This window comes from Bacillus cereus group sp. MYBK222-1 (assembly GCF_051916425.1).
GTDB lineage: Bacteria > Bacillota > Bacilli > Bacillales > Bacillaceae_G > Bacillus_A > Bacillus_A paranthracis.
The window spans coordinates 57,441-112,301 of record NZ_JBQAGP010000007.1 but is presented as its reverse complement, the minus strand read 5'-3'; the positions used below and the strand labels follow the sequence as shown (position 1 = coordinate 112,301).

Sequence of the window (54,861 nt, the reverse complement as noted above, 5' to 3'; positions counted from 1 at the left end):
TATTAGTATTCGTTCCACAAATCTTTGCACTATTCTTTTTCATTTCATTATTAGAAGACTCAGGATATATGGCGCGAATTGCAGTTGTTATGGATAGAATTATGGAGTTCTTCGGTTTAAACGGAAAAGCGTTTATTCCGATGATTATCGGTTTTGGATGTAATGTTCCAGGTATTATGGCAGCGAGAACGATTGAACAAGAAAAAGAACGTTTACTTACAGTTCTTGTAACACCATTTATGTCTTGTTCGGCACGTTTACCTGTATATGCGTTATTTGCGGGAGTATTCTTCCCTCATAGTCAGGCAACTGTTGTGTTCTCCCTATATGTTGCAGGGATTGTCCTTGCGTTATTAGTTACAAAAATTATGTCTCTTACCATTTTAAAAGCGGAAAAATCTATTTTCGTTATTGAACTACCGCCTTACCGCGTGCCGCAAGCGAAAACGTTATGGCTAAGTACGTGGGAGAAAGGGAAAGGATTTGTTCGTAAAGCAGGTACATTTATCTTTGGTGGTTCTGTTGTCATTTGGCTATTAAATTATGCAGGGCCATCAGGATTTGGTGTTGATATGGGAGACAGTTTCTTAGCAATGATTGGTGGATTTATCGCACCACTATTTGCACCACTTGGCTTTGGAACGTGGCAAGCTGCAGCTTCCCTTTTAACAGGATTTTTAGCGAAGGAAGTGGTCGTTTCTACAATGGCCATTATTTATGCGGTGAAAGAAGACGTGCTTGGAAATGTAATGGGAGCACATTATACAGCATTATCAGCTTATGCATTTATGTTCTTTATTTTATTATATGTTCCGTGTTTAGCGACGGTAGCTGTTATTAAACGTGAAACAGGATCAGCGAAATGGACGATTTTCTCAGTCGTGTATCCACTCGTAGTTGCTTATGTATTAACGCTCATTATATACCAAGTTGGATCCCTACTCGGATTCTAGAAGGAGATGTATTGTGATGATGGTCAATATTATAATTGGAGCTATCATTTTTGGTTATGCAGCATACACGTTAGTTAATTTTGTAAAGAGAAGTAAAAAAGGAAAATGCGCGGCATGTTCTTTAAATAAGTCATGTCAGTCGAATACTTGTAGTCCGGATATGGAGCAAATTGCTCATAAATAGAAAAAAGCTTTTCGAATTTGAATTGAACCCAAAAAGTTAGACAAATATATTAAGCAGCTAGCTACTAAGGATTGAACTCTGTATTGCACAGGGGGCAATCCTTTTAGTTTTGCTTTAATTCCTTTGTGATTGTAGTAATAAATATAAGTTTCTAGTTCTTGCTTAAATTGTTCCATTTACTGCTTGTATTTTATCTTTTGAAGAAAATTTAGCCATAAAAAATGCACCTCCAATTGTTAATTATGTGTCTAACAATTGGGGTGCACTTCATTACAGGCAGTCTTTTTAATCTACTTCAATATCTCGGCCTTCTGTCATCACTTTATTTCTCCAAAGCAAAAGTAATCTCCTGAATTCTGAAGTTTCTAATTTACATTGATTATTTGGTGGGCTAATGTAATAATTAATCGCGCTTGTATATTTAGGTTCAATAAATACAGCAGCAGCATTGTATTCTAGTTCATAACTAGGGTACTTTCCTTCTACGACATGGTCTAAAACTTCTATGTATTCATCCGCTTCATCTTCATCTAGATTTTCTATAAAGTCAGATACAATAGCAATTTCTTTTGGTAAACGAATTCTTAGTCCACCAAATGGGTCACGCCAAAATTCATGTGAATAATTCATTAATACAACCTCACTATCTTCTCGTATATTTTGGATAAGCAGTGGTAATTTCTCCATTTTCAATAATCATCTCAACCTTAAATCCAGAAGAAGTTTGCTCTACGTATTTATTTGGAGCGATTTGAACAAGATTGGTATATGCTTCTTTAATAGAATCAACTACCTGGACTCTATTCCAATCCTTAGGGAAAAATGAAGATTTAGCTTTTTTTACAATACCATCAACCTTTAGCTCTGCAACATATAATCCTGCAGGATTTGGTGGCCTAGTAACGCGAATTATCTCTCCCCCATCATATTCTCGTGAATAGTGTCTTTTATTTTATTCACATCTTTATACGCTGCATCGATACCATGTTTAAATTTATCATATAAAGACTCATCGGAATTTTTTACTTTACTAAGATCCTCATAAGTTTCCTTGAGACCATGCCAAACCTTGTCACGTAAAAATCCATCATTTTTCTCACTATTTAACTTACCACACATTGCTCCTTCTTCAAGATTTCCATCATATGAAGCATCTGCGGTACGGAATTTTTTCGGCAATTCTTTTCAAATTCTCTTCCACTTTTATAATCGAATTGATAGATGTAAAAGCTTTTGGTCTTGCATCATTGAACATTTGAATGAACTGTTGGTTAGAGGCACCAATCCATTGAAAACACAAATGATCTATTTCATTACATAAATTATTATGTATAGTTTCTCATGCGATGCTGGTATTATTTGCACAATTAGCAACTTCTTCTAGCATTTCAGTTGTTACTTTGATTTGAACCATTTCTTTCCTCCCTTTCCCCAAATTAAAATTATGAGATAAAAAGAAAAAATGTAAATACGGAAACTTTAGATTAGCATAATAATATTTGTGTTAAATAATGTTAAAAGGTGCACTCATATTTAAGTGCACCTTTTAACATTATGTTTAATCCGCCATATTTAGAGCGTAGTCTACATTTATCTTACCATTACCATATTCAAAAGCATTACCAAGAGAAATAGCCGCTTTATTCATAATCTCTCTAACTTGTTTATTTGATAAATAAGGGTTCTTTTCAAATATTAATGAAGCAACGCCCGCGACGTGGGCTGCTGCCATAGATGTTCCGCTATCTAATCTGTAATTTCCATCTTTCCATGTACTTAAAATATCAACACCAGGTGCCATTAATTCAAGTTCATCACCTTTACTTGAAAGAAAACCGCGTGCATCATTTTTATCTAAAGCTCCGACAGCAACTACTGATTGGAATTTTGCAGGATAAGAAATTGTATTTCCGTCCTTATACCCCTCATTACCAGCTGAGGCAATTAATAAGATACCCTTTTGATAAGCCTTGTCCATAGCTTCTTTAAAAAATGCTGACTCTTTCTTTCCTCCTAAGCTCATTAAAACAATATTTACATTATGTTCAATGGCCCAGTCTATTCCCTTTATAACTGTACTGTATTTTCCATTTGTATATTTATCTAATACTTTTACGGCATATAAATCTACATTAGGTGCTATACCTGTCATTCCTAATTCATTATCTTGTGCTGCGACAATTCCTGCTAAATGTGTCCCGTGACCGTTATCATCATCAAAACTTGGGTGATTCTCTACAAATGAAATACCGTCTTTTATTTTTAAATCTGTATGTTCTGTATCAATTCCCGAATCCAATATAGCAACAGATACCCCTTTTCCAGTGAAAGGAATAGTGTTGATGGATTTTGATTGTGTCATTGAGGGATTAGTTTGAGTATTACTATCCCCAAGGGCTTTAATAGTTTGATCTACTTCCACTTCACTAACATTACTATTATGTTTTAAAACTTTTTCAGGATTATAGGAGAATTCAGCTTTAATAATAGGTAAATTTTCAAAGGTTTCCTTAATAACACCACCATGTTTAATGATAAGTTGTTCGTCAACTGTGTTATTAAACATAATTAAGTAGTCTTTTTTTATATCATGTTCAGCAGCAAATACGTTTTTTTCATTTAATCCACCAATAAAAAAGATTAATAAAGAAAAAATAGTAAAAGCAAATAAAGGTAAATTATGAATAGTTATTTTTTTCATCGAATGTTAGTCCTTTCAAACGTAAAAATAAGGCGCATATTGCGCCTTATTTTTGTGATTCTGAAATTAAATACTCACAAATGTCTGTATGTATACCTTGTCGATTCGTACGCTTTAATAAAATTAAAGGTTTTACATCTTCAGGTAAAAATGGAGTAATAAGAGATGAAAATGCTTCAAAAGTTGGAGCATTTTCTATAGATAGTCCATTAAAACCTGTAGTATCTAAATGAGAGTATTTAGATAACATGGCTTCTTTATGAGATTCAAAATATTTAATTCCATCTTTTTCTAATTGCTTTGATTGACGTCTTAATTGAAGAGAAAAAGCACTTAGAATATCTACAAAAATATTATGTTGTTCTCTAGAAAAATTATAGTCAATCATATAATCATAGAGAGGGTTGTCATCAATATTAACCATTTTTTTCAATAGTTCAATTTGATATTTTAATAATTCGAATTCATTCGTGTTCATGTATATCATCTCCATACTTCTATAAGGTATCAATACTATTATTACACATTATAGAATAACAAATAAAATTCCTTCCGCTACTACATCTGCTGTAGAAGGTGTTATGCCGCAATCATCAATTAAAAAGTTTTTTAATCCTCGTTTAGCTACATTTTCTGTGTACTCTAAATAGTGGGCAATTGATAAACGATTTTCTTTTACAGCGTTCTTATATTTTGCTTTACCTAAGTATCCAAGAAGGCTTTCTAACGCTTCACCGCCCCATTTTAAACCGTAAATTAATCCTTGCTTTTTCCAACCTTGAGCAGATACCTCGCCGTCTTCATCTATATCAATTGTTGGATTTTGATTTAAATCAGTCACATTGTAGTTTGTTTGTGGGAAATTCACAACATTATTTTTCACAGGTGCATCTGTTTCAGCAGCAAAAGAAGAAAGTGGTGCAACTGTTAAAAGTGCAGCGAATGCCATTGAAGCTGGGATGATTTTCTTGAATTTTGATTTTAAGTTTAGGTTTAACATAAGTGTATAATTCCTCCAAAAATGTTTTTTTTAAATAACGATTCCAATTGTTGCATATTTTATTTAGGGCGTCCATGCGATATGCAATATTACATATATTTATAAATATATATATATTATTTATTGGGTAAAATATTATTTTTTATGTCTGTTCTTTATTAGAGGGGATTAAAATAAAAATGGTGTCATTTATTTAAGTGAAGTGAAGTTACATCCAAAAATCATTTTCTTGAACTGTTTTAAACCCTCTTCCGATTTGAAATAGTTATCTTCTTAATTAATTAAATCCGTTGTAACGTTATGACGGACGAAATTGTTTATTCTGCTAGTGAAGTATCCAAACGACTAGGAATAAGTGATAGCACTCTTAGAAAGTACATGGAAGTATTGCAGTGCGAAGTAATAAAGGGATATAAAGATGGTATGTATAACATTAATGGTAATTAGTGGATTTCAGGTGAGTGTGTAAGGTTCGAAAAATAATATTAACGTCATATTATTGTAAAATGCATCCGTACAAATTATAGATTTATTCAGCGGATCAATGTCAACGACAGTCATATAGTTAGTAAGTAAAAAACATCTTCAGTACCTTCTAGATATCGTTTTACTGCTTGTATTTTATCTTTTGAAGAAAATTTAGCCGTAAAAAATGCACCTCCAATTGTTAATTATGTGTCTAACAATTGGGGTGCACTTCAATTTCGCGAAGCTTTTTTGTTTTACTTTTTAATTTTTACAAGTTGTGATGATTCTACACCATTCTTTCCAGGGAATTCTTTACTTGGATCCTTATCAAATTTTAATACACCTACAGATTTTTCTTCGCCTTTTACATTGCTGTAAGTTGCGTCATCAACAATCGCATACATATCTGTATATGCACGGCCACTACCGATAATTGTATTGCCTTCATATTTTAATTTTGCTCCATCAAGTGTAGCATTTTCTACTTTCTCTTTTGCGAATAATATACCTTGTTCTGCTGTTACAGCTGGTAATTTATCAAGTGGTTTCGTATCGTCTTTTTCATCCACTTTGTTAAGCAATTCTTTTTTTACAAGTTCTTCACCAGTTTTCTTATCCATGACAAGAACTTTTTTACCTTCTAATGTTGTCATTTTCATTTTATAGAAGTCTTTTTCTTTCACTTCTTTTTTGTTTTTATCTGCAATTTGTGTTACTTGATCTTCTGTTCCGTACAGTACAAAACCGTTTGCTTTCTCTCCTAATAAAGAACAACCTGATAATGCCCCAAGTGAAATTGCTGCTGCTAACCCGATTCCTACTAATTTTTTCATGATGATTTCTCCTTTTATATGTTTTATAGTAAATACAATTTTTGTATTAGTTTTGAAATGATGAGAAGCTTGTTTGTTGCTTCTGGTATTAGTGTATAAGAAATATTGGAATGCAACTATCGAGTTAGCTTACAGTAACATTACACTTATGTAATTTAGTGAAATCGCACAAAAGTAAGTTAATTTCAAAGAGGGATAATGAGAATATATTAGAAATACAATATTATATATAGAATGTCATATTATAATGGATGTATTTTGGAAATAACATGTAAGGACATATTAGTTTTGTTATAATAAACACATAGGCTGTAAAAATGAATATTCTTTACTGTAAAGGGAGATTTTTCAGTTTTCCAAGTAGTGAATTTGAAATATGAGGTATACCATAGGAGGAATTTAGATGTCTGTATTTAAACGATTAAGAGATTTAACAATGTCGAACGTATATTCATTAATTGAAAAAGCGGAAGATCCAGTTAAGATGACGGATCAATATTTACGCGATATGCAAGCGGATGTACAAGAAGCTGAGAAAAGTGTAGCAGCTCAAATCGCGCTTGAGAAGAAATTCAAAATCTTATTTGAAGAGCAAGAAGCACTTGTGAAAAAACGTGAAGAGCAAGCTCATATGGCTGTTCAAGCTAATAACTTAGATCTTGCGCGCCGTGCTCTTGAAGAAAAACAAAGCGCAGAGCAAAAGATGAATGAATATAAAGCAAGCTATGAGCAAAACAAAGCTGCTGCTGATAATCTTCGCCTGAAGCTAGAAGAAATGCGCAAGCAATTAACTGAGCTGAAAAATAAACGTGAGACACTTGTAGCACGTGTAAATGCGGCGAAAGCACAAAAGAATATTAATCAGGCGATGTCTGGATTTGATTCAAACTCAGCGAAAGCTGGTTTAAGCCGTATGGAAGAGAAAGCTCTTCAATTAGAGGCTGAAGCAGAAGCAAGCGGTGAAGTGTACAAAAAAGAAAAATCATTAGATGATGAATTCGCAAGCTTAAACAAAAACTCTGCTGTTGACGATGAATTAGCTCGTATTATGAAGCAGTATGAGAAATAATATAGAATAGAGACAAATGAACCGACATGTCTAAACAAATTCATGTCGGTTTTCTATTACTTTTTAGAGGAGGTTTTGCAATGACATGGACAAATGTATTAGCCATGCTTGTATGGACTGGAGCGAGTGCAGCACTTTTATTTGCAATTATGTGGGTTGATTCGATTTTTACAAAATACAATGATTTAAAAGAAATAAAAAATGGGAATACAGCTGTAACAACTCGTTTCGTCATGAAATTATTCGCGCAAGGGTACATTTTATCTCAATCGATAACGAAAGCAAATGACTTATGGCAAGCGCTACTTGCATCAGCAGTTTCTTTCGTTATTTTATTAGTGGTAGAAATGTTTATCGAATTTGTGTTAAAGAAAATGGCTGGTTTAGATTTAGAAGAAGGTACGAAAGAAGGCAGTGTTGCGCACGCGATGTTGGCCGGATCATTACATATTGTGGGTGCACTTATTTTAGGTGCTTGTTTATAAAGAGAGAAGGAGGGATAGATCATGAGTTTATTTAAACGAATTAAAAATATAATGAAAAGCCCAGAACCGCCGAAACTAGAGAAAAGTTTGTTAACGTTAGCTCCTGGCGATATGGTTGAAGTTTCATTAGTCATGTACGAATTAACTGGGAAAACGAGTATGCATTCTCGTAAAGAAATTGTTTTAACACTGCAAGACGGAAAAGATATTCGTTATTTAAAAATTGAAGACCGTGAAAATACGTATTACAAATTATATACACCAATTGATGGTCGTTTAGATTCGATTGATGAAATTCCGACGACAATTGAAATGGATGATACAGAGTACCATATGGAAGAGCAATATAACGGACGTGTTGTTGTGATGGGGAAAACACCATTCTCAGCTTCAGAAGAACAGTATGTATGGGAGTTCCAATCGGATAATCGAAAATTATTACGTATTGAATGGCAAAATGGTCGCACAATGATGTATGAGGGAGAAGCAATTATTCCTGCTGATGTACAAATTATAAGAGCAACGTAAGGGGGCGTAATCATGTCAAACCGATTGTTTACCATGATTAAATCGTTCGTGATCCCTATACTTGCTATCGTTACATTACTTGTTGTTGCTGGATATGCCTTATCAGGTTGCCAGGGCGGGCAGACAAAGTCGATTCAAGACCGTTATCCGCTTGAATCTGTCGCAAAAGAAGGTAAACAAGAATCTTACGTGTATAGGGCCGCCAATCGGTCAGTTCCTGAAGTAGCGAAGGAACTCATTAATGAAAGAGAACCGAAGCAAGCATCTAAAGAAGACGAAAATCAAATGTTCCTCGTTTATTCTGATAAGATTTATAATCTGCAAAAGGATAAAGAGAAGCCATCTGATACGTTAATTGAAATAAGTAATAAAGAGTTTGTCCGTCAAAATTACCAACCGTCCTTCCTGCAAGGATATATTATGGGTAGTATATTAAATGATATATTCGGTTCACGAAAATCATCGTACGGTGATTATCGCGGATATAATGACAGACAAAATCATAAACCAGTTATTCCAGAGAGACCGCCTACGAAAGAAGAAAAGAAAACCCCGCCTCCAATTACGAAGGAAGGGAAAGGGTCTATCATTAAGCGTGGCGATAATGTAGATTCGAAATCTTCTGTAGGAGATACAGGAAGTATTACGAAAAAAGGAAGCAGCACGCCTCCGCCTTCTACTGGAAGCAAAGGGAAAATAACGAAAACACCAGGTGGTTCGAGCGGATCAGATGTGAAGCCGAAATCATCTATTAAAACGCCGCCAAGGAATACATCTCCTCCGAAAACGAGGGTCGGTGGTTCAGGAAAGATTACGAAGAGAAGATAGTGTAGAGACCGAAAAGTGGAATTGGCTTTTCGGTCTTTTTATTATGGGAATTAATTCCTTATAGCTGGTACAATTAAGTTATAAGGAGGAGATTATTATGACTATGTATAAAAGATTTAGTGTAATGATGTTCCTCGTATTATTCTTAAGTTTGTTTATTAGCACAACGATGAAATTTCACTTTGTAGTAGGTATTCTATGGATACTATGTACATGTACTCTTTTTCTATATGTTCCGCTTCGTTTTCAACATGAAGTGACGGCTTTTCAAAAGTATGTAGAGTGGATTAAACGAGGGAGCCGGTGGGGTGAGTAAAAATATATCGATCGCAACTCTAAATATATCAACGATTATTGAAATATATCGACTTACCGACAAAAACTGACAACAATAAAAGAAGAGGGTGTGCCAACATATTGGCACACCCTCTTCTTTCATAATGATTAATGAATATCACGTTTCTTAAAGTTACCGCCTTTTACTTCTGCTACGTCATAAACTGTAATAAAGGCGTGTGGATCGATTTCGTTAATAAGTTCTTTCATTTTACTTTCTTCTAAACGGTTAATTACACAAGAAATTTCTTTGAATTTCTCTCTAGAATAACCGCCGTATACTTCGTTATATGTTGCACTTCGGCCTAAACGATCACGAATTGTTTCTACCATCAATTCAGGCTCTTTTGTAATGATTTTAAATGCTTTCGAACCACTTAAACCAACTTCAACGATATGAATCACTTTCGAAGCAATAAAGTAAGCAATTGCCGAAAGGATAGCTCCTTGAAGACCGAATACGGTTGATACGAAAATAAATACGAACATGTTTAAGAATAAAATAAGGTCACTCGTTCCAAATGGTAACTTACGAGAAAGCAATACAGCTAGCATATCGATTCCATCTAATGCCCCACCGTTACGTAATGCTAGTCCCATACCAAAACCGATGATAATACCACCAACAACTGTAACTAATAATGTATCGCCTTCAATAATAGCTGGTATTCCGTGCATGACAACGGTACCTATTGCTAATGAAGCAATCCCGATAATAGAATAAATCGCAAAGCTTTTACCGATTTGCTTATATCCTAACCAAACGAAAGGAATGTTAATAACTGCGATTAGAGCTCCTAATGGTAATCCAAACAATCTTGAACTAACGATACTTAAACCAGTTACACCACCGTCTGATACGTTATTTGGAATTAATACTGCCTCTAATCCGTACGCTGTAATAAATGCCCCAATAATAATCATCAAAGCTTTTGAAGCGATTTTAAGCTTATTGGGCTTGTTTTTGATAATTTTCTCCATATGATTTCCTCGTTTCAAACTAGTTTCTTATTTGTTACGTCATTCACACTTAAATTTTATTTTAACATTTTATTTGAAAAAATTCTCCTTTAATGGATGTATGCAGGGAATATTATGACCATATTATCTTTAAAATATTTTTGAAATGAGTATAAGAAATCCCATCCTTTCAAAGGATGGGATGCTATTAAGAAATGATAAAACTAAGCACGGATAGGAATAAAGCGAAGCCTAAAATAGTTCCACATATTTTCATATGGCGCTTACGTCCCATCACAACGATTGCAACATACTCACGAATCATTGCATTAGGCCAATAATAAAAGGCTGTCTTTGATCCAATTCCTTGGCTATTAAGACCAGCTTGTCTTGCATATATACCAGCGCGGAAAAGGTGGAAATTATTCGTTGTAAAAATACTTTTATACTTACCGTCTGGTTTTAAAGAATCCATAATTTCTTTAGAGAACAACATATTTTGATATGTGTTTACAGAGCGATTTTCTTGCACTGTATGTTCAAGCGGAATTCCTTTTTCAACAGCGTACTTTTGCATCGCTTCTGCTTCAGGAAGGCCTTCATCTGGACCTTGTCCACCAGAGAAAATAATTGTTGGTGGCGTATTCACAGCGGCTTGTTTCCAGTAAAAGTCGATTGCTTTATGAATACGACTTGCAAGTAAAGGTGGTACTTTATCATTAATTAAGCCGCTACCGAGAACGATAATGAAATCTTGATTACGCCTTGGTCTGTTGAATTGATATAAAAAATAAGCGCTTAAGAAGTTAGATAAGTGTATAAAGAAATATACGCTTATAAGAGAAATACTAGCAAAAATAGGCTGGAAATGTGATGAGACCAAACTTGCTGGATTTATGATAGGGAGTAACATACAGAATAACATCCCTAAAGCAGCAATTAAAGTTAAAGAGTTTGTGAAGCGTCTTCCTTCTCGCTTCATTAAAATTCTAGCATTCAGAAATAGTCCAAACATTAAAGCGACAGTACCGAAAGTAAGCATAAAGAGGAGTGCTAAAAAAGGTAAAAATATAATGTAGCGTAGGACAACACTATCTGAGTTCCAAGATACAATCACGCAAAAAATAAGGAAAAAACAGATAAAAGTATTAAATAAAAACCCATTTATTATTTTTCGTGGATCTTTTAAATAGGAGATAAGAAAAATAATAAACAATATAAGAGGAATAATTCCGAAAGACATAAATATAGTACACCTCAACTTGTATAAGAATTTGACATACCTTTTATATTACATGATTTTATAATTGAAAATGAAAAAAAAAGGATTTTGAATTTTCTCAATAAAATATATGGATACATATGTTACAATGTATGTAAAGCGATATATTAAAAGTAAAATGGTTGAAGAGGCACTCTATGGAGTGTCTTTTCTTTTTCATATGTAATTATGCATATTATATTTATTTTCAAGTGAAGAGGATTAAAATATAAGTGGTAGACATACTTTATAAAACAGAATGTAATACAAACATTTCCCTCTACTTTTTGTATCTAACAATCGTATAACAATAAATAATTCTGTTTTATAGTGTCTGTTTATGAAAGGCATCTTCTTTGAAGGCGCCTTTTTTTGTTTCATGTAGATACTTTTCACTGTTGATATAGTGGAAAGTATCTATACTAAACATTAGCAATCTTCCGTATAAATATTATCAATTTACTATATATTCCAGCGGTGTTAACCTACATATGAAAGGCTTTCTTTTTCAAAATATTACCCCTAATAAATTTTTGAAGAAGTCAACTGTCTCCAAAATTGCCATTCATGCTTAGCAAAAAAGAATCCTGCAGGATTCTTTTTTGTGTTCGACAGAATATGACAAAGTACATTTGAATAATTTGTTATATTGTTAAATGGTTATTATGGAAAGAGAAGGAGACTTAAGTATGAGATTTAAAAAATTAATTTTAACAGGTGCACTTGTTGCAACTACAGCATTTACTTCAATTGGAACAGCGGAGGCAAGCGCAGGTTTTAAAGATGTTCCAAACAATCATTGGTCTCATAAAGCAATTATGGATTTAGCAAATAAAAACGTTGTTGCTGGATACGGAAATGGGATTTTTGGATTTGGTGATGATGTAACGCGTGAGCAAGTTGCAGCTCTTATGTTCCGCCATTTAAAACCGACAGTAAAAGAACAGTATAACAATCCATATAAAGATGTTACGGATCGTTCAACTATGTTTAAAAAAGAGATTCTTGCTTTAACAGAGATGGGCGTATTCGTTGGAGATAACACAGGGAAATTCAGACCGAAAGATGCGTTAACTCGTGAAGAAATGGCACAAATTTTGACAAGAGGATTCCAATTGCAAATTAGAGGGGATCATAATTTCCCGGATGTAGATAGAAATGGATGGGCGAATCCTGCGATTACTGCAATTAAATCAAATTATATTACAGCTGGAACTGGTGACGGTACATTCGCACCTAAAATGCATGTAAGTCGTGAGCAATATGTTCAGTTCTTATATAATGCAACGTTACCACTTGAAGAAAGACCAGGAGCAAAACAACCACAGCCGAAACCAGAACCGAAACCAGAAGTAAAGCCAGATCCAAAACGTTTTGCTAATTGCAAAGAAGCAAACGATGCGGGATATTATGACATTACAAGAGATAGTCCATATTACGGTAAGCATTTAGACCGTGATGGCGATGGAATTGCTTGTGAGAAAAAGAAAAAAGGTAAATAAGAAAAAGCACTCAATTTGAGTGCTTTTTCTTATGGAGACATGCTATTTTTTTAGGCACTTTTCATAAAATGAAAGTAAGGAAATGAAAGTAGGTGACAAAATGCCGTCAGTTGTGGAAGGCGTTATTATTGAAAACTGCAATGGAACGATTAATTTAGGAGATAAATATAACGTGCAGCCGATTGAAAAAACGAAAGCTTATAATGGATCGGGATCATCGAATACAGGGATTAAAGTACAAACATTTAGCGGGATTAGTACATCAGATGTAGGGGATAGCGATGTGAATGATCAAGGAATACAGTTTACTTTATAGAGAAATATGTAAAATTGCATAAAATGATGAACTTGTCCTGTGCTACAATCTAGCTGTGAGCTGTTAATGATTCTTCTGTATTATAGTTGTTAGATTAGAAATATAACATCTTATCGAAAATCATACGTATAAAAAAGACACTTCAAACGAAGTGTCTTTTTTCATTTTAGTGATACCCTTTAGCAGAGTCTTTATGAATTTTATTTTTAAAGATACTGTAACTCCAAAGTTGATATCCAATAACAATTGGTACCATAACCATTGCAACGAAGAACATAATTTTTAAGTTTAATTGACTACCAGCTGCGTTGTATAACGTTGTACTATAAGCATCATTAATACGAGATGGTAACATTCTTGGGAACATACCCGCAAAGCCAGTTGTCATAAACATTGCGATTGTTAAGCAAACGAATGTGAATGCAAGACCGATTTTATGTTTGTACACCATAATAAGTGCGAGTACACTCATTAACATTGCAAGTACTGGAAGAATGAATAGTACCGGGTACTCTGTGAAGTTTTGGAATAAATTTGTACGATTTGCAGTTGCTACATAGAAAATAGCTAAAATGATAGCAGCTGCCATTGAAAATGGTCTTGCGATTTTATAAGCACGGTCAGATACTTCACCAGTCGTTTTAATCATAACCCAAAGGGCACCAGATACGACGAATATAGCAGTGAAGAACAGCCCTCCTAAAATACCGTAATGATTTAGTAAGCTAAGTAAATTTCCTTCATAGCCATTTTTTCCAATTTGTAGTCCGTAATAAAGATTAGCAAATGTAACACCGAATAGGAAAGCAATTAAGAAACTACCAATTGCAAATGCCCATTTACAAGTTTTTTGCCAAATTGGTGAATCATCTTTATGCATGAACTCAAGTCCAGCAGCACGAGCAAATAGTGCAAGTAATACTAAGAATAACGGTGTATATAAATAACTAAACATATTTGCATATGTGACTGGGAAGGCAGCAAATGTTGCGCCACCAGCTGTAATTAACCACACTTCATTACCGCCCCAGAACGGGCCAATTGCTTCTTGTAATTGATTTCGTTCTTGTCGGTCTTTCGTAACGAAAGGAAAAATCATTCCGTTACCAAGTGCATATCCATCAAGAATAAAGTAAACTGTCCAAATCACGCCCCATAAACCAAACCAGATAATCGCAAGCATATCATGAGACATGAGCCACGCCTCCCTCAGTAGCAGGTTCTTCTAATGCTGCTGGTCCTTTTTTGGCGAACTTCAGCATTAAGTATACATCTGCGATTAAAAGTAAAGTGTAGAACAAGATTAAACTAATTAATGAGAACCAAATTTGCGGGACAGATATAGGTGATACAGATTCTGCGGTACGCATGAGTTTATAAACTGTCCATGGTTGACGACCTACTTCGGCAACAATCCAACCAGCATTAATTGCGATATATGGTAGTAAAACAGACCATATTGTAATTTTTAAGTAACGTTTTGAGTTTTCCAGTTTTCCTTTTCGGTTTAAGTAGAAACCGTACCAAGTTAATGCCATAAAGAACATACCAAGTGCAACCATTAAGCGGAAGCTATAGTACACAAGGTTAACGTTTGGACGATCTTCTTTCGGAATATCTTTTAAACCAACAATTTCGCCATCAAATGAATTTGTATAGAAGAAGCTTCCTAACTTTGGAATCGTAAGGAATTCAAAGTTCTTTTCATTTTCCACATCAGGAATTTGAACAATCGAGAAGCCTTGTCCTTTCCCAGTTTCCCAAACAGCTTCCATTGCAGCACCTTTAGCAGGTTGATATTTAGCCGCGGATACACCAGATTGATGTCCCATAAACGGTGTAATTGTTGCGGCAAATAAGCCTAACATTAAGCCAAACTTAAATGATTTTTTGAAGAATTCAACTTCATTTTTACGTAATAAGTGATAGGCACTAATTGCCATGACGAAGAAAGCACCAACAATATAACAACCAACTACAGTATGGAAGAACATATTCCAAGCGTATGGATTCGTAACGAGTGCCCAGAAATCATTTAATTCAGCGCGGCCGTTACGTACGACGTAGCCAACTGGGTTTTGCATAAAGCCGTTTGCTGTAATAATCCAAAGGGCGGAAATATTTGTGCCAAGTGCAACCATCCACATACAGAAGGCACGGAACTTTGGTGAAATTTTATCTTTACCGAATAACCATATTCCCATGAAAGTAGATTCTAAGAAGAAGGCAACGAGTGCTTCGATTGCGAGAGGTGATCCGAAAATATCTCCCATATATTTGGAGTACTCAGACCAGTTTGTTCCAAATTGGAATTCCATCGTAATCCCGGTTATAATCCCCATTACGAAGTTAATTGTAAATAATTTACCCCAGAAATTTGCCATTTTGCGGTATGTTGGATTCAATGTGCGGGCGTATTGAGTCTCCATACATGCTACTAAAATGACAAGTCCGATTGTCAAAGGTACAAATAAAAAGTGATAAAAAATAGTAATTGCAAATTGAAAACGACTCAGTAACAGAACGTCGGACATAATAAATATTCACTCCTTTTTTACATTATCTACAATTAGTTTATAGTGAAAATAGGATTATAGTATGTGAGACTTGTTACAAAGCTGTGTGTATATTTTGAAAGAATTATGTCGATTATCTGAAAATATCTTATTTTTACTATAAAGCGATATCCTTTTTGAGTTTTTCATATTTTGGTACACTATTTATGTAGTGTAAACGAGAGAAAAGAGGGCCTTTACTATGAAGTCACTAGAAGAGATTTTGCAATACAATGAGAAATTTGTTGAAGAGAAAAAGTATGAAGAGTTTGTAGCGGGGAAATTTCCAAACAAAAAGATGGTAATTATTTCTTGTATGGATACAAGACTTGTTGAACTATTGCCGAAAGCGATGAATATGCGTAACGGCGATGTGAAAATTATTAAAGTAGCAGGCGCTGTTATTTCACATCCATTTGGAAGTATTATGCGTAGTATTTTAGTCGCTGTATACGAACTTGGCGCTGATGAAGTATGTGTAGTTGGTCACCATGATTGTGGTATGGCAAAAATTCAAGCAAGCAGTACGATTGAGAAAATGAAAGAACGCGGTATAACAGAAGAGAAATTAGATATGCTTCGTTATTCTGGAATCGATTTAGAACAATTCTTGCGCGGTTTCTCTAGTGTAGAAGAAAGTGTAGAACATAGCGTATCAGTACTTCGCAACCACCCATTACTTCCGGAAGAAGTACCTGTTCACGGTCTTGTTATCGATCCTGATACAGGAAAATTAGATTTAGTTGTGAATGGTTACGACAATTAAGAATTTACTTTGTCATCCTTTTTATCTGGGACAGGATCAAATCCTCCCGGGTGGAAAGGGTGACATTTTAATATACGCTTACAAGTAAGCCAAAAGCCTTTGAGGGCACCATGCTTTTGAAACGCCTCTAATCCGTAATGAGAACAAGTTGGATAAAAGCGGCAAGTGGGTGGTGTCATCGGAGAAATGAACTTTTGATAAAAGCGTATAATCCCAATAAAAATCTGTTTCATAACGATCTCCTTTTCAGCATATTCTTAAAGTATTATAGCACGACTGTACATAATACTTTACTAATGTGCATTTCCGTTATATCATATTGGATATAGCGGAATTAAATTAAAAGCGGGAGAGATGTTGTATGCCATCAGTAGAAAGCTTTGAATTAGATCATACGATTGTAAAGGCACCTTATGTAAGACATTGCGGAGTTCACAATGTAGGTAGTGACGGTATTGTAAATAAATTTGATATTCGTTTTTGCCAACCGAATAAACAAGCGATGAAACCAGATGTTATTCATACGTTAGAACATTTATTAGCATTTAATTTACGTAAATATATTGATCGTTATCCGCATTTCGATATTATCGATATTTCACCAATGGGCTGCCAAACAGGATACTACCTTGTAGTAAGCGGAACACCGACAGTTCGAGAAATTATTGATTTATTAGAATTAACATTAAAAGATGCGGTTCAAATTACAGAAATTCCAGCTGCAAATGAAACGCAATGTGGTCAAGCGAAGCTTCACGATTTAGAAGGAGCAAAACGTTTAATGAACTTCTGGTTAAGCCAAGATAAAGATGAACTTGAGAAAGTATTTGGATAGAAAGAAAACTGCCTGTGAAAGGGCAGTTTTTTTGTGTCATGATAATAAATAAAATTATATCAACGATTTTTCGAATATATCGACCGTAACTTGAAATATATCAACGATTTTTTTAATATATCGACGTTTCGACATGGAATATCGACTTACCGACAAAAAATGACAAAAAAATCATCCCTATTTTATTACGTGCTTGTAAATGCGAAATTGCTCAAGATTTCATTCTATACGTAGCGAAGGTAGTTTGATATGAGAACGAAGAGTGTAAGAATAGAAACGAAAAAAAAACGGAATGCTCATTGATTTTCGTCCGGATATAAATTTGTTAATTCCGACAAGAATAAAGAAACAACTGAGAATAAATTGTACGTATGGGAGAAGTGAGAAATGATCGGTAATCTGGATATATGTGCAAAGAAAGAGTATGAGAAGCGTGAAAAGTCCTAAAACAATCCGTAATCCAGTTAGCATGTAAATAGATTATTTATCGGAATAGTTCTGAGAAGCTAAGAAATAAAGCACCAGCTCCAGCTATGAAAGCAAATATACCACTAGATTTTCTGTCTTGTTTTATTTCTCCTAGTCCTATAGTGAAAGCCATTAATCCTAAGAAAATGAACATATAAGGCATTATTTCTCTATTACCAGTAAAATATCCGTAAATTACTATACATAATGCAATGAGTGCAAAAATAATCTGTAATCCCTTTAGCATATATATCCCCCCTGTTATTTTATATAGCTAATGATGAGGAAAATCTAAATAAATCCGGTTCCTGAATCTTTTTTCTTTATTTGTTCAAGGGCAATAAGGAATAGTAAAGCTCCTAATAGAAATTGTGAAAGTGGTAGAAAGTTATGTTGACCTGCTAGTAAACGAATACTGGATATGATGTGGCCTAAAATAAGTAGTAGTATACGAAGCGTATTATGAATTCTTCTTGCTGTTTTTTGTATACGGGTTATCTTCTGGTTTATCGACGGAATGTTTATAAGCGTAGCCTTTATTAATCGTCATGACGGAGAGTACTAATATGACTAGGACGATTATAATACCGATAATTAATATTTTAAACATGGAACCCCTCCTTTTCTTTATTTTACATAATTTTGTAATTGATGAAAACAATAGAAATAAAAAGGATGAAAGAAGGGTGTTACATGGAGCAGAAAAAAACATATTATATATCAATAGCAAACGGTCAAATTTCACAAGTGAAGACAGCGGATACGTATAATTTTGAGATTTCCGCAAATGATGAGGAAATTACGGAGTTAAGAGAGTACTTTGATCAAGCGTATGTAGAGGATTTAGGTTCATTTGTACGCTCCCACGTTCCATTTGTTGAGTATCATCATGATTCAAATAATGACCGATATGATGAACAACTACAAAAAGCATATAAAATGATTTACGATTTAGGAAATCATGAGACGAAAGAATTAGTCGCGCAAATGGGAATAATCAATGGATTATAATTGGATAATATTATGCAGAAAAGCGAGAATATGCTACAATTTGTGGTAGGAAAAACTTGTAACCATCAATAGGGGAGTAATGGCATGTACAAATTTAAAGATTATTACCACAACACTGTACAATTATCGTTTGAACGTTATCCATTTTCTCCTGAGCCAAAGCATGTTTGGGTTGTATGCCGGTACGGGGATCAATGGTTATTAACGCATCATTTACGTCGCGGTCTTGAATTTCCAGGTGGAAAAGTAGAACTAGGGGAAACACCGGAAGAAGCGGCAGTTCGAGAGGTTCATGAAGAAACCGGCGGCATAGTTTCTGATTTAACTTACTTAGGACAATATAAAGTATCTGGAAAAGACAAAATAATCATTAAAAACATTTATTTTGCAACAATTAGTGCGGTAGAACAACATACGCATTACGAAGAAACGAAAGGGTCTGTTTTATTAAAAAACATTCCTGACAACATTAAAACGGATAGAAAATTTAGCTTTATAATGCGCGACGATGTATTGGCGCGTACGATGAAACATATAGAAGAAATCGGCTGTTTTACGAAGTAAAGTGGCCGATTTCTTTTTTTATAAGATCAAATGTAAATATATCTTTACATTTTTTTGGGTATATTATACAATTTTGTAAAGATATATTTACATTTTAGGAGGGGAAAGATGGATAAAGGGAAAGAAATGACTGTTACTGTTTCGATGGTTAAGTTAAATATCTATTCATTACTTATAATATTTGCGTTGGCGTTTGGAATTGGTTATTTGCATATATTTCTTTCAGGCGGGGTTCAATTTGAATTTACATTGCCCGTTATGTTTCTTTTGATTATTGGAATGATTGTTTTCGTTTGTATTCATGAGGCAATACATTTAATTGGATTTCGTTATATCGGAGGTGTTCCATGGAGTGAACTAACATGGGGCGTCAATTGGAAATTAGGTGCTGCATACGCTCATTCTAAAAAAGAAATTACAGTAAAGAAAATGAAGAAAGTGTTAATGCTGCCGTTTTTACCGACTGGAATTTTGCCAATTGTATTGGGGTTAGCTATGAATCTGGAGCCACTCTCATTTTTAGGAATTCTACTAACAGCAGGTTGCATGGGTGACATTGCCTTATATCAAAAAGTTTCAAAGTTTCCAGATGATGCGCTAGTTAAAGATCATCCGAGTAAACCGCAGTTTACAGTATATGAATTATAAAGGAAGAGGAGGCGTCCGGGAAACGAAGCCTCCTTTTACTATTGTCTTGTTTTTGTCTCTATCTCTAAAAACGAAAGCACCTCCAACAAATCATCCACCACATGCGAATGCTCAAAATCATCCCAAAATGAATCTCTTTTCCAAACACCAAGAATCCCTACTTGTTCAGAACCCAGTACATCATTTTCAGGATGATCCCCAACGTAAAGACATTCTTCTGCCTTCACATCTAGCTTTTTTAAAGCTCTTTCGAAAATTTCAGGATGCGGTTTTTTAATTCCTTCCGCTTCTGAAACGAGAATTGTATTTGTATACGTATGTATGTTTAGTGCGCGAAGATTATTTATCTGAAAGTCAGTAAAGCCGTTTGTAATAATACCAATTTTAATATTTTGTTGTGTTAAACGTCGAAGTAATTCATGCATGTTTTGGAAAGGGATACAATGATGTTGAAAATTTGTAATGTAGTCGTGCAGCAGTTGCTCTTGCGTTAAAGTAGTAATGTTGTATTCGGAAAGGAGAGTAGCATATACTTTATCTTTCCACGTATAGCCATTATTATCTAGTTCGAGAAATCGAGAACAATACTCGGATTTTTCTATGTTCATTAAATGAGAGGCAAAGCGATTATATTGATCATGAATAAATTGTTCTAAAGATTGACGACGATCTAATAGTGTTCCATCTAAGTCGAATAAGACTGCCCGAATCATAGGAAACCTCCTTACAATTTTTATAATTTATTATCGCATATTCGTTAAAAAATGATTATGATATTTTTGTAGAATGTATTGATGGAGGAATGTATGAAGAGACTGTATGGCAAGTTAGTAGGGGTTATCGTTGCAATCGGCTTACTAGCAGGGTGTGAAAGTTCTATGAAGAGTGTGAAAGAAAAAGAAGTGTGTAAAACAGACGAAGAATGTGTGGAAATAGGAGATAAGAAACTTCAAAAAGTATATGAAAAAATAGATGGATTATCTGAGCTTGAAGCAGTAGAAGATTATGAAATAGAAGAGCATGAAAGTGCGGATATGAAAGAGGCAGAGCAGAAAAAAGAAGATGATGATGAAAATTATTTCTTTTTAGCTTCTTATTATATTGATGGTGATGAAATTGTAGATCCTTATTTTGAAAAAATAGAACGGAAACGTTTAAATAAAGTATTTGCTGAAGAGAAAGAAGCGAAAGAAGAGGTGCTACAACAACGTCAAGATAGAGGGTATCATGAAGACTTGTGGGATATGTATCGCACGCTCATTCCAGCTAAATATCGCGGGAATATAACAGAATTTGATCTAATAACGGATGGTTATGACGGTGTTGTTGCTCACGTTATGCCTAGTATAGAGAATCCGAAAGAATGGACTCTTAGCTTAGATACGCTTGATTCTGCGGTAAATATTGATGAAGTGATGAAAACATTAATTCATGAGACGGCTCACGTGTTAACGCTCGGGCATAAGCAAATACCAGTAGATGAAAACTATGTAAAGGATTTTGAAGAGGATAAAGATATTTCGACGTACCGAAATAAATGCGGCAATCTTTTCTTACAAGAGGGATGTGCGGAGGAAAACTCTTATATCAATCAATTTTATAATTCTTTCTGGAAGCCTATTGAGCAGGAGTGGACAGAAAAGAAAGTAGAAGAAAGTGAAGAAACGCAAATTGAATTTTTTAAAGAAAAACATGATGAGTTTGTCTCACAGTATGGAACGACAAATGTAGCAGAAGATATTGCAGATACATTTACAGCATTTATTTTGCAAGATTCAAAAAAGGTGAAAGAAGGATCGGAGTTAAAGTATAAAAAAATTGCCTTTTTCTATCAATTCCCTGAGCTTGTAAAAATGAGGGCGGAAGTGTTGGCAGGATTATATGATGTTTCGAAAACGATAGAACAACGAAGTGGAAACTAATGCGGGTTATATATGTTAGCTAAGAAAACGTAAAGAATTGTAGTTCTTTACGTTTTTTATGTTGATAAAATTGAAAATTCTGTATTTTTATTAAAAAGAAGAAGGAACTACCATTATAAAATAGAATTAGTATAAAAATGTCACAATTTAGACACAATTATAATGCGCGTGTTATAGGGACTATAAGTTTACTCTCGAGGAGGTAATGAAACGTATGAAAACGATTCTTGCTGTCGCTGGTCTCATTTGGGTAATGTCTCACGGTTTTCCGATTTTTGAAGGGGAGCAAATTCGTAGTGCATTGGATAAAAAGTTTAATGATTATCATGTGATAGATCGAAAAGATAATGTCGTTACAGTACGTGTGAAAGATTGTTTCCATACAGTTACGGTTGCGGATGGAAACGTTAAAAATGAAACAAAGATGTGTGATAAAAAGTAAAAGAAAGAAGCTGACTATAGTCTATCGCTCTAAGTCAGCTTCTTTTTCGTTTCCCAATTAGAAGTTTTTCAAATGCCTCAACAAACACATACATAAGTGTTGCGAGGACGCATGTGAGTAGTACGCTTAGTAAGACAAGTGTGAAATTAAATACTTGGAATCCGTAGCTAATTAAGTAGCCAAGACCTTGTTTAGAGACGAGAAGTTCGCCGAATATAACACCGACCCATGATAAACCAACGTTCACTTTTAACGTTGAAATAATGGCTGGGAAAGATGCAGGGAGAACGACTTGTTTATAACATTGCCATTTATTTGCACCAAATGTGTCCATCACTTTTATATAGTTAGAATCGACTTCTTGGAATGCGCTGTAAATAACGAGAATGGTAATGATGATGGAAATGATTACCCCCATTGCAATTGACGAAGAAATATTTGGACCGAAGATTACAATGATAATTGGCCCAAGTGCCACTTTTGGCATGGCGTTTAGGACGACGAGATATGGATCAAGTACGCGGGCGAGAAGTGGTATCCACCAAAGGAAAGTAGCGATAATGGCTCCGAGCACTGTTCCAAGAATGAAGCCTACTCCCGTTTCAAGTAATGTCGTCCATATGTGGACCCAAAGCGAACCGTCCATCCATTTATTAAGGAAGAGATCCCAAATGCTTGAAGGAGAGCTAAAGAGTAAAGGATCAATCCATTCTTTTTTGCTAGCGATTTCCCATAGTGCAAAGAAAAGAATGAGCAGTAAAAACTGCAAAGAGCGTGCTAACCATGCGCGCCTGCGTTCTTTTTTCCGAAATTGTTCATGTAGTTGCTTTATATTATCCAAGGCGCTCCAACTCCTTCCATATATTTTGGAAGAGGGATGGGAAGTCATGGTGGTGGCGTGATTCTAACGGTGATAAGGAACGGATGCTTTCTGGGACGATAAATGTTTTTGCAATTTTTCCGGGATTCGCTTGTAGTAAATAAATACGATCACTCATCGCAATTGCTTCTTCAATATCATGCGTCACGAGTAGTGAAGTTTTCTTATATTTGTGTAGTAAGCTGAAAACGAGATCTTCTAGTTTCAATTTCGTTTGATAATCGAGCGCCGAAAAAGGTTCATCTAGCAATAAAATTTTTGGATCGGTCGCTAATGTTCGAACGAGGGCGGCACGTTGACGCATACCACCGGATAGTTCACGAGGGTATTGCTGCTCTACATCATGTAGACCGACTTGCTTTAAAAGCTGTAAAGTATGTTCTTTCGTCTGTTCATCGTAAATGTTTCGGATATGAAGTCCAAGCATAATATTTTCTTCAATTGTCTTCCAAGGGAACAAGTAGTCTTGCTGCAACATATACCCCATAGATGAAGTTTTCGTTGTAATGGGCTCACCATCTAAAAAGACGATACCTTCAATTGGATCAAGCAGCCCGGCAATAATGGAGAGGAGTGTCGTTTTGCCGCAACCACTTGGACCGAGTATCGAAATGAATTCGCCTTCTTCCACTTGTAAACTCATATCTTCGAGAATCAATTTGGCATTCTCTTTTGCGAAAAAGCAGTGAGAAACGTTACGTATTTGTAAAAAGCTCATACACTTCGCCTCTATTTCTTAATAACGCTCTCGGCAATTTTTGTATTGACGAGCGCTTCATGTGGAACTTCTTTTTGTAATTCGCCAGCGTCTTTCATAATCGTTTGGAGCTGTTTCCATTCTTCAGTATCTAATAGCGGATTTGTCGCATAAGAATGTTGCTTTTTATACCGTTCAATTACTTTTACTGTAATGTCTTTTGAAGTGTCTTTAAATACCGGAGAAACGGCATCAGCAATTTCTTCTGGGCTATGAGTATCAACCCATTGTTGTGCTTTATAGAGCGCCCGTGTGAATTTTTCAGCAGCAGCTTTATCTTTCTTTAAGAAACTTTCCTTTGCCATGAACGATGTATACGGAACAGTACCAGATTCATTTCCGAACGAAGCGACGATATAACCTTTACCTTCTTTTTCAAATATACTTGCAGTCGGTTCAAAGAGCTGGACAAATTCTCCCGTACCAGATGCGTAGGCATTTGCAATATTAGCAAATTCGATGTTTTGAATTAAGTTTGTATCTTTGTGAGGGTCAATGCCATTTTTCTTTAAAACGTATTCTCCAACCATTTGCGGCATACCGCCTTTACGCTGTCCTAAAAACGTAACACCTTTTACGTCATTCCAATTAAAAGAGTCTAATTTTTGACGCGAAACTAAAAATGTTCCATCTGTTTGTGTAAGTTGTGCGAAGTTAATGACGGGGTCTTTTGCGCCTTGTTGATGAACGTAAATGGACGTTTCAGAACCGACGAGAGCAATATCAATCCCGCCAGATAATAAGGCAGTCATCGTTTTATCTCCTCCAGCTGTTGTTTGGAGGTCAACATGTAATCCCTCATCTTTAAAAAATCCTTTTTCAATCCCGACATATAACGGGGCATAGAAGAGAGAGTGGGTAACTTCGCCGACTCGAACATTTTGAGTTTGTTCTTTCGTATCTTCTTTTTTACTACTGCAAGCAACAAGTGTGAAGACAGCTAGTAACATGATACAAAAAACAGCTATTAATTTTTTCACTATATAACACCTCCTAGAAGTCACTCTACAAGCATGATATGTAGGTAAGTGCCCACATGTGAGTGTAGATAGCAGGAATTTTTTTGGTGATAAAGAAGTACAAATATAAGGGGTGATAAAATGGAGTACGAATATGATGATAGCGTACATTTACATCTTGACTATTTCGGAACAGAATGTGATATGGAATCGATTGCTTATAAACGGAAGAATGAAGACGTGTGGGATGTATATTTTAATTTTGGAGCATATGGTCTTCAGAAAGATGGGATCGAGACGGGTAAATTTATGGACGAATATGCTGGCTATTACGTTTTTTCTGTACATGCTCGTGATCTTAGTTGGGAATTTGGAAGTGCTCAATTTGAAGAGTGGGTTTTGAAAAATCATATAGTAGAAAAATCGCTGCAAAAATAAGGAGGAATTTTGTGGTCGATTTTCTCATTTTCTTGTTTATTTTCGTAGTCGGATTTTTTATTATGCAAGTGCTCATTTACCGATTTGCAAAGAAAAACATCCAAAAATATACAAAAACAAAATGGATTCATATGTGGCTAGAGATGAATATGAAAAAGGGTCCGAGATTAGATTTTTTTGATTTTGTAGTTATTGTACTCGTATGTATCGTATGGAAAATATGGCTGTTTCCTTTTATATAATACACATGCTAATGATTTTTTCTTTTATCATAAAATAACGAAAAGAACCTGTCTTGTGGCGGGTTCTTTTCGTTATAGTAATAGTTGTAAAAAACTTGCATTTATAAGTGAAGTAGTGAGTAGTATTGTGAAAGATATTTTGACAAATACAGAAACATATACATACGGAATTAAAGTGTGATTACAGAATGGACAAATTGGCTGTGTGCAAAGTGTGGGGTAATAAGAAAGAGGTCGTCCACCGTTGGACGACCTCTTTCTTATTATGCTTGGTTCGTGCGGAAGAATGGAAGCTTCTGCACAATGTGAATTAATCCGTATGCAAGAATTAAGCACATAAGAGGATTAATGAAAAATCCATAGCGATTAATTGCTAAGAATAAGTTTGAGAAGATAATGTAAATAATAGAACTTGCTACTAGCATCATAACGCGTTTATGTTTAAATGAATTTAGCATGAAGCAGAAGCTGCTCAAGAATGTACCGATGATAAACACTCTATGACATAGTTGCATAAAGTTGTGAATACGGTATTGGTCTACAGCAGGAGCTGTTTTGAATAATTCAATTGTTTTACCGACAGTGAACCAAGAGAACCAATAAGTGAAGTCCGTCTTAAAGCCGTTCTTGATTAATTCTTTTGCGTATGCCCCTTTGTCATCTAAGCCTTTGGCTCTCATTTCATTTACTATATTTTCATATCCAATTTTATTAAATGGATCAGCACCCGCAATTAGTGGATCAGCACCTTGGGTTGAGAATAAAATAAATTGGTTGAGTGCTAAATAGTTACGAACAACCCATGCACCAATAATAAAGAAAGGTCCGATAAACCATAACAATCCGATTCGAATGGAGTCTTTAAATCCATATGTAAATAACACAACAAGAACAGGAATGAGCATCATTGGAGCTGGATTTGGACGGAACATAAGTAAAATTGAAACGACAATTCCAAACCATATATGGAATTTCACTTTATTGTATTTCCATGCGAGAACAAATACATATACACATAACGCTAATAAGAATATGGATGGAACTTCTGTTAGCAATGTACGGAAGTATGTATAGTTACTTGGATAAATAGCATATAAAATACTTGCAACAATTCCATAAATGTTTTTTTCGAACAATTCTTTTCCTATTAAGAATACTAATAGCACTGTGCATAGGTTCATAATCATGTTAATAACAGTTGCTACGTAATAGTAAGGAATTGATGTAATATCAGAAATAATCATAGCGCCAGCTAATAGTAATGGCTGACCTGGTGTGATATATGCATTTTTCCCTGGAACTTCACTAGGTTCTAAATACACATAACCAAATACACCATGTTTTAATAGTTGTTCAGCTGTTAACGAATAGTTAAAGGCATCATTTGCACCATATGTTACTTTGACTAACTCTCCATCTAATCCTGGCTGTTTTACTAAACAAAAAACGTGCAACAGGAAAGAAAGCGCCAAAATTGCATATACCGCTTTAGGCAAACTCTTAAACTTAGTAAGCAAAAATGAGCAACTCCTTTTTTATTAATTCTTTCGTATTTTCATGTGAAATCTTTAATAGTATTAAGGATTTCCAAAACATAGTTATTATATCATAAAGTGGAATGCTGAAATTAAGTTTTTCAAGAATGAGTAATTTGTATGCCATAATTTAACTGTTTACTAAGGGAATATTAAGACAATACATTTATGATAGAATCAACTATGCAGACGAAATATGTCATATATGTTATTTTAATAGAAATAGTTCTTTCGATGCGGGGGAAATTAAGACATAGAAACGAGGGAATGAATTGAAGTATGGCTCTACACTTTTTGATCTTCCAAAAAGAAATATATTAATTTCTAGCATTATAAGTAGTATGGTGATTTTATTAGTAATAACTATGCTGTTTATGCTTTTAAAGGTTTTTAATTTAGACATAATGAAAGCTCATTTAAATCAAAATCTTGTTTTAATTGTTATGATGATTTTCATATGGGGCATAACATTTTATATTTCACATTTTAATAAAAAAGAGATGTCTACACTTAGGGCATCCCTACGAGTGCATTTTGTATTATTTTTACTAGCTCATACAGTAGCGTTATTTTATATTGTCATGCAAGTTAATATGAGTTTCATAGAGGCAATGAATTGGATTTACTTGTATAACATGCAGTTTATATTAAGTTTTGTAGTAATTTATGCAATATACATTCTTGTTTATAATTTAATAGGCAAGGTTTTTCTAAGTATGATTTTAACGAGCTGTACGTTAGTCATTTTAGGTATTGTGAATTATTTAAAGCTTATTTTTAGAGGTGATCCGCTGTATCCTTCTGATTTCACACAAATTATGCATATGCAATCTGTTATACCGATGGTGATGGACTATTTTAGCTGGAGTTATATTTTTGTCATTATCTTAAGTATCGTGGCTTGTATTGTAGCAGGGATATATATGAGAAGGTATATTCAAAATGTAAAGACTCATCTAGGAATAAGAGCCTTATTAGTAGTAGGTTCTATTTTTGTTCTATATGCGTACGGTAATTTTGCGAACACATTTATGAATAAAGTATTTCAAAAATCAGGTGTAGATTTTGTTTTGTGGGATCAAAATGAGAACTATGCTTCAAATGGTTTTGTACTTGGGTTTATTAGCAATTTAGATACAACAGTTATGGAAAAACCCAAAAATTATTCTAAAGAAAATATGCTTCAAATAGCAAACGATATAAAAAAACAATATAGTGGAAATATAGGGAGCCAAAAGAAAAAAGAGAAACCGAATATTATTTTTGTAATGAGTGAATCGTTTTGGGATCCGACGAAAGCAACTAACCTTTCTTTTAGTGAAGATCCTGTACCAAATTTACATCATTATATAGAAAACTTTCCTGGTGGACAAACTATTTCTCCTACATTTGGGGGAAATACGGCGAACGTTGAATTTGAGGCATTAACGAGTTATTCAATGAGTTTGTTAAAGCCAGGTTCTATACCATATCAGCAGGTTATTACAAATAAGAAAGAAATTCCATCAATCCCTACGGCGTTGAAAAAAGAAGGGTATTACACAAGTGCAATTCATTCATTTGGTCGCACATTCTTTAAACGTGATGATGTATATAAGGTGTTAGGATTTGATAAATTTAATGCAGCTGATACGATGGAAAATGTAGATGTTGATGGAGATTATATTAGTGATTTAGCGATGAGTAAAGAGATAATTGCTGAGTTAGAGAAACAAAAACAACCTACATTTATTCATGCAGTTACGATGCAAAATCATTTTCCATTTACAGAGGGCCGATTTGGTGAAAACCTAATAGAAATTAGCGGGCTAGAAAATGAAGAATCAAAGGGAGAATTAGAAACGTATACAGAAGGGTTAAGACGTTCAGATGAGGCCCTTCAATATTTAATAGAGCAACTAGATAATTTAGATAGACCTACATTATTAGTATTCTTTGGAGATCATCTTCCATCATTAGGAACAAATAAATCTTTTTATAAAGAGAATGGGTATATAACGAATGAAAAAACACCGAGCGAACGTTTAGCGATGGCCCAAACGCCGCTATTAATGTACGCAAACTTTGATATGCCAAATGATAATTTAGGTGTAGTAAGTCCAATTTATTTTTCTAATCTTATTTTTGATTATGCAGGATTAAATAAATCTTTATTTTATCAATTTTTATCGGGATTTTACAAGGAAATACCGGTGCTTAGAGATGAATTAAAAGTTGATAAAAATGGAGAAGTAATCAATGATTTAACAAAGAAACAAAAAGAAATGTTAGAGCAATATAAAATGCTTCAGTATGATTTACTTGTTGGAAATCAATATAGTAAAGATATCCTCTTTAAATAAAGTGAAACTTTAATCAGTGGGGGTTTTCTTCATCCCCCACTGATTATTAGCCTTCACCAATCGGACTTTTATGGGCAGCCCGACCCCCACCTAACTTCTTTGCTTTGCTGAATTTTGAGGTGGGGGTCTTACTGCCCGTTAAAGCGGGATAAAAGAAACAAAAAGAACTTGTATAACGATACAAGTTCTTTTTTATAGTATTTAACGGGGTAACCAGACAAGCTGGGTTTAGGGAGTATTACCTGTACATTTAGTATAAATGAAAATGTAACCGTTTTATCGAATGATTTGTGAGAAATATGTGAATTTTAACCTTTTTAAAAACTACGTTCCTATCGATACATTTGGCATAGTTTTTTATGAATGCAAAAACTTTATAAGTTCTTCGTTTAATTCATCCGCTTGATCAATTGGAGAGCCGTGACCACTATTTGTGAGAGGATGTAACTGAGAATTTTTAATACGCTTTTGCGTAAGTTCAGCGCTTTTGTATGGGATAAGTTGATCATGAATACCGTGGAATATTTTTGTTGGCACGTTAATTTTACTTAAGTCTTTCGTTACATCTTCATTTGCGGCTGCTTGCAATATTTTGATGAGAGCATAAGAAGCAGACTGCATACCGAGATAAGAAAACCATTCTAGCGTAGCAGATCCTAAGTTTCTATTAAAAAATGATAAAGATACATCATTTAAAAATTTAGGCATATTGGCATACATTTGATTAATGAGAGTGTCTGCTTGTTCTTTTGGGACACCATAGGGAGATTCTTGATTTTTAACGAAAGAGGGGGAAACGGCATCGACTAATACAAGTTTAGAAATACGATGACCATTATAGCGAGACATGTACCGAATAGAAAGAGCACCACCTACTGAGAAACCAATTAATGTAGCATTTTCGACTTGAAGTGCTTCTAAAACGATGGCGATATCGTCTGCTAAACGATTGTATGTGTAACCAGTCCATGGTTTATCAGATTGTCCATTTCCGCGTATATCCATAGCGATGCAGCGGAAACCGTGTTGTGGTAACACGTTGAGCTGATATTGGTACATTTGATGATTTAAAGGCCAGCCATGGACGAAGAACACGGTTTTACTACCGGGACCGGGATTAACGTCTTGCACAAAAATATGCACATCTTTTTCAACGGTAACAAACATGAATGAGCCTCCTAATCATACGCGAGGAGCGTATGATTTTGTTCTATTAAGACACTAAGCTTTCCTTCATTTTTTGCCGCTTATATAAAATCTCTCCCACATAATATAAGTATTATTGTTTATAATTTTTATGATTGCATATCGTCTGAAAATATCACGATTTTGGGATGATTTTCCTCAAATGTTCGATTTATCTTTGTTTGTATAAGGAAATCATTTATTATAATAAATGGTATTCTTAGAGATATTATGTTGAAGGGGTGTTGAAGTGAAGGAAAGTTTTCTATCATATAAAGAAGAAGAAAGGAATGCCAAAATCTTTTTGTGGGTGCTATACGTCATTGTTGTTTCATACCAAATTTTCTATGCAATCGTATTAGAAAATAAATCACTAACGGATAAGGGACATAGCATACTATGGCAAGTTATTTGCGGAACTGCAATACTCGGTGTAAATGTATATTTAATAAAAAAAGAGAAAGTGAATTTTGTGAAATATGCATGTGTATTTGCATACATAGGAATAGAAATTGCTAACATATTTTCGTATATGCTTTATAATGAGGCGGCATTTGATGGGGGAAATATAGTAGAAATTATTCTTATCTTCTTTGTACCTATATTTTTAAATAAAAAATATTTTGTGTTTGTACTTTCAACTATTGTAGGGAAATATGTAATTTACTTATTTGTATTAAAAGAAGTAAAAGGATTTATGTTCCTCATTATGTATACACTCGTATTAATAGCAGCATACATCATTTTAAATCGATTTATACAATACCTTTCAGCGGTAAAGGAAAGTATTAAGATTGCTAGTGAATCACAAAAATTAGCAGTAATCGGAAAAATGGCAGCGACAGTGGGACATGAAATTAAAAATCCACTTGCTTCATTGAAAGGGTTTACGCAATTACAACGAGAGAAGCATGAAGAGGACCCTATTTATAAACAGATGATTTTTGAAATAGAAAATATGAATAATATGATAAGTGAATTGATGGAAGTTGCTACATGTAAACCCTCTATTTATAAAAAACATAATATAGGTGAAATTGCATTACAAGCAGTAGCAATTCTTCGAGAAAAAATGAATGAATCTAGTATCCAGCTTATTTCTAATATCGAAGAAAAGATGATAGAAATTGAATGTGATGAGCGGAAAATACGAGGAGTTTTTCTATATGTCATAAAAAATGCTCTGGAGGCAATGGAGCAAGGTGGCACATTAGAGTTACGGTTAGAAAATAAAGGACAAGATTATGTAATGCTAAGTGTAATCGATAATGGTTACGGTATTAAGAAAGAGAATGTGGCTCGTGTTACAGAAGCTTTTTATACAACAAAACAAGATAAAATTGGTTTGGGACTTACGGTAGCAGATCGAATTGTCAACGAACACCTTGGTACGTTACATATTTCAAGTGAAAGAGATAAGGGAACGAGAATAGATATTATTCTTCCAAAAAAGTGTGGAAATAATGAAATCCAATTGAGAGAAAAGCTAGGAGTTACCATATGAATAAAGACGGTATATTTAAAAATGAAGAAATGAAGGCGCTGAAAATATATTTAAGTTTATTTTTCATTATATTTTTTGTATACGATCTTGCCTACGAATTTATTGTACCTTTAATAGGAGGAGAGCAAGAAGGAGTAGGACAATTTGAAGATGGTTTAGGTTTATGGCTTTATTTTCTGATGGTGGTTTTATTTTGCATTGGAATATACTTTATGAAATGGAAAAATCCATTTGCAGTAAAGTATATTATTCTAATTGGGTATAATCTATTAGATTTTATCCATAATATTATGATTTACTACGGTAGTGATACTGAGTTTGATGGTGGGAATATAGTAGAAGGGTTTTTTATTTTATTTGCCCCACTTTTTGTGAATAAAAGATATTTTTGGTTAGTTCCGAGCATACTTGTTGGAAAATATGCTCTTATAGGAATCATGATTCACTCATCACTCGTTTTAATCCCGATGGCATTATATAGCGTATTTACTATCATATGTTGGATTATGTTTGTAAGGTTCCAATCTTACGTTCGTACGCTTGAGATGATGAATAAAGAAATACAACAAACAGAAAAGTTAGCAACTGTTGGGAAAATGGCTACAGTTATTGGTTCCAAAATTAAAAGACCTTTAGCTAATTTAGATAAATTTGTAAATAAGCAAGCGGTTAAATATCCAGAGGATAAAATATATAGTGATATTATGAAACAAGAAGTAGAACGAATTCATACAATCGCTACAGAACTTAGTGGATTTGAGAAATCTAAATCAATAGAATCAGAAGTTCATAATATAGAAGAAATTATCGCTTATGTTATTCGAGTTATGGGGAAGCCTGCTTTAAATCAAGGTGTGCACATACAAGGTATTTATAGTAAAGACATACCATCGATTACATGCGATGAAAAACGATTAAAACAAGTGTTTTTTAATTTAATTAAAAATGCGATTGAAGCAATGTCAGTTGGCGGAACGATTACGATTAAAGTGACTGTAGAAGATGCAATCATTGTTCAAGTTAAGGATGAAGGTTGCGGCATTCCAAAAGACAAAATCCCGAAGCTAAATGAAGCCTTTTACACAACGAAAGAAACGGGAACAGGTTTAGGCTTAGTAGTTACAGAAAAAATTATTAAAGACCACAACGGTAAAATGAGTTTTGAAAGTGAAGTTGGGGTTGGAACGACGGTGAAGGTTATGTTGCCGATACAATAAAAAATATATTTTAAAAAGGGAAATCATTTATTTGAGAGTGATTTCCCTTTTTTGTGAATAAAAATCCGGAAGTGTTTACACTATTGGTGCATTATATATAATTGCGAATCTAAGATATGGGTATTTTTATGGTGGTAATATAGAGTGAGTTTGTTAGTTGTTGACCTAAATTATTGAGGCTTTTTCTGTTGAATAAATTATTTTTAAGAGAGAACTAAATATTTGTGATTAGAAAAACAGAATATACAGCACTGGTAGTAATTCCAGGGTTAATATAAAGGGATATAGCATCTCCTCTTGAAATGAGGTTTCCAGTTGTAATACTAGTCCAAGTTACAGTAGCGGGACCTACTGCCGGAGTAGGATTAAATACTTGAATTTGTCCAGATCCAGTATCTGTCGGTTTAATGGAAAATACTATAGTTCCGGTAATTTTGTCTGTGGTAGTTAAAGTAATAGTAGTTAGAATGTAACTAGAGATAGGGGCAGTGAGGTTTGTGGGGACATTCCTACAAATATCAATCGTATAAACAGCAGCAGGTAAGTTATTTACATTTATAGATGCAGCAAAACCAACTATACTACCAGATCCAGCCGTGACATATGGAATAACATTAGAGTCAATTCCAGGAGAACCCGCTATACGTTGAAAACCAGCATTTGTTCCTTGGAACACAATACTTTTTGCTGAAGAACTACCAGCGGAGCCAGTGGGTCCGGTGATGCCGGTGCTTCCGGTAGATCCGGTGTTTCCGGCAGGTCCAGTGTTACCAGTGGGTCCAGTGATGCCAGTGGGTCCGGTGATGCCGGTGCTTCCAGTGGGTCCGGTGCTTCCGGTAGATCCGGTGTTTCCGGCAGGTCCAGTGTTACCAGTGGGTCCAGTGCTTCCGGTAGATCCGGTGTTACCAGCAGGTCCAGTGATGCCAGTAGATCCGGTACTCCCAGTAGGTCCAGTGTTCCCGGTAGATCCAGTAATCCCGGCAGGCCCAGTATTCCCGGTAGATCCAGTGATACCAGTGGGTCCAGTAGCCCCACTTTCTACTAATACGATATAATCTGAAGAGACATTAGGAAATCCTTGAGGTGCATCCTTTTTTACAACATAGCCGCTGCTCGTATAAGTAACAACTTGTCCGGCTTTATAGTTGGGAGCGGCTGCAAGACTAAAGGCGGTAGTACTTTGTAAGCCAGCTCCTGTACCCCCAGTAGCGCCGGTAGCTCCAGTGGGCCCAGTGATGCCGGTAGGTCCGGTGATGCCAGAAGGTCCAGTGATGCCGGTAGGTCCGGTGATGCCGGTGTTTCCAGTGCTTCCAGTGGGTCCGGTGATACCGGTAGATCCGGTGTTACCAGTGGGTCCAGTATTCCCGTTAGAACCACTGGGGCGTCTGCCATCGCAACTAAAACAATTACGTGGGTACATGTATGTTCTCCTTTCTATATTTTGAAAATCTAGTTTTTAAAATAGAACTACTATATGTATATTAGGAATTCTATATTTTTGTGTGGTTGATTGTATTGTGTGTTTAGATTTTAACAGTAGGGTGAAAGTGTATTGTATATCGAATTTTTTTCTATTTTAAGTTTAGTAAAAAGAGATAGCTAATTTAGCTATCTCTTTAAAAATTTATAACCACCATTTTTCCTGTGGAACCAAAGTAACATCCACTTCAAAATTCTCTTTAAACCAATCATACATCAATGTTTCTTTCACTAAATATTCAGAGGCAGAGTGTGATACACCGATGAGTGACATATTCGTTTCTTTTACGTAATCCATAATGAGCGAGTATTTCTGTTTACCGTAATCATTGTCGATATGGCAATGGATTTCCCCAGTAATATATGCTTCAGCACCTTTTGCTTCTGCTTCTTTCATGAGAGACACGACATCACCACATCCTGCAATAATTGCAATTTTTTTGATAGAATCATGTTGTTTACCTTCGAAGTCTGTATAAGGAATATGGAAGAGATTTTTGAGACGCTTTTGGAGTGCTTCTGTTGATATTTCATCTATTTCACAAATAAGGCCAACTGGCTCTTGTTCGGGGCCTTCATATGCAAAGCCGTCAACTACGTGAGCATCTAAGACTTTTGCAATTGAAATGCTCGTTCCATGCGTTTGATGAATATCCATTGGTCCGTGACATGTATATATAGAAAGTTGTTTTTCTTTTATTGCTTGCAAATATTTTTCAGGTATTGGAATAAAACCACGACCTGATTTTCCAAGCGGATCACCGCATTCCATTACAAGTGGGTGGTGCATAAAAAGTAAATCACCAGATGTGGACTGTGAAATGAATGTTTCAAGAACGTCATTTGTAGGAAAAACAGCTAAAAATACTTTATTTACAGTTTCAGCTCCTCGTATCATAAGACCGTTAAATAGCTCTACAAAATTGGTTTCGAAAAATTGTTGCCACGGAAAGTGGATAGGATCATATACAGATGGGATAAATCGACTAAAGGCACTATCTTTTCCATATTTTTTGATTTGGAACAAATGATTGAGTGATTGTTCTATTTCTTTTAAAGCTGGCATGTTATGTTATCCTCCTTGAACTAATTAGATGTTTTTGTTCTTCACAGCGAAATAAGAAGCGGTTAGGAAACAAATAAAACCTAAAATCCAACCAATAGAAGGAGAATAAGGAAGTATATGTTGTAATATCATACCGCTAGAAATAAAAAAGCTACCGAGTAGACCTAGGAAGATGGGGTATCGCAGTAATTTGAGCATGAGTGATACAACCTCCTTTACTACATACATTGTATATTGTTCGTAATTTTCTGTATATATTTTTAAAGAAAAATGGTGGTACAATATATGAAGGATACGAGAAGAGAGGATGAAGATTAGAGTATGTACGTTACTGTAACAGAAGCAGCATATAAAAAGATTGTGGATACGATTCCAAATGAAGCGAAATATATAAAGTTATTTTACGATAATGAAGGTTGCGGTTGTGTAATGAGCGGAATTATCGATTTAGTAGCTGTAGCAGAAAAAGATGAGCGCGATGTGGATATCGAATCTAGCACAATGAATTTTATCGCAGATCGTACAAAGCTTGTATTTATGGATGATAAATTAACAGTTGATTGGCATGAAGGTGGAGGGACGTTTCAGCTGAAGAGCCCGAGCCAATTTTATAATCCAAATATGAAGTTACACGTTCGAGTGTAGTAAAGAAAAGGTGGTTCCAAAATGTATTTTGGAACCACCTTTTTTATTGTATACGTCGCTATTCTTGTCGTTTTTTGTTGATAAGTCGATATATTTAAAAAATCGCTGATATAATTCGAGTTGCGCCGATATATTTTGAAAATCGCCGATATAATCAGAGTTGCGCTGATATATTCAGAAAATCGCTGATATAATTTCATGCCCCAAAACGTTTCATACAATAAAAAGATTTTTTCACATAATGAAATGTACATGTGATTGAATTTTCTGTATAATCTTATTTGCGGAGGGGATACGCATGAGAAGATGGGGAATTGAGTTATTAATTTTAGCAGTCGTTATTATTTGGGGGATTAATTTTACGATTGCGAAATATGGACTTTTAGAATTTACAGCAATTGAGTTTACTGCACTTCGGATGATATCGGCGGCACCGCTTATGTTACTCCTTACATTTTTTATTGAAAAGTCGGTTTATATGGAGAGAAAAGATATACCTAGATTAATCATCGTTAGCGTTGTAGGTATTGTACTGTATCAAACGTTATTTATGGAAACTGTTAAATATACATCCGCTACAAATGCCTCTTTACTCATTTCTATTTCACCTATTTTTACAACTGTATTTGCGATTATCTTAAAACAAGAAAAGTTTTCTTCTCGAAAGCTTATCGGTTCGATTATTGCCTTTTGTGGTGCAGCCTTAGTTTTAGTAGCAGGGCATTCACTGGCTAGTTCTTTTTACGGGAATGGGATTGGACTCATTACATCAATATGTTGGGGGCTTTATCCTGTTTTAGCTGGTCCATTAATTAAAAAATATTCAGCGCTACGTGTTACCGCATGGTCAGCACTAGTTGGCGCGATTCCACTCTTGCTTTTAAGTGGACCATACGTATTTATAATGCCATTTCATATTACACATGGAATAACACTATTCGCTTTACTATATTCTATTTTCTTTGTAACAGTATTTGGTTTAGTAATGTGGTATGTTGGTGTTCAAAAAATTGGAGCATCACATACGATGGTATATATGTATATAACGCCACTTGTAGCTGTTTTATTTGCAACTGTATGGGCAAATGAATACGTATCGTTTCAACAAATAATCGGTGGAATTATTATTTTCTTCGGTTTATGGTTTGTGAAATCGGAGAAAGTAAAAGTGCATTCTACTGCGGGGGAACCTATATCAAAATAGGAAAACAGATCACCTATGATCTGCTTTCCTATTTTTTTATTTTTGGTAAGAAGATGAGAAATAAGATCGCAGTAATAAGTGGAATTAAGTTTAAAAATGGAATACGGAAGAGTGTAATAAGAATAATACCCGGAAGAAGGACACCGAGGACAGCGTAGAAAATACTATGGTTCTTCGTGTACCAATACAATGAAAGTCCAATAAGTGCAGGGATAATGAGGTGAATGAGAGCCATTAAAAAATAAATCATTAGACGCCCCCTTTATTTGTGTACTTATTACATCATATCCGTATGTTCATAGATTGATATCATTTTTTTCATAAATGGACGAAAAATGTTTGAAAAAACGTCACAAATTATGAGGGTATGATCTTTGAAATCTTGTATAATATTATTTTCTAAAAATATTTAAACAACATAAACATACCGTTTATGTTGTTTTTAATTTGAGTGAAATGAATGTAAGCAGTATAAACTTGAAAAAAATTTCTTGTTGGATAGATAAAAATTACTGAAGAGGAGAACAGCATGATTAGTATGTCATTAAGGTCGTTTAAAATTCAATCGTATTATATACTAGGTATTCTTTTACTAGGCTGGATGGTAACACCGTTTTCAGCACATTTTTTAGGTGCAGGAATTGGACTTATCGTAAGTATGTATTGCGTTTGGCTTTTAGGGAGACGAATTGAGAAGCTTGGAGATAGTATCGTAAAGAAAACGAAAGCGCCGACGCTCGGTATGTTTAATCGTTTTGCGGCTGCTATTTTAGGCGCTATTATTATGTACGAAATTGAGCACCATATGGTAATGTGGGCATTTGCAGTAGGGATTATGGGCGGTTATTTTTTAATCGTTGTGAACTTAGGTTATTATAGTATGAAAGATGAAAAGGAACTAACAAAAAGATAAAAAGCCTCTTTTTAGATGGAATAGAGGATCTAGCGAGGGATAGAAGCGTTTAAATCCTTTTTTAGCTCCATACGTTGTGAAACTAGAGGGATGTAATTTATATGTTCGAATCCGTAAGTTGTATGTGTAAAAATGAATTTACCCTAGAATAAGGAATCCAGCGATGAATAGTACAACAGGAAGCGAAACATTGCATAAAATACAGGTTTTTGCTTCCGATAAGTTAACATGAAATTACGTATTAGTATGACTTTTATGTTCTTTAAAAAAGTTGGATATAATACAAAAAACTATTCCGGTAATTAGAATAATATATTTTATCGTTTCACTTGTATGCTCAAATAAATTAACGTTAAGCATTACAAGTCCCCAAAACATTTGAATCGCTCCATAACTGAATAAAATTTTCCTGTACGAGAAAAATTTTCCATAGGTTTCACCCCTTCCTATATATGTAAATTATATCATGAAAAACTAAAAATAAGTAAATATAAAGTGAAAATTCTGTAAATTAACAAACGAAGTCACAGATGAAGAGAGTAACGTTTTACTTTATATAAGATATAGAAAGAAGCTTACGTAAAAAACGTAAGCTTCTTTTTTATGTAAGTGTGTGTAACCGTTAAGCCGCATTGGGTTTTGTCGGTGAGTACGCGAAACTTTACGGTTACACGACACTTATTCATATGAGTAAAGGGTTATTCCAACAGAAAGTTTGCGCTTAAGCGATTGGGCCGCCTAAGTTAATAATGTCTTCAGATACGCTGTCGAACTTTTTGAAGTTAGCTTTGAATTCATTTGCAAGTTCGATTGCTTTTGCTTTATAAGCAGCTTTATCAGCCCAAGTTTGTTCAGGCATTAACACTTCGTCAGGTACACCTGGTACGTGAAGTGGAACTTCAAGACCGAAGATGTCATGTTTAGCTGTTTCAGTTTTCGCAAGTTCACCGCTTAATGCTGCTTGAATCATTGCACGAGTGTAACCTAAGTTCATACGTTTACCAACGCCGTATTCGCCACCAGTCCAGCCAGTGTTTACTAAGAATACTTTCGCATCGTGTTTCTCAATTTTTTCACCAAGCATTTCAGCATAGCGAGATGCATCAAGTGGTAAGAATGGTGAACCGAAGCAAGTTGAGAATGTTGCTTGCGGAGATGTAACACCGCGCTCTGTTCCTGCTAGTTTACTAGTGTAACCACTTAAGAAGTGATACATAGCTTGTTCTTTTGATAACTTACTGATTGGAGGCAATACGCCAGATGCATCAGCAGTTAAGAAGATAATTGTATTTGGGTGTCCTGCAACACTTGGTAGTACGATATTGTCGATCGCATGCATAGGGTATGCAGCACGAGTATTTTCTGTTAAAGTAGTATCGTTATAGTCTGCGATACGCGTTTGGTCATTAATGATAACGTTTTCTAAAACAGATCCAAATGTGATTGCATCGAAAATTTGTGGTTCTTTCTCGTGAGAAAGGTTTACACATTTCGCGTAGCAACCGCCTTCAATATTGAATACACCGTTATCAGACCAACCGTGCTCATCATCACCGATTAATTTACGGTTTGGATCAGCAGATAATGTTGTTTTACCTGTTCCAGATAAACCGAAGAATAATGCTACATCGCCTTCTTCACCTACGTTTGCAGAGCAATGCATAGAAAGGATATCTTGTTCAGGTAATAAGAAGTTCATAATAGAGAAGATTGATTTTTTCATTTCTCCAGCGTATTCTGTACCACCAATTAGTACGATACGTTTTTCGAATGAAACCATAATGAATGCTTCAGAGTTTGTACCGTCAACAGCTGGATCAGCTTTGAAATTCGGTGCAGAAACAATTGTGAACTCTGATTCATGAGTTGTTAATTCTTCTTCAGTTGGACGAATGAATAGTTGATGTACAAATAAATTGTGCCATGCATATTCATTAATAACTTGAATTGGTAGGCGGTAATTGCGGTCAGCGCCTGCAAATCCTTTGAAGACGAATAACTCTTCTTTCTCTTTTAAGTATTCTAAAACTTTCGTATATAATTTATTAAAATGTTCTTCAGAAATCGGTTGGTTCACTGCTCCCCAAGCAATTTTGTCAGCAACCGATGCTTCTTTCACAATAAATTTATCTTTAGGAGAACGTCCTGTATATTTTCCAGTTGAAGCAGAAACGGCACCAGTCGAAGTTAATTTCCCTTCATTTCGCATTAATACTTTTTCCACTAATTGCGGAACACTTAGTTGAATCTGTGCATTGCTTCCGTTCAATAATTCGTGTAAACCAATTTGGACATTCACAGTACTCATATTTATATACCATCCTTTTCATTTAATGAAATATTTCTCGTAATCCCCAACAAGAGTATAACACAATTATATAAATAATGTATACTATTTATTTCTTTTTGTTTGTGTGAATACATTATTTCCTTATTAATATTTCATTTTAGGCGCATTGAGAAAAACTTTCACGAAAATGTGAATATTAATTGACAAATGAATATCATTTCTTTAGTATAGGTTGGGACGGATACTCTCTTATCCCGAGCTGGCGGAGGGACAGGCCCGATGAAGCCCAGCAACCTCACTTGTATTGGTAAACACAAGTGAATAGGTGCTAAAACCTGTGCGAGGCTACAGGTCTCGAACGATAAGAGCGAAGGGCAAAAAGCAGTATGCAAGTAGCAAATTAAACCTTTCCTCTCTATTATGTAGGAAAGGTTTTTCTGTATGCTTGTGTGGGAGAATAAATGTATGTCGCAATCTGTGGCAAATTAAGGATGAGTTCCGTACAATATATACAATTACTGTAGGGAGGTTTACCACATGACAAAAAAACGTCATCTGTTCACATCTGAGTCTGTAACTGAAGGACATCCAGATAAAATTTGTGACCAAATTTCTGATTCAATTTTAGATGCGATCTTATCAAAAGACGCAAATGCACGTGTAGCTTGTGAAACAACTGTAACAACTGGTTTAGTATTGGTAGCGGGGGAAATTACGACTTCTACTTACGTAGATATTCCAAAAATCGTTCGTGAAACAATTCAAGGCATTGGTTACACACGCGCAAAATACGGATTCGATGCAGAAACTTGTGCAGTTTTAACATCTATCGATGAGCAATCTGCTGACATCGCTATGGGTGTTGACCAAGCGCTAGAAGCACGCGAAGGTCAAATGACTGACGCTGAGATTGAGGCAATTGGTGCAGGAGACCAAGGTTTAATGTTTGGTTTCGCATGTAATGAAACACAAGAGTTAATGCCACTTCCAATCTCGCTTGCTCACAAATTAGCTCGCCGTTTAACTGAAGTACGTAAAAATGATACATTATCATACCTACGTCCGGACGGAAAAACGCAAGTTACAGTTGAGTATGATGAAAATGGTAAACCAGTACGTGTTGATACTATCGTAATTTCTACACAACATCACCCAGATGTTACATGGGAAGAAATCGATCGCGACTTAAAAGAGCACGTAATTAAAGCTGTAGTACCAGCAGAATTAATCGATGGAGAAACAAAATTCTTCATTAACCCAACTGGCCGCTTCGTAATTGGTGGACCACAAGGTGATGCTGGTTTAACAGGACGTAAAATCATCGTTGATACTTACGGTGGATACGCTCGCCACGGTGGCGGTGCATTCTCTGGTAAAGATGCAACAAAAGTTGACCGTTCTGCAGCATATGCAGCTCGTTATGTTGCGAAAAACATCGTAGCAGCTGGTCTTGCTGAAAAAGCAGAAGTACAACTTGCATACGCAATCGGTGTAGCACAACCAGTATCAATTTCAGTTGATACATTCGGCACTGGTAAAGTATCTGAAGACGTACTAGTAGAACTAGTTCGTAACAACTTCGATCTTCGCCCAGCTGGTATTATTAAAATGCTAGACTTACGTCGCCCAATTTACAAACAAACAGCAGCTTACGGCCACTTCGGACGTACTGATGTAGATCTATCATGGGAACGTACAGACAAAGCTGCAGCTTTAAAAGAGCAAGCTGGTCTATAATATATGAAAAAAAGCTTTGCGCGGTGAGCGCAAAGCTTTTTTTATTTCGTTTTATTTACAATTTGAATGCATGATTTGCAATATACTTCTCCATCTAGCTCAATATACTTTTTCATATGTTTGTATTTCTTTTTGGCATGATTTACAAACAGTTGGCTTTTTTGAAACATGTGAAATCAACCTTTCATTTGACGTGCTTTGCCCGCGCAAAATGCACTGCTTAATAAAAATAGCGTGGCGCATATAATACTTACTAATGTAGCGTATGGAATTGCGCCTTTTAGAGAAAAGCCGACAGTGATGGAAGCGATAAATAAGAGGATGAATGTTGTTGTTAATTTTTTGTATAGTTCCATAATAGGTAGACCTCCAATTTATTTTTTAGTACAAGTTTTAAAATTGAATTCTATGTATGTAGAAAATATAAAGAGTAGCTAAAGGTATGTAGTCTAAGGAGTATAAGAAAGTGCAGTTTCCTTTTTGTGGGTTAGTATATTTATATTGTATCATGGCGTATTGTTGGCTTCATACATAATTGTGTAAACATATGTATGATAAAATGAAGAAAAGTCTTTAAGGAAGGAAAGATGAAAAAATGAGCGTAACCGAACATAAAAAACAAGCGCCAAAAGAAGTGCGCTGCAAGATTGTAACGATTTCCGATACACGTACAGAAGAGACAGATAAGAGCGGACAACTATTACATACATTGTTAAAAGAAGCAGGCCATACAGTGACTTCTTATGAAATTGTGAAAGATGATAAAGAAAGTATTCAGCAAGCAGTGTTAGCTGGTTATCATAGGGAAGATGTTGATGTTGTATTAACAAATGGCGGTACTGGCATTACGAAACGCGATGTGACGATTGAAGCAGTATCAGCGTTATTACATAAAGAAATTGTTGGATTTGGTGAGTTGTTCCGCATGATTAGTTATTTAGAAGATATCGGAAGCAGCGCAATGTTAAGTAGAGCGATCGGCGGCACAATTGGGCGCAAAGTAGTCTTCTCGATACCAGGATCTAGCGGAGCGGTTCGCCTTGCGATGAATAAATTAATTTTACCAGAATTAGGTCATATTACATTTGAGTTGCATCGCCAATGAGTAAGTATGCTGGAATTGTATTAGCAGGTGGTATGTCGAGTAGATTCGGTGAGCCGAAAGCGTTAGCGAGTTGGCAAGGGAGTACGTTTATTGAGCATATTTTGAAAGTGATGACAAGCACGCTCCAAGAAGTTGTAGTCATTAGTCATTCTGATATAAAAGAGCGAGTAGAGAAACTCGTACAAGTTCCTGTTATCGAAGATATTCCGCACTATAAAGGGAACGGGCCACTTGCTGGAATTGTATCAGGAATGGAATACATAGAAGCAGATTGGTACGCTATTATGCCTTGCGATGCGCCAAATGTTTCGCATGAATGGTTTACCATTTTACTGGAGCAAACAAGCAATGAGTATGATGCAGTTGTACCTATTATTAATGGAAGGAAACAACCGCTACTTGCAGCGTACCATAACCGCGTGAAAGAAAAGATTTATACTTTGCTTCAAGAAGAAAAAAGAAGTATGGGTCAGCTTTTATCACAATGTAATGTGAAATATATTGCTGGTGAAGATATACAAGCAAATGCGGATTGGTTTATAAATGTGAATACGAAAGAAGAATATGTGCAGGCTCAAAAAGACCTTTCAAATGAATGAAAGGTTTTTTTGTATACAGAAATTGGGGAACAATTACTGTATAAAGGTATGTGAGTAAGTTGATTTTAAGGGGAATTCTTAAAATCACTATACAGTTAAAATACTGTATAACCATATATTAATTTTTATGGGTTTTTATTACAAGTCTATTTGTTTATGCTTGTTTTTGTTATAATGAATATAGAAATAATATAATATTTCACCTTGTGTATCATTTATTTAAGTAAATTTTACAATTGTATAATAAACTCCCTTCGTTTTTTGAAGGGAGTTTTTCTATTTAAGCAAGCAACTCTGATTCGTTATGCTGAAGGACTTCTTCATATTCGTTAAGCAAGCCACGAAAGATCTCATCCCAGCTTTTTGATTTCGCATAAGATAAAGCTGCTACTCCCATCTGCTCCAATTTTTCTTCATTTTGCAATAAAAAATAAATGGATGATAGAAATGCGTCCTCATTTTTTGGCGGGCAAAGAACTCCCGTTTTTCCATCTGTAATAATATTTTTAACCCCGCCACTATTTGCACCGATGACAGGTGTGCCGCATGCAAGCGATTCAAGTACAACATTTCCGAATGTTTCAGTGGCTGATGGAAATACCATCATGTTAGAACAAGCATATGCTTCAGCTAAATCCCCGCCTTGTAAATAGCCAGTAAACGTGACATTTGTTTTCGGAACAGCTTCACGAAGACTTGTTGCTAGAGGACCGTCTCCTGCTATAAGCCAATGAATATCGTTTCGAGTATGCGCTGATTTAACGATAAGATTTTGCAACGTATCAATATCTTTCTCAGGAGCAATCCGTCCAACATAGGAAAGGACATACTTCGCTGTAATATTATATTTTTTCCGGAATACTTCTGTATTGTAAGCTGGATGAAAGAGTGTGCAATCTACACCCCGTCCCCAAATAGAGAGGGCCTGAAAGCCTTTATGTTTTAATTGATGTAATGTTTCAGGAGAAGGGACAAAATTTTTTTGCATATGACTATGAAACCATTTTAAATAGTTCCAAAGCATATTGGAGAGAAATTCGATTTTGTAATAGCGCAAATAAGCATCGAAATCAGTATGATAAGAACCGACAACTGGGATGTTTAACTTTTTCGCATAATACAATCCACAAAGTCCCATGTTGAAAGGTGTAGCAATGTGAATTATGTCAGGTTTAAAGGAAAGAAGTTCTCGCTTAATGCGCGGAGTAGGAAAAGAAAAGCGACATTCTGGATATAATATTGTTAACGGGATACTTCTCATCTTGTTCACATTCGCTACGAAATTATCTTCAGCTGTATGCTGAGGGGCGAAAACAGAATAGGCGATTTTTTCTTTCTGAAAATATCGTGTTAACCGCTCTAACGTTTTCGCAACCCCGTTCACTTGTGGCGTAAAAGTATCGGTAAAAATGGCGACTCTCATCATATCACTCCTTTATGTGAAAAGTGGGATGAATTGATAAAAAGAGATGATGCCAGAGCAAGTGCCGAGACACATACCGACGAATACATCAGATGGATAGTGAAGCCCTAAATAAATGCGAGAAATACCGACGCATAATGCTAACGGTAATAGGAAAATAAGTAAGCTTGGATTATAGCAAATAAATGGAATAAAGACAGAGAAAACGGCTGTTGTATGACCAGACGGGAAAGAGTGGTCTTGTAATGGATGGACTGGATATTTTGCATCCTGAATTGTTAAATAAGGACGTTTTCGTGGATACCATCTTTTTAATATTTGCACAGGAATATGGCTAATTGCTAGCGAAATAGCAGTTGCAATTGCAGCTTGATGCAAAGTTCCACTTGCGAAGATTAAAAAGAACAGTGTGAGTGCGATAGAGAAAGTCGCGCCACCGATATGAGTAATATTGCTGAAAAAGAGATTTAACGTTTTTTGATCAAAGTAGCGGTTAATTCCTCTGAAAATGTAACATTCTATTTTATATAATCCACTGACCTTCATGAAAATTCTCCTCCCTCATCTACATATATATGGAGATATTAGCTTTTATTTTAATAAGATTTTGTTGAGGGAGTAATAATGTTTTGTAAAGAAAAAGTTAGATTTTATATAAAAAAACTGCCAGTATTATGGCAGCTGTAAAATCATTTTTGTAGTGATTTATAATATTGGCCTTTTTCAACGTATTGCGTGCGAATTCGCTCCATGTCTTTACGGTCTTCTTCTGTTAACTCACGAACGACTTTCGCTGGACGACCGAAAGCTAATGTATTCGGCGGGATTTTCTTTCCTTGTGAAACGAGGCTTCCAGCACCGATAAAGGCTCCTTCGCCAATTTCAGCACCATCTAATATAATAGATCCCATTCCAATTAAAGCATCTTTCTTAATATGGCAGCTATGTAAAATCACTTGATGCCCAATTGTTACGTCATCTTCTAAAATAAGAGGATATTGCGGGCTTTGGTGGAGTGTACATTGGTCTTGTACATTTACTCGGTCTCCAATAATTGTCGGTGACACATCACCGCGGATGACTGTATTAAACCAAATACTTGATTCCTCGCCAATTGTCACATCACCAGTAATGGTTACGTAGTCAGCGATAAAAGCACTACTCGCAATTTTCGGATTTTTTTCTTTGTAAGGATATATCATGTAAAGCCTTCCTTTCCTAGAGACTAGTTTCAGTGTATCAAATTATGAGAAAGAGTGAAATGGAGGAGAGCCGTATGTGGAATTATGAAGCTGAGCAAGCAAAGGCTGTCATCGTTATTGTGCACGGCGCAATGGAATATCACGGACGTTATGAAGCTGTTGCGGAAATGTGGAATCATATCGGCTATCACGTCGTGATGGGGGACCTTCCGTCACATGGAACGACTTCAAGAAATAGAGGACATATTGATTCGTTTGATGAATACATAGAGGAAGTTAAATTATGGGTGAAAGAGGCAAGAAAGTATCGATTACCTATTTTTCTATTTGGTCATAGTATGGGTGGTCTTATCGTCATTCGTATGATGCAAGAGACGAAGAGAGAAGATGTAGACGGCATTATTTTAAGTTCGCCATGTTTAGGTGTATTAGCTGGACCTTCTGCACCGCTTCAAGCTGCCTCAAAAATATTAAATATTATCGCTCCGAAGTTACAATTTGCAACGAATCTTACAGTGGAAATGTCAACGCGTAATCATGAAGTGAGAGATGCGATGGAGAACGATTCATTGTTCTTGCGCAAAGTATCAGTACGTTGGTATAGTGAATTGATTAAGTCTATTGAAATCGCTCATAAAAAAATAGATGATTTTCCAGATGTTCCGCTCTTGCTAATGCAAGCATGTGAGGATAAACTTGTAGATAAAACACGTGTCCGCACTTGGTTTAATAATGTTAAAATAAGTGATAAGGCTTTTAAAGAATGGCCGAATTGTTATCATGAGTTATTAAATGAGTATGAGCGTGATGAAATTTTGAATTATATTCAGTCATTTACTGAAATACGCATCAATAACATAATAGAAACAAATAAGTAAATTATTTGTACATTGAATAGAGGAGATGAAGGAAGAAGTGAACGTACCGAGTAATCCCATAACGCTCATGGCGAAAGTATACCGTGATGTGTTTCCGGTTGTACACCATGAGCTAGCGATGTGGAAAGAGCGTGCCTACCATATTCCGAATGATGAGCTTCATAGTCAGGCAATCGCAAGTATTGAGCATAAAACGTTTCATTGCGAAGGCGGTGGCATTTTAGCACTATTAGCAAATGAACACCGTGAGGAATGTATTCGTTTTATCGTCGCATATCAAACGATTAGTGACTACTTAGATAATTTATGTGATCGCAGTACATCACTTGATCCGAATGATTTTGCCGCGCTGCATGAATCTATGTTAATGGCATTATCACCTGAAGTAGAAGGTGGCGGTAATTATTATCGCTATCGTGATGATCAAGATGATGGTGGTTATTTAGATGAACTTGTTGAAACATGCCAAGATGTTTTAAAGAAAACGAAGCACTATGACAAAATTGCTCCTATTCTTCATGAACTTGCTTGTTATTATTGTGATCTGCAAATTCATAAACATGTGAAATTAGAAGAAAGAGAACCAAGATTACAAACATGGTTTGAAGCACATAAAGAAAACTTACCGGAGATGAGTTGGTTTGAATTTTCAGCATGTGCCGGTTCTACGCTTGGAATCTTCTGTCTTGTCGCATATGCCTTTCATGATGAATTACATGATGAAGATATTGCGAAAATTAGACAAGGATATTTTCCTTACGTACAAGGACTTCATATCTTACTTGATTATTTCATTGATCAAGAAGAAGACCGCATCGGCGGGGATTTGAATTTCTGTAGTTATTATGAAAACGAGCAAGTGATATTAGATCGTATGAAACATTTTGTAGAAGAAGCAGAGAAGAGCATTGGTGATTTGCCTCATGCGAAGTTTCATCGTCTCATAAGCCGAGGATTACTTGGTATTTATTTATCAGACCAAAAAGTATCAGCACAAAAGAATATGCACAAAATGGCACGGCGCATTGTAAAATACGGTGGTCTCACTTCACGATTCTTCTATTGGAACGGGAAGATGTACCGAAAGAAAACGGCGCAGTGATAAAGAAAACCACTCATGTAGAGTGGTTTTTTTTGTTATAATATGGTAAAGGTGGTGACGGAAATGAAGCAATTGTTTCAAAAGCTGTATAACCATATTGAAATAACATTACTCGTGCTACTCTCCATTTCATTTGTAACTGGAATGTATATGATGATGAATAAAGCCGGTGGTCCTACAACGATGGATTATGTAGCTCAAGTTATTATTGTATTGATTATTATAGTAGATATTGTCTTTTTAATAAGTGATAGAAAAAAAGAAAATAGTAAATAAAAAGCATTTGTACAAGGGAGTACAAATGCTTTTTTACTATGAGCGTATTTTTGAAAATACATATATAAGAAGTTCAATCACAAAAATAGCTAAAACAGATAGTCCGAATAAAGGCATGACAGCGCCTAGTATAACCATCATGATAAAGAAAACGATTATGCTTTTCTTATCTCTTTGCTTTGGCGGTGCTGCTAATTTTCCTTTCGGCTTTCTTGCTAACCACATTTTTATTCCGTAATAAATAAGAAGTAATAAAGATAATGTCGTTAGTAAGCATAATATTTTATTTGGCCATCCGAATAAATGACCTTCGTGAAGCGGGATACCGTAAGTGAACCATTGCGCAAGTAATCCATAATCACGATAGTCCGTTTTGGAAATGAGCTCTCCGCTATATTGATCAAAATAAGCTGTTATTTCTTCATTTGGTGCAACATGCATACCTGTAATACCAGAACCGCTCGATTTCGAAACAGTGAACACACCTTTTGGATCAGCTGGTAGTGAAATAACATATGGTTTCTTTATTTTAATTCCGTTTCGCAATTCATCGACAGAAATTGCTTTTGGCTCATTCGAATTCGATTCAGGAGGTGCTTCTTTTCTAGTTGCCCACGGCAATTCTTTTACCTTCGATTCAGGAGGTGCCATATACAATTTTGGATATCCGAGTGATTCATTTGACGATGCAATTTTATAAATTTGGTTACCCATAAATCCTGACCATGGCAACCCAGATGCAACTAACAAAACGAGAGGAATTGTAAATATAATACCGATAATAGAATGACGTCGTTTTGCTTTTTCTCGCTTATTGGATGCCGGTGTATTTTTGAATTGGCGTATACTCATGTACAACCCAGTTACAATTAAAAAGATTGTCCAACATGCCGCAAGTTCTACAATGTAGTTAACGACAGTGCCACCAACTAAAAGAGAACTATGTAATTCCCTCATGATATTGGCAAACGTTTCACTTGCGTTTTGATCCCCAACAATTTGATTATTACTATCTAAATACACATATTTTTGTTGCCCAGTATACTCATTTGCAATCGTAAGTCTCGTATTATAATCCCCATTAAACTCACTAATTTTCGCCACACTATAATGTGGATATTTTTTCTCTGTTAAGGAAATAGAATCAGCCATCGAAATAGATTCTGTTTGAGCACTCTTCCCAAAATATAAATCTTTATAGATGAAATCCTCAACCTCTTCCCGAAATAAATACCCAATTCCGCTCAGTGACAACGTAATAAGAAGCGGCGTAATAAAAAGCCCAGCATAAAAATGCCAACGCCAAAAAATGTAATGAAGCGAACGATTTACTTTCATGCTCTTAGTTCCCCTAACCTTCCCTATATGAATAACTACTTATTTAATATAGCGAGATTAAGTGTGATTACTTTGAAAGAATTGTGAAGAAAGTTAAAAGTTTTGGAGAGCTGGCTGGGAATTTTGTTAGTAAAGCGATAATCTATTATGACAATAAAATTTTTAAAACGTTTTAAGATAGTTCAAAAGTAGACATCTTCAATTTTGAAGATGTTTTTTTATATACCATGATTAAATACTAGCTTGACTATAACGTAGCGTCATAGATTAAGTTGTTCTTAGGAGGTGGATTAATCTGATTACTACGGGGGATGTAAAGAAAGTTACAGGTTTAACAGAAAGGACAATACGATATTATAGTGAATTGAACTTAATTACGCCAAAAAGAAATAATATAGGACAAATTCATTTATCAAGAAAGGATTTATTAGACTTAATTAAAATCCTAAATCTAAAGATAGTAGGAAAAAATTTAAAATTTATCGGCAGTCTAAATTTAAATGAACTGAGTATTAAAGATACAAGTCTTCAGCTTGATGAAATGTACAATGATTTAGAGTGTGTACTTATATCTTTAAACCATCTAGAGAATAGCAACGATGAAGATAGTATATTAAATGCTCTTAAACTTGCTCACGTAGTTAATGATAAGTACATGATGAAACGGGGATATTTATGAAAATTTTTATAGAAGATACTATAAGTCAATATGATATATTACTTTCACTATCACCTGAAGAAAGGGAGAATTTTTTTAGGCATACAATGATGAAACCATTTGAAGGAATGTGGAATACAATTAATGTACCGATGAAATCTAAGGATCCAAAAGGTTATGACGTCATGATGGCAACACGAATGCTAGGGTATTTAGATATAAACGAGACAAAATTAGCAGAAGAAGCATTAAATGATTTGAAGAAGATGAATGCATTAAAAATTGCTGAAAAAACTTTAAAAGAATGTATAGATTTCTCTTCTGAGCATGATTTAAGAGTAAGTGCAGAGGAAATGAGATTTGGTATGTATATTGCAGACCCAAAAAAATTAAAAAATCAAAACAGTTATACTGGTTTTGGTGGTATTCCTGGTTATGTTATAGCAATAATTCGCCCGAATAGCTACAATGTTCCAAGATTTCCGGCACTCATTGCACATGAATTTCATCATAATTTACGATTCTCTTATTTTGAATGGAATCATGGAGATGTAACCGTAGCTGATTATATAATTATTGAGGGACTCGCCGATTCTTTTGCTACCGCATTGTATGGTAAAGAATTTTTAGGGCCATGGGTTACTTCAATTGACAATGAAGACCTTGAATACTCTATTTACGTAATAAAAGAAGGGCTTAATGTGAAAGGGTTTGCGGAGGTAAGTAGCTATATGTTTGGAGATGATTTCGCCAAAAAAGAAGGTTATCAACCAGTAGGCTTATCAACCGGTGCGGGTTATGCTGTAGGGTATCACATTGTGCAGTCTTTTATGAAAAATAATAATGTTACAATCCAAGAAGCTACATTGTTAAGTACAGAAGAAATAATAAAGGGGTCTAATGTTTTTTAAGGTAATTGTATTTTGAAAGACGCTATTGTTTCTAAAAGTTATGAATTCTTATGTGGATTTGGAAATTAAGTAAGCATAATACCATCCGTAAGAACGGTACTATGCTTATTTATAGTTTTAAATTTAATCAATTTTATTATAATTATACATCCATGTTCAATTGCCGAGACATACAATGTTCTATGCAAAGTGTAGTTGAATGAATCAGCTCTTCATTTCCTTTTTGTAGCCTAATTTGAAGTGCTTTTTGAAAACAAGTAAGGGCGGTTTGGAAGTCACCTTCATCTAATTTACTTTTTCCGTAATGTTGGTAGAAAAAATCTTCATAAGCGGGTAAGTCTGGCAGTGTTTGTAGAAGTTCGGCAAAGATTGTATTTGCAGCAGCAAACTTTCTTTCCCAATGATATGTATGTGCGAGGCGAAGTTTGTTAATAAAAAGCACTTGGATGTTATCTGTTTGTGTGTAATATTCAATAGCCTTCTGTAAGTAATACTCACTGTCAGAAAGGTTGCCAGCGATTCGTTCATAAACACCGATTAATCCGCAGTTTTTTCCGTATAACGAACTTTCATGTAAATGCTCTTTCAAAAATACAATCCCTTGCTTCATTTCAGCAAGGGATATAGGTTTTTCTCTAAGATTTTCATCAAATGTGTATCCCATTTCAAAAGGTATATTCATTTGGACCCCCTTATATTTTCTACATACATCCTAACAACCGCTTTTGCAAGACATTGAGAGGAATCAACAAAATCCTCACTCGCCACCACATTCAAATCGGTACATGCGATAATGGCGGTATCAACTTCATCTTTCAATTGTAAAACGAGTGCATTCCACAATTCACGAGCTTCTTCAACTTCTCCGCTTTTAATATAAGTAATAATTTGATTAATGCTTTCCTGCCATTGTTCGTAATGAATATACTCTATGTTACATTTTGCAATCCCATCTTGGTAAATACCAGCTTGAACAGTTGCTTCTGTTGCGAGAAGAGCGACTCTTTTTGCAGTTTCAGGAATCGCTTTTAACGTTTCATCAACTATATTCAAAATAGGAATAGAAAGAGATTGCTGTAATTCTTCAAAATAAAGATGCGCTGTATTGCACGGCATAGCGATAAAGCTTGCGCCAGTACTCTCGAGTTTTTGTGCTCCTTCAATAATCGCTTTTTTCATCGCTTCATGATCAATAGGGCGATCCATGTAAAACGGTGTTGGGCACGAATAGATCATCATATGAGGAAAGTCCATGTCATGCTTTGCTCCGTATATTGTTTGGCACTCTGCTACAACTGTATCAACGAATGGTCCAGTTGATTTTGGCCCCATTCCTGCTAGTATTCCGATCATTGTTTTGTCTCCTTCAATATGTAATTAAAAACGTTTTTTGCGAACGATAAAAAGAAATAAGGTAAATAATAAAAATGAATATACGATAGCCCAAGCTGTGAGCCATAGCGTGTGAGTCAGTATATTATATTTGTATTGTCCAAGCATTAGAAAGCTTTCGACAGGTGGTAAAAACCATAGTAACTCTTTTTTAAACCGGATAGATGCAATCGTTATAAGCAATATAAATGTAAGACTAAGCCAAGCGGTGCTTGCTTTTGGAATCATATTTCTAGTAAATAAAGATGCGATTGAAATTCCAAGTATAGAGAAAGACATATGAGCGAGAAATCCGACTAAAAATAAAGAAACTGTCATTTTTTCATTAAACATTTGCAAAATAATTGGGTAGATTACGGATATAAAAGATAAAACAGTACAAATGAGAAGAGCTGTAATATATTTCCCTACATATAGTGCGGAAATATTATTTGTGTGAGAAATCGTAATTTGTTCTTGTACAGGATCTTCCGTATGAAAAATTGTGACCGTAATCCAGGCAGATAATAAATAAAGCGCAATTGCTGTTTCTAAATATGTCGGTACAATAGGAGTCGGTTTATATGTATATACAAAAAGTAAGCTCATGAAGTACATCGCAATAGGAGGGACGTACTTATACGATTTTGTATAGTCGAGAAAATGGTAACGAATAAGAGCAAACATAATAAACCTTCTTTCGATTTAAAAGTTAGGTTGTAGCAGTGTGATAGATGCTTTTTTATGCAATAAAAACTGAAGCATTTCGTTTGTATATTCTTTTTCGATTTGTAATTGAATAAGGTTTTGATTTGAATTGTGTGCAACGTGTATAAAACCGGATTGTTTTTGTAGTTCTATCGCTGAAAATGTTTCGTGAACAATTGCTTCAATATAGACTTGTTCTGCTCCTTTTTGTGCAGAGATATTTTCTGTGATTGTATGATTTGCTAACGTCACAATTCTATCG

At 35.1% G+C, this 54,861-nt stretch carries 69 protein-coding genes, 5 pseudogenes and 1 riboswitch (2 of these 75 running past the window's edge); of the genes and pseudogenes, 35 read left to right on the top strand and 39 right to left on the bottom strand.

What is annotated here, in order from left to right; translation table 11 throughout:
- Together feoB and ACTFR9_RS23125 are read left to right on the top strand one after the other, a co-directional pair.
- A protein-coding gene (gene feoB / locus ACTFR9_RS23130; protein WP_440049026.1) for a ferrous iron transport protein B crosses the window boundary here: on the top strand, positions 1-953 show its final stretch. The gene continues 1,036 nt to the left of window position 1, outside the view; 953 of the gene's 1,989 nt are visible here — the last part of the coding sequence; its start codon lies beyond the left edge, outside the window; its stop codon occupies positions 951-953.
- A 16-nt stretch (positions 954-969) separates the two neighbouring features.
- Positions 970-1,137 (top strand): FeoB-associated Cys-rich membrane protein, encoded by a 168-nt coding sequence (locus tag ACTFR9_RS23125; protein WP_000989595.1) that lies wholly within the window; start codon positions 970-972, stop codon positions 1,135-1,137.
- A gap of 56 nt (positions 1,138-1,193) precedes the next feature.
- Here ACTFR9_RS23125 and ACTFR9_RS23120 read toward each other — a convergent pair.
- The 8 genes and pseudogenes from ACTFR9_RS23120 to ACTFR9_RS23085 form a co-directional block, all read right to left on the bottom strand.
- Positions 1,194-1,313, bottom strand: a pseudogene (locus tag ACTFR9_RS23120) (IS3 family transposase); the annotation flags it as partial.
- Between the two features lie 109 nt (positions 1,314-1,422).
- Positions 1,423-1,767, bottom strand: coding sequence for a hypothetical protein (locus ACTFR9_RS23115; protein WP_001109640.1), 345 nt, complete (start codon positions 1,765-1,767; stop codon positions 1,423-1,425).
- 13 nt (positions 1,768-1,780) lie between these two features.
- A complete protein-coding gene (locus ACTFR9_RS23110; RefSeq protein ID WP_229136291.1) occupies positions 1,781-2,047 on the bottom strand; it encodes an EndoU domain-containing protein in 267 nt (88 codons plus the stop codon).
- Positions 2,047-2,256 carry a hypothetical protein gene (locus ACTFR9_RS23105; protein ID WP_370648076.1) on the bottom strand — a complete coding sequence of 70 codons (210 nt, stop codon included), beginning with the start codon at positions 2,254-2,256 and terminating at the stop codon, positions 2,047-2,049. The genes ACTFR9_RS23110 and ACTFR9_RS23105 overlap by 1 nt, the downstream gene beginning before the upstream one ends.
- A pseudogene (locus tag ACTFR9_RS23100) lies at positions 2,230-2,551 on the bottom strand (WXG100 family type VII secretion target); the annotation flags it as partial. The gene ACTFR9_RS23105 and the pseudogene ACTFR9_RS23100, both read right to left, overlap by 27 nt.
- Before the next feature lie 144 nt (positions 2,552-2,695).
- A complete protein-coding gene (locus ACTFR9_RS23095; RefSeq protein WP_229136277.1) occupies positions 2,696-3,838 on the bottom strand; it encodes a S8 family peptidase in 1,143 nt (380 codons plus the stop codon).
- A gap of 46 nt (positions 3,839-3,884) precedes the next feature.
- Entirely contained in the window at positions 3,885-4,316 is a 432-nt protein-coding gene (locus ACTFR9_RS23090; RefSeq protein WP_440049025.1) for a hypothetical protein, read from the bottom strand.
- 48 nt (positions 4,317-4,364) lie between these two features.
- Positions 4,365-4,838 (bottom strand): hypothetical protein, encoded by a 474-nt coding sequence (locus ACTFR9_RS23085; protein ID WP_000933426.1) that lies wholly within the window; start codon positions 4,836-4,838, stop codon positions 4,365-4,367.
- A gap of 300 nt (positions 4,839-5,138) precedes the next feature.
- On the opposite strand from ACTFR9_RS23085, the pseudogene ACTFR9_RS23080 reads away from it, so the two are divergent.
- A pseudogene (locus tag ACTFR9_RS23080) lies at positions 5,139-5,258 on the top strand (DUF3967 domain-containing protein); the annotation flags it as partial.
- A gap of 302 nt (positions 5,259-5,560) precedes the next feature.
- Here the strand turns inward: ACTFR9_RS23080 and ACTFR9_RS23075 are convergent.
- Entirely contained in the window at positions 5,561-6,139 is a 579-nt protein-coding gene (locus tag ACTFR9_RS23075; protein ID WP_061401684.1) for a lipoprotein BA_5634 family protein, read from the bottom strand.
- Positions 6,140-6,542: 403 nt separating this feature from the next.
- Here ACTFR9_RS23075 and ACTFR9_RS23070 point away from each other — a divergent pair, with 403 nt between their 5' ends.
- The 5 genes from ACTFR9_RS23070 to ACTFR9_RS23050 all read left to right on the top strand — a co-directional run bounded on the left by ACTFR9_RS23070 (position 6,543) and on the right by ACTFR9_RS23050 (position 9,365).
- On the top strand, positions 6,543-7,208 hold the full coding sequence (locus ACTFR9_RS23070) for a PspA/IM30 family protein (protein WP_000110283.1): 666 nt from the start codon (positions 6,543-6,545) through the stop codon (positions 7,206-7,208).
- 80 nt (positions 7,209-7,288) lie between these two features.
- Positions 7,289-7,693 (top strand): DUF350 domain-containing protein, encoded by a 405-nt coding sequence (locus ACTFR9_RS23065; protein WP_076855891.1) that lies wholly within the window; start codon positions 7,289-7,291, stop codon positions 7,691-7,693.
- Between the two features lie 21 nt (positions 7,694-7,714).
- Positions 7,715-8,221 (top strand): DUF4178 domain-containing protein, encoded by a 507-nt coding sequence (locus ACTFR9_RS23060; RefSeq protein WP_042510795.1) that lies wholly within the window; start codon positions 7,715-7,717, stop codon positions 8,219-8,221.
- Positions 8,222-8,233: 12 nt separating this feature from the next.
- Positions 8,234-9,049, top strand: a complete 816-nt coding sequence (locus ACTFR9_RS23055; protein WP_000071207.1) for a DUF4247 domain-containing protein — start codon at positions 8,234-8,236, stop codon at positions 9,047-9,049.
- A gap of 97 nt (positions 9,050-9,146) precedes the next feature.
- Complete coding sequence (locus tag ACTFR9_RS23050; protein WP_061183691.1) at positions 9,147-9,365, top strand: hypothetical protein; 219 nt, start codon at positions 9,147-9,149, stop codon at positions 9,363-9,365.
- A gap of 128 nt (positions 9,366-9,493) precedes the next feature.
- On the opposite strand, the gene ACTFR9_RS23045 is transcribed toward ACTFR9_RS23050, so the two are convergent.
- Both ACTFR9_RS23045 and ACTFR9_RS23040 read right to left on the bottom strand, forming a co-directional pair.
- Complete coding sequence (locus ACTFR9_RS23045) at positions 9,494-10,366, bottom strand: YitT family protein (RefSeq protein ID WP_000411240.1); 873 nt, start codon at positions 10,364-10,366, stop codon at positions 9,494-9,496.
- 187 nt (positions 10,367-10,553) lie between these two features.
- On the bottom strand, positions 10,554-11,588 hold the full coding sequence (locus ACTFR9_RS23040) for a YdcF family protein (protein WP_000007817.1): 1,035 nt from the start codon (positions 11,586-11,588) through the stop codon (positions 10,554-10,556).
- 707 nt (positions 11,589-12,295) lie between these two features.
- Between ACTFR9_RS23040 and ACTFR9_RS23035 the strand changes: the two genes are divergently transcribed.
- Complete coding sequence (locus tag ACTFR9_RS23035) at positions 12,296-13,108, top strand: S-layer homology domain-containing protein (protein ID WP_001211241.1); 813 nt, start codon at positions 12,296-12,298, stop codon at positions 13,106-13,108.
- A gap of 82 nt (positions 13,109-13,190) precedes the next feature.
- Positions 13,191-13,424 (top strand): spore germination protein, encoded by a 234-nt coding sequence (locus ACTFR9_RS23030; protein ID WP_001998505.1) that lies wholly within the window; start codon positions 13,191-13,193, stop codon positions 13,422-13,424.
- 166 nt (positions 13,425-13,590) lie between these two features.
- Here ACTFR9_RS23030 and cydB read toward each other — a convergent pair whose 3' ends face one another.
- Positions 13,591-14,619, bottom strand: a complete 1,029-nt coding sequence (gene cydB / locus ACTFR9_RS23025; RefSeq protein WP_000017662.1) for a cytochrome d ubiquinol oxidase subunit II — start codon at positions 14,617-14,619, stop codon at positions 13,591-13,593.
- Positions 14,609-15,958, bottom strand: a complete 1,350-nt coding sequence (gene cydA / locus ACTFR9_RS23020; protein WP_001286187.1) for a cytochrome ubiquinol oxidase subunit I — start codon at positions 15,956-15,958, stop codon at positions 14,609-14,611. Before cydA ends, cydB begins: the two co-directional genes overlap by 11 nt.
- A 223-nt stretch (positions 15,959-16,181) precedes the next feature.
- Here cydA and ACTFR9_RS23015 point away from each other — a divergent pair, with 223 nt between their 5' ends.
- Positions 16,182-16,745 (top strand): beta-class carbonic anhydrase, encoded by a 564-nt coding sequence (locus ACTFR9_RS23015; RefSeq protein ID WP_000838159.1) that lies wholly within the window; start codon positions 16,182-16,184, stop codon positions 16,743-16,745.
- Here ACTFR9_RS23015 and yidD read toward each other — a convergent pair.
- Positions 16,742-16,978, bottom strand: a complete 237-nt coding sequence (gene yidD / locus ACTFR9_RS23010; protein ID WP_000809334.1) for a membrane protein insertion efficiency factor YidD — start codon at positions 16,976-16,978, stop codon at positions 16,742-16,744. The two genes, ACTFR9_RS23015 and yidD, sit on opposite strands and share 4 nt — an antisense overlap.
- A gap of 128 nt (positions 16,979-17,106) precedes the next feature.
- Here yidD and luxS point away from each other — a divergent pair, with 128 nt between their 5' ends.
- Positions 17,107-17,580 carry an S-ribosylhomocysteine lyase LuxS gene (gene luxS, locus ACTFR9_RS23005; protein ID WP_001141369.1) on the top strand — a complete coding sequence of 158 codons (474 nt, stop codon included), beginning with the start codon at positions 17,107-17,109 and terminating at the stop codon, positions 17,578-17,580.
- Positions 17,581-18,064: 484 nt separating this feature from the next.
- Here luxS and ACTFR9_RS23000 read toward each other — a convergent pair whose 3' ends face one another.
- Genes ACTFR9_RS23000 through ytzI form a run of 3 tightly spaced genes read right to left on the bottom strand, consistent with a single transcriptional unit; the run spans position 18,065 to position 18,658 of the window.
- A complete protein-coding gene (locus tag ACTFR9_RS23000) occupies positions 18,065-18,295 on the bottom strand; it encodes a YczI family protein (RefSeq protein ID WP_229136276.1) in 231 nt (76 codons plus the stop codon).
- Positions 18,296-18,339: 44 nt separating this feature from the next.
- Positions 18,340-18,516, bottom strand: coding sequence for a DUF3953 domain-containing protein (locus ACTFR9_RS22995; protein WP_219993374.1), 177 nt, complete (start codon positions 18,514-18,516; stop codon positions 18,340-18,342).
- Positions 18,509-18,658 carry a YtzI protein gene (ytzI, locus tag ACTFR9_RS22990; RefSeq protein ID WP_000472802.1) on the bottom strand — a complete coding sequence of 50 codons (150 nt, stop codon included), beginning with the start codon at positions 18,656-18,658 and terminating at the stop codon, positions 18,509-18,511. The genes ACTFR9_RS22995 and ytzI overlap by 8 nt, the downstream gene beginning before the upstream one ends.
- An 83-nt stretch (positions 18,659-18,741) precedes the next feature.
- Here ytzI and ACTFR9_RS22985 point away from each other — a divergent pair, with 83 nt between their 5' ends.
- The 3 genes from ACTFR9_RS22985 (at position 18,742) to ACTFR9_RS22975 (ending at position 20,271) form a co-directional block, all read left to right on the top strand.
- Complete coding sequence (locus ACTFR9_RS22985; RefSeq protein WP_000435818.1) at positions 18,742-19,059, top strand: hypothetical protein; 318 nt, start codon at positions 18,742-18,744, stop codon at positions 19,057-19,059.
- A gap of 84 nt (positions 19,060-19,143) precedes the next feature.
- Entirely contained in the window at positions 19,144-19,623 is a 480-nt protein-coding gene (mutTA, locus tag ACTFR9_RS22980; protein ID WP_000276388.1) for an antimutator 8-oxo-(dGTP/GTP)ase, read from the top strand.
- A gap of 108 nt (positions 19,624-19,731) precedes the next feature.
- Positions 19,732-20,271, top strand: a complete 540-nt coding sequence (locus ACTFR9_RS22975) for a DUF3267 domain-containing protein (RefSeq protein WP_000357373.1) — start codon at positions 19,732-19,734, stop codon at positions 20,269-20,271.
- A gap of 38 nt (positions 20,272-20,309) precedes the next feature.
- Here the strand turns inward: ACTFR9_RS22975 and ACTFR9_RS22970 are convergent, their stop codons facing one another.
- Complete coding sequence (locus ACTFR9_RS22970) at positions 20,310-20,984, bottom strand: HAD family hydrolase (RefSeq protein WP_214328365.1); 675 nt, start codon at positions 20,982-20,984, stop codon at positions 20,310-20,312.
- 93 nt (positions 20,985-21,077) lie between these two features.
- Here ACTFR9_RS22970 and ACTFR9_RS22965 point away from each other — a divergent pair, with 93 nt between their 5' ends.
- Together ACTFR9_RS22965 and ACTFR9_RS22960 are read left to right on the top strand one after the other, a co-directional pair.
- The gene (locus ACTFR9_RS22965) at positions 21,078-22,193 is read left to right on the top strand and encodes a recombinase family protein (protein ID WP_214328367.1); all 1,116 of its coding nucleotides are present in this window, start codon (positions 21,078-21,080) and stop codon (positions 22,191-22,193) included.
- A gap of 214 nt (positions 22,194-22,407) precedes the next feature.
- Positions 22,408-22,635: a hypothetical protein gene (locus tag ACTFR9_RS22960; protein ID WP_000849109.1), complete on the top strand. Its 228-nt coding sequence runs from the start codon at positions 22,408-22,410 to the stop codon at positions 22,633-22,635.
- 34 nt (positions 22,636-22,669) lie between these two features.
- On the opposite strand, the gene ACTFR9_RS22955 is transcribed toward ACTFR9_RS22960, so the two are convergent.
- The 3 genes from ACTFR9_RS22955 to ACTFR9_RS22945 are packed head-to-tail and all read right to left on the bottom strand — an operon-like array spanning position 22,670 to position 25,252.
- On the bottom strand, positions 22,670-23,476 hold the full coding sequence (locus tag ACTFR9_RS22955) for an ABC transporter permease (RefSeq protein WP_061536601.1): 807 nt from the start codon (positions 23,474-23,476) through the stop codon (positions 22,670-22,672).
- Positions 23,469-24,233 (bottom strand): ABC transporter ATP-binding protein, encoded by a 765-nt coding sequence (locus ACTFR9_RS22950; protein WP_000009047.1) that lies wholly within the window; start codon positions 24,231-24,233, stop codon positions 23,469-23,471. The genes ACTFR9_RS22955 and ACTFR9_RS22950 overlap by 8 nt, the downstream gene beginning before the upstream one ends.
- A gap of 11 nt (positions 24,234-24,244) precedes the next feature.
- Positions 24,245-25,252 (bottom strand): ABC transporter substrate-binding protein, encoded by a 1,008-nt coding sequence (locus ACTFR9_RS22945; RefSeq protein WP_139303299.1) that lies wholly within the window; start codon positions 25,250-25,252, stop codon positions 24,245-24,247.
- Positions 25,253-25,372: 120 nt separating this feature from the next.
- Between ACTFR9_RS22945 and ACTFR9_RS22940 the strand changes: the two genes are divergently transcribed.
- The 3 genes and pseudogenes from ACTFR9_RS22940 to ACTFR9_RS22930 all read left to right on the top strand — a co-directional run.
- On the top strand, positions 25,373-25,669 hold the full coding sequence (locus tag ACTFR9_RS22940) for a DUF3986 family protein (protein ID WP_000455572.1): 297 nt from the start codon (positions 25,373-25,375) through the stop codon (positions 25,667-25,669).
- Between the two features lie 11 nt (positions 25,670-25,680).
- Positions 25,681-25,911, top strand: coding sequence for a hypothetical protein (locus ACTFR9_RS22935; RefSeq protein WP_000227427.1), 231 nt, complete (start codon positions 25,681-25,683; stop codon positions 25,909-25,911).
- Between the two features lie 106 nt (positions 25,912-26,017).
- Positions 26,018-26,092 (top strand): annotated as a pseudogene (locus ACTFR9_RS22930) (YwbE family protein); the annotation flags it as partial.
- A gap of 82 nt (positions 26,093-26,174) precedes the next feature.
- Here ACTFR9_RS22930 and ACTFR9_RS22925 read toward each other — a convergent pair.
- Positions 26,175-27,428, bottom strand: a complete 1,254-nt coding sequence (locus ACTFR9_RS22925; protein ID WP_000956217.1) for a glycosyltransferase family 39 protein — start codon at positions 27,426-27,428, stop codon at positions 26,175-26,177.
- Between the two features lie 290 nt (positions 27,429-27,718).
- Between ACTFR9_RS22925 and ACTFR9_RS22920 the strand changes: the two genes are divergently transcribed.
- Positions 27,719-29,788: an LTA synthase family protein gene (locus ACTFR9_RS22920; protein ID WP_229136275.1), complete on the top strand. Its 2,070-nt coding sequence runs from the start codon at positions 27,719-27,721 to the stop codon at positions 29,786-29,788.
- Between the two features lie 357 nt (positions 29,789-30,145).
- Here ACTFR9_RS22920 and ACTFR9_RS22915 read toward each other — a convergent pair whose 3' ends face one another.
- A complete protein-coding gene (locus ACTFR9_RS22915) occupies positions 30,146-30,955 on the bottom strand; it encodes an alpha/beta fold hydrolase (protein WP_000498295.1) in 810 nt (269 codons plus the stop codon).
- A gap of 268 nt (positions 30,956-31,223) precedes the next feature.
- Here ACTFR9_RS22915 and ACTFR9_RS22910 point away from each other — a divergent pair, with 268 nt between their 5' ends.
- Positions 31,224-32,477, top strand: coding sequence for an ATP-binding protein (locus ACTFR9_RS22910; RefSeq protein WP_229136274.1), 1,254 nt, complete (start codon positions 31,224-31,226; stop codon positions 32,475-32,477).
- Entirely contained in the window at positions 32,474-33,694 is a 1,221-nt protein-coding gene (locus ACTFR9_RS22905; protein ID WP_061185179.1) for an ATP-binding protein, read from the top strand. Before ACTFR9_RS22910 ends, ACTFR9_RS22905 begins: the two co-directional genes overlap by 4 nt.
- Positions 33,695-33,908: 214 nt before the next feature.
- Here ACTFR9_RS22905 and ACTFR9_RS22900 read toward each other — a convergent pair whose 3' ends face one another.
- Positions 33,909-34,931: a collagen-like protein gene (locus ACTFR9_RS22900; protein WP_433767642.1), complete on the bottom strand. Its 1,023-nt coding sequence runs from the start codon at positions 34,929-34,931 to the stop codon at positions 33,909-33,911.
- A gap of 34 nt (positions 34,932-34,965) precedes the next feature.
- On the opposite strand from ACTFR9_RS22900, the gene ACTFR9_RS22895 reads away from it, so the two are divergent.
- Positions 34,966-35,139 carry a hypothetical protein gene (locus ACTFR9_RS22895; protein WP_411266968.1) on the top strand — a complete coding sequence of 58 codons (174 nt, stop codon included), beginning with the start codon at positions 34,966-34,968 and terminating at the stop codon, positions 35,137-35,139.
- Between the two features lie 179 nt (positions 35,140-35,318).
- On the opposite strand, the gene ACTFR9_RS22890 is transcribed toward ACTFR9_RS22895, so the two are convergent.
- Both ACTFR9_RS22890 and ACTFR9_RS22885 read right to left on the bottom strand, forming a co-directional pair.
- Positions 35,319-36,239 (bottom strand): Nif3-like dinuclear metal center hexameric protein, encoded by a 921-nt coding sequence (locus ACTFR9_RS22890; RefSeq protein WP_229136273.1) that lies wholly within the window; start codon positions 36,237-36,239, stop codon positions 35,319-35,321.
- 24 nt (positions 36,240-36,263) lie between these two features.
- Positions 36,264-36,437 carry a hypothetical protein gene (locus ACTFR9_RS22885; RefSeq protein WP_000916136.1) on the bottom strand — a complete coding sequence of 58 codons (174 nt, stop codon included), beginning with the start codon at positions 36,435-36,437 and terminating at the stop codon, positions 36,264-36,266.
- Between the two features lie 123 nt (positions 36,438-36,560).
- Here ACTFR9_RS22885 and ACTFR9_RS22880 point away from each other — a divergent pair, with 123 nt between their 5' ends.
- Both ACTFR9_RS22880 and ACTFR9_RS22875 read left to right on the top strand, forming a co-directional pair.
- Entirely contained in the window at positions 36,561-36,884 is a 324-nt protein-coding gene (locus ACTFR9_RS22880; RefSeq protein WP_000289578.1) for an iron-sulfur cluster biosynthesis family protein, read from the top strand.
- Between the two features lie 298 nt (positions 36,885-37,182).
- Positions 37,183-38,088 carry a DMT family transporter gene (locus ACTFR9_RS22875; protein WP_076855882.1) on the top strand — a complete coding sequence of 302 codons (906 nt, stop codon included), beginning with the start codon at positions 37,183-37,185 and terminating at the stop codon, positions 38,086-38,088.
- A 28-nt stretch (positions 38,089-38,116) separates the two neighbouring features.
- On the opposite strand, the gene ACTFR9_RS22870 is transcribed toward ACTFR9_RS22875, so the two are convergent.
- A complete protein-coding gene (locus ACTFR9_RS22870; protein WP_000639042.1) occupies positions 38,117-38,338 on the bottom strand; it encodes a hypothetical protein in 222 nt (73 codons plus the stop codon).
- Positions 38,339-38,617: 279 nt separating this feature from the next.
- Here ACTFR9_RS22870 and ACTFR9_RS22865 point away from each other — a divergent pair, with 279 nt between their 5' ends.
- Positions 38,618-39,001: an ATP synthase subunit I gene (locus ACTFR9_RS22865; protein WP_000624930.1), complete on the top strand. Its 384-nt coding sequence runs from the start codon at positions 38,618-38,620 to the stop codon at positions 38,999-39,001.
- 234 nt (positions 39,002-39,235) lie between these two features.
- Here ACTFR9_RS22865 and ACTFR9_RS22860 read toward each other — a convergent pair.
- Both ACTFR9_RS22860 and pckA read right to left on the bottom strand, forming a co-directional pair.
- Positions 39,236-39,432: pseudogene (locus tag ACTFR9_RS22860) on the bottom strand (hypothetical protein).
- Positions 39,433-39,722: 290 nt separating this feature from the next.
- Positions 39,723-41,309: a phosphoenolpyruvate carboxykinase (ATP) gene (pckA, locus tag ACTFR9_RS22855; protein WP_000108804.1), complete on the bottom strand. Its 1,587-nt coding sequence runs from the start codon at positions 41,307-41,309 to the stop codon at positions 39,723-39,725.
- Positions 41,310-41,537: 228 nt separating this feature from the next.
- A riboswitch (SAM riboswitch) is annotated at positions 41,538-41,659 on the top strand.
- A 169-nt stretch (positions 41,660-41,828) separates the two neighbouring features.
- Between pckA and metK the strand changes: the two genes are divergently transcribed.
- Positions 41,829-43,028, top strand: a complete 1,200-nt coding sequence (metK, locus tag ACTFR9_RS22850) for a methionine adenosyltransferase (protein WP_000163125.1) — start codon at positions 41,829-41,831, stop codon at positions 43,026-43,028.
- Between the two features lie 41 nt (positions 43,029-43,069).
- On the opposite strand, the gene ACTFR9_RS22845 is transcribed toward metK, so the two are convergent.
- Positions 43,070-43,198 carry a hypothetical protein gene (locus ACTFR9_RS22845; protein WP_001998486.1) on the bottom strand — a complete coding sequence of 43 codons (129 nt, stop codon included), beginning with the start codon at positions 43,196-43,198 and terminating at the stop codon, positions 43,070-43,072.
- A gap of 6 nt (positions 43,199-43,204) precedes the next feature.
- Complete coding sequence (locus tag ACTFR9_RS22840) at positions 43,205-43,384, bottom strand: hypothetical protein (RefSeq protein ID WP_000424795.1); 180 nt, start codon at positions 43,382-43,384, stop codon at positions 43,205-43,207.
- Positions 43,385-43,623: 239 nt separating this feature from the next.
- Here ACTFR9_RS22840 and ACTFR9_RS22835 point away from each other — a divergent pair, with 239 nt between their 5' ends.
- Both ACTFR9_RS22835 and ACTFR9_RS22830 read left to right on the top strand, forming a co-directional pair.
- Positions 43,624-44,133, top strand: a complete 510-nt coding sequence (locus ACTFR9_RS22835; protein ID WP_440049024.1) for a MogA/MoaB family molybdenum cofactor biosynthesis protein — start codon at positions 43,624-43,626, stop codon at positions 44,131-44,133.
- On the top strand, positions 44,130-44,732 hold the full coding sequence (locus ACTFR9_RS22830; RefSeq protein WP_000049606.1) for a molybdenum cofactor guanylyltransferase: 603 nt from the start codon (positions 44,130-44,132) through the stop codon (positions 44,730-44,732). The genes ACTFR9_RS22835 and ACTFR9_RS22830 overlap by 4 nt, the downstream gene beginning before the upstream one ends.
- Positions 44,733-45,012: 280 nt before the next feature.
- Here ACTFR9_RS22830 and ACTFR9_RS22825 read toward each other — a convergent pair whose 3' ends face one another.
- From ACTFR9_RS22825 to ACTFR9_RS22815, 3 genes are all read right to left on the bottom strand, one after another.
- The gene (locus ACTFR9_RS22825) at positions 45,013-46,155 is read right to left on the bottom strand and encodes a glycosyltransferase family 4 protein (protein WP_001261612.1); all 1,143 of its coding nucleotides are present in this window, start codon (positions 46,153-46,155) and stop codon (positions 45,013-45,015) included.
- 12 nt (positions 46,156-46,167) lie between these two features.
- Complete coding sequence (locus tag ACTFR9_RS22820) at positions 46,168-46,701, bottom strand: phosphatase PAP2 family protein (protein WP_000868600.1); 534 nt, start codon at positions 46,699-46,701, stop codon at positions 46,168-46,170.
- 143 nt (positions 46,702-46,844) lie between these two features.
- Positions 46,845-47,357 carry a gamma carbonic anhydrase gene (locus tag ACTFR9_RS22815; protein WP_000640211.1) on the bottom strand — a complete coding sequence of 171 codons (513 nt, stop codon included), beginning with the start codon at positions 47,355-47,357 and terminating at the stop codon, positions 46,845-46,847.
- 74 nt (positions 47,358-47,431) lie between these two features.
- Between ACTFR9_RS22815 and ACTFR9_RS22810 the strand changes: the two genes are divergently transcribed.
- The 3 genes from ACTFR9_RS22810 to ACTFR9_RS22800 are packed head-to-tail and all read left to right on the top strand — an operon-like array spanning position 47,432 to position 49,613.
- Positions 47,432-48,235 (top strand): alpha/beta hydrolase, encoded by an 804-nt coding sequence (locus ACTFR9_RS22810; RefSeq protein ID WP_000267442.1) that lies wholly within the window; start codon positions 47,432-47,434, stop codon positions 48,233-48,235.
- A gap of 37 nt (positions 48,236-48,272) precedes the next feature.
- Positions 48,273-49,337 (top strand): tetraprenyl-beta-curcumene synthase family protein, encoded by a 1,065-nt coding sequence (locus ACTFR9_RS22805; RefSeq protein ID WP_001102457.1) that lies wholly within the window; start codon positions 48,273-48,275, stop codon positions 49,335-49,337.
- A gap of 42 nt (positions 49,338-49,379) precedes the next feature.
- The gene (locus tag ACTFR9_RS22800; protein WP_001998481.1) at positions 49,380-49,613 is read left to right on the top strand and encodes a hypothetical protein; all 234 of its coding nucleotides are present in this window, start codon (positions 49,380-49,382) and stop codon (positions 49,611-49,613) included.
- 36 nt (positions 49,614-49,649) lie between these two features.
- On the opposite strand, the gene ACTFR9_RS22795 is transcribed toward ACTFR9_RS22800, so the two are convergent.
- Positions 49,650-50,951 carry a PepSY-associated TM helix domain-containing protein gene (locus tag ACTFR9_RS22795; protein ID WP_000867802.1) on the bottom strand — a complete coding sequence of 434 codons (1,302 nt, stop codon included), beginning with the start codon at positions 50,949-50,951 and terminating at the stop codon, positions 49,650-49,652.
- 289 nt (positions 50,952-51,240) lie between these two features.
- On the opposite strand from ACTFR9_RS22795, the gene ACTFR9_RS22790 reads away from it, so the two are divergent.
- Together ACTFR9_RS22790 and ACTFR9_RS22785 are read left to right on the top strand one after the other, a co-directional pair.
- A complete protein-coding gene (locus ACTFR9_RS22790) occupies positions 51,241-51,630 on the top strand; it encodes a MerR family transcriptional regulator (protein ID WP_306299033.1) in 390 nt (129 codons plus the stop codon).
- Positions 51,627-52,520: a DUF2268 domain-containing protein gene (locus ACTFR9_RS22785; protein ID WP_000688526.1), complete on the top strand. Its 894-nt coding sequence runs from the start codon at positions 51,627-51,629 to the stop codon at positions 52,518-52,520. The genes ACTFR9_RS22790 and ACTFR9_RS22785 overlap by 4 nt, the downstream gene beginning before the upstream one ends.
- A 142-nt stretch (positions 52,521-52,662) precedes the next feature.
- Here ACTFR9_RS22785 and ACTFR9_RS22780 read toward each other — a convergent pair whose 3' ends face one another.
- The 4 genes in view from ACTFR9_RS22780 to ACTFR9_RS22765 are tightly spaced (at most 24 nt apart) and all read right to left on the bottom strand, a layout consistent with a single transcriptional unit that may run on beyond the window.
- A complete protein-coding gene (locus ACTFR9_RS22780; RefSeq protein WP_001024985.1) occupies positions 52,663-53,202 on the bottom strand; it encodes a hypothetical protein in 540 nt (179 codons plus the stop codon).
- On the bottom strand, positions 53,199-53,873 hold the full coding sequence (locus ACTFR9_RS22775; protein WP_214328355.1) for an aspartate/glutamate racemase family protein: 675 nt from the start codon (positions 53,871-53,873) through the stop codon (positions 53,199-53,201). Before ACTFR9_RS22775 ends, ACTFR9_RS22780 begins: the two co-directional genes overlap by 4 nt.
- A 24-nt stretch (positions 53,874-53,897) precedes the next feature.
- The gene (locus tag ACTFR9_RS22770; RefSeq protein WP_000457763.1) at positions 53,898-54,578 is read right to left on the bottom strand and encodes a hypothetical protein; all 681 of its coding nucleotides are present in this window, start codon (positions 54,576-54,578) and stop codon (positions 53,898-53,900) included.
- 18 nt (positions 54,579-54,596) lie between these two features.
- Positions 54,597-54,861, bottom strand: partial view of an ABC transporter ATP-binding protein gene (locus ACTFR9_RS22765; RefSeq protein WP_000959708.1) — the 3' end only. 569 nt of this gene lie beyond the right edge of the window; the window shows 265 of its 834 coding nt (coding positions 570-834); its start codon lies beyond the right edge, outside the window; it ends in the stop codon at positions 54,597-54,599.

Coding starts and splice junctions, on each gene's coding strand:
- ACTFR9_RS23055 (WP_000071207.1), top strand. CDS start 8,234: ATGTCAAACCGATTGTTTACCATGATTAAATCGTTCGTGATCCCTATA.
- ACTFR9_RS22810 (WP_000267442.1), top strand. CDS start 47,432: ATGTGGAATTATGAAGCTGAGCAAGCAAAGGCTGTCATCGTTATTGTG.
- pckA (WP_000108804.1), bottom strand. CDS start 41,309: ATGAGTACTGTGAATGTCCAAATTGGTTTACACGAATTATTGAACGGA.
- ACTFR9_RS22985 (WP_000435818.1), top strand. CDS start 18,742: ATGGAGCAGAAAAAAACATATTATATATCAATAGCAAACGGTCAAATT.
- ACTFR9_RS23040 (WP_000007817.1), bottom strand. CDS start 11,588: ATGTCTTTCGGAATTATTCCTCTTATATTGTTTATTATTTTTCTTATC.
- ACTFR9_RS23065 (WP_076855891.1), top strand. CDS start 7,289: ATGACATGGACAAATGTATTAGCCATGCTTGTATGGACTGGAGCGAGT.
- ACTFR9_RS23060 (WP_042510795.1), top strand. CDS start 7,715: ATGAGTTTATTTAAACGAATTAAAAATATAATGAAAAGCCCAGAACCG.
- ACTFR9_RS22840 (WP_000424795.1), bottom strand. CDS start 43,384: ATGGAACTATACAAAAAATTAACAACAACATTCATCCTCTTATTTATC.
- ACTFR9_RS23115 (WP_001109640.1), bottom strand. CDS start 1,767: ATGAATTATTCACATGAATTTTGGCGTGACCCATTTGGTGGACTAAGA.
- ACTFR9_RS23035 (WP_001211241.1), top strand. CDS start 12,296: ATGAGATTTAAAAAATTAATTTTAACAGGTGCACTTGTTGCAACTACA.
- ACTFR9_RS22830 (WP_000049606.1), top strand. CDS start 44,130: ATGAGTAAGTATGCTGGAATTGTATTAGCAGGTGGTATGTCGAGTAGA.
- ACTFR9_RS23030 (WP_001998505.1), top strand. CDS start 13,191: ATGAAAGTAGGTGACAAAATGCCGTCAGTTGTGGAAGGCGTTATTATT.
- ACTFR9_RS22890 (WP_229136273.1), bottom strand. CDS start 36,239: ATGCCAGCTTTAAAAGAAATAGAACAATCACTCAATCATTTGTTCCAA.
- ACTFR9_RS23095 (WP_229136277.1), bottom strand. CDS start 3,838: ATGAAAAAAATAACTATTCATAATTTACCTTTATTTGCTTTTACTATT.
- ACTFR9_RS23070 (WP_000110283.1), top strand. CDS start 6,543: ATGTCTGTATTTAAACGATTAAGAGATTTAACAATGTCGAACGTATAT.
- ACTFR9_RS22825 (WP_001261612.1), bottom strand. CDS start 46,155: ATGAGAGTCGCCATTTTTACCGATACTTTTACGCCACAAGTGAACGGG.
- ACTFR9_RS22800 (WP_001998481.1), top strand. CDS start 49,380: ATGGTAAAGGTGGTGACGGAAATGAAGCAATTGTTTCAAAAGCTGTAT.
- ACTFR9_RS22870 (WP_000639042.1), bottom strand. CDS start 38,338: ATGATTTATTTTTTAATGGCTCTCATTCACCTCATTATCCCTGCACTT.
- ACTFR9_RS22895 (WP_411266968.1), top strand. CDS start 34,966: ATGCCGGTAGGTCCGGTGATGCCGGTGTTTCCAGTGCTTCCAGTGGGT.
- ACTFR9_RS22915 (WP_000498295.1), bottom strand. CDS start 30,955: ATGTTTGTTACCGTTGAAAAAGATGTGCATATTTTTGTGCAAGACGTT.
- ACTFR9_RS22770 (WP_000457763.1), bottom strand. CDS start 54,578: ATGTTTGCTCTTATTCGTTACCATTTTCTCGACTATACAAAATCGTAT.
- ACTFR9_RS22975 (WP_000357373.1), top strand. CDS start 19,732: ATGGATAAAGGGAAAGAAATGACTGTTACTGTTTCGATGGTTAAGTTA.
- ACTFR9_RS22785 (WP_000688526.1), top strand. CDS start 51,627: ATGAAAATTTTTATAGAAGATACTATAAGTCAATATGATATATTACTT.
- mutTA (WP_000276388.1), top strand. CDS start 19,144: ATGTACAAATTTAAAGATTATTACCACAACACTGTACAATTATCGTTT.
- ACTFR9_RS23125 (WP_000989595.1), top strand. CDS start 970: ATGATGGTCAATATTATAATTGGAGCTATCATTTTTGGTTATGCAGCA.
- ACTFR9_RS22970 (WP_214328365.1), bottom strand. CDS start 20,984: ATGATTCGGGCAGTCTTATTCGACTTAGATGGAACACTATTAGATCGT.
- ACTFR9_RS23050 (WP_061183691.1), top strand. CDS start 9,147: ATGACTATGTATAAAAGATTTAGTGTAATGATGTTCCTCGTATTATTC.
- ACTFR9_RS22880 (WP_000289578.1), top strand. CDS start 36,561: ATGTACGTTACTGTAACAGAAGCAGCATATAAAAAGATTGTGGATACG.
- ACTFR9_RS23075 (WP_061401684.1), bottom strand. CDS start 6,139: ATGAAAAAATTAGTAGGAATCGGGTTAGCAGCAGCAATTTCACTTGGG.
- yidD (WP_000809334.1), bottom strand. CDS start 16,978: ATGAAACAGATTTTTATTGGGATTATACGCTTTTATCAAAAGTTCATT.
- ACTFR9_RS22950 (WP_000009047.1), bottom strand. CDS start 24,233: ATGAGCTTTTTACAAATACGTAACGTTTCTCACTGCTTTTTCGCAAAA.
- ACTFR9_RS22845 (WP_001998486.1), bottom strand. CDS start 43,198: ATGTTTCAAAAAAGCCAACTGTTTGTAAATCATGCCAAAAAGAAATAC.
- ACTFR9_RS23045 (WP_000411240.1), bottom strand. CDS start 10,366: ATGGAGAAAATTATCAAAAACAAGCCCAATAAGCTTAAAATCGCTTCA.
- ACTFR9_RS22775 (WP_214328355.1), bottom strand. CDS start 53,873: ATGATCGGAATACTAGCAGGAATGGGGCCAAAATCAACTGGACCATTC.
- ytzI (WP_000472802.1), bottom strand. CDS start 18,658: ATGTTTAAAATATTAATTATCGGTATTATAATCGTCCTAGTCATATTA.
- ACTFR9_RS22875 (WP_076855882.1), top strand. CDS start 37,183: ATGAGAAGATGGGGAATTGAGTTATTAATTTTAGCAGTCGTTATTATT.
- ACTFR9_RS22865 (WP_000624930.1), top strand. CDS start 38,618: ATGATTAGTATGTCATTAAGGTCGTTTAAAATTCAATCGTATTATATA.
- ACTFR9_RS23015 (WP_000838159.1), top strand. CDS start 16,182: ATGAAGTCACTAGAAGAGATTTTGCAATACAATGAGAAATTTGTTGAA.
- ACTFR9_RS23105 (WP_370648076.1), bottom strand. CDS start 2,256: ATGTGTGGTAAGTTAAATAGTGAGAAAAATGATGGATTTTTACGTGAC.
- ACTFR9_RS22795 (WP_000867802.1), bottom strand. CDS start 50,951: ATGAAAGTAAATCGTTCGCTTCATTACATTTTTTGGCGTTGGCATTTT.
- metK (WP_000163125.1), top strand. CDS start 41,829: ATGACAAAAAAACGTCATCTGTTCACATCTGAGTCTGTAACTGAAGGA.
- ACTFR9_RS22905 (WP_061185179.1), top strand. CDS start 32,474: ATGAATAAAGACGGTATATTTAAAAATGAAGAAATGAAGGCGCTGAAA.
- ACTFR9_RS22835 (WP_440049024.1), top strand. CDS start 43,624: ATGAGCGTAACCGAACATAAAAAACAAGCGCCAAAAGAAGTGCGCTGC.
- cydB (WP_000017662.1), bottom strand. CDS start 14,619: ATGTCTCATGATATGCTTGCGATTATCTGGTTTGGTTTATGGGGCGTG.
- ACTFR9_RS22960 (WP_000849109.1), top strand. CDS start 22,408: ATGAAAACGATTCTTGCTGTCGCTGGTCTCATTTGGGTAATGTCTCAC.
- ACTFR9_RS22820 (WP_000868600.1), bottom strand. CDS start 46,701: ATGAAGGTCAGTGGATTATATAAAATAGAATGTTACATTTTCAGAGGA.
- luxS (WP_001141369.1), top strand. CDS start 17,107: ATGCCATCAGTAGAAAGCTTTGAATTAGATCATACGATTGTAAAGGCA.
- ACTFR9_RS22780 (WP_001024985.1), bottom strand. CDS start 53,202: ATGAATATACCTTTTGAAATGGGATACACATTTGATGAAAATCTTAGA.
- ACTFR9_RS23000 (WP_229136276.1), bottom strand. CDS start 18,295: ATGCTAAAGGGATTACAGATTATTTTTGCACTCATTGCATTATGTATA.
- ACTFR9_RS22940 (WP_000455572.1), top strand. CDS start 25,373: ATGGAGTACGAATATGATGATAGCGTACATTTACATCTTGACTATTTC.
- ACTFR9_RS23085 (WP_000933426.1), bottom strand. CDS start 4,838: ATGTTAAACCTAAACTTAAAATCAAAATTCAAGAAAATCATCCCAGCT.
- ACTFR9_RS22885 (WP_000916136.1), bottom strand. CDS start 36,437: ATGCTCAAATTACTGCGATACCCCATCTTCCTAGGTCTACTCGGTAGC.
- ACTFR9_RS22815 (WP_000640211.1), bottom strand. CDS start 47,357: ATGATATATCCTTACAAAGAAAAAAATCCGAAAATTGCGAGTAGTGCT.
- ACTFR9_RS22965 (WP_214328367.1), top strand. CDS start 21,078: ATGAAGAGACTGTATGGCAAGTTAGTAGGGGTTATCGTTGCAATCGGC.
- cydA (WP_001286187.1), bottom strand. CDS start 15,958: ATGTCCGACGTTCTGTTACTGAGTCGTTTTCAATTTGCAATTACTATT.
- ACTFR9_RS23090 (WP_440049025.1), bottom strand. CDS start 4,316: ATGAACACGAATGAATTCGAATTATTAAAATATCAAATTGAACTATTG.